The sequence below is a fragment of the Cronobacter sp. 153480017-3 genome (assembly GCF_053627815.1).
This window is the reverse complement of the sequence record NZ_JBSEYN010000006.1, coordinates 1-57,671: the sequence shown is the minus strand read 5'-3', so window position 1 is coordinate 57,671 and position 57,671 is coordinate 1. Positions and strand designations below refer to the sequence as shown.

Here is a 57,671-nt window from a genome sequence, read left to right as displayed (position 1 = left end):
TTTATTTTGATTCGCGCCGCATTACCGCGTCCTCGTTATGACCAGGTAATGTCCTTCGGCTGGAAAGTGTGCCTGCCGCTGACGCTTATCAATCTGCTGGTAACCGCGGCTGTCATTCTCTGGCAGACAGCGGCATAAGGGGTGAGAAAACCATGACATTGAAAGACATAGTGGTTGGTTTCGGCACCCAACTACGCAGTATCTGGATGATTGGCCTGCACGCGTTTTCTAAACGCGAAACGCGCATGTATCCGGAAGAGCCGGTTTATCTGCCGCCGCGCTACCGCGGCCGTATCGTGCTGACGCGCGATCCGGACGGTCAGGAGCGCTGTGTGGCCTGTAACCTCTGTGCGGTCGCCTGTCCGGTAGGCTGTATCTCTCTGCAAAAAGCGGAGACCGTAGACGGTCGCTGGTATCCGGAGTTTTTCCGCATCAACTTCTCACGCTGTATTTTCTGCGGCATGTGCGAAGAGGCCTGCCCGACCACCGCTATCCAGCTGACGCCGGATTTCGAGCTGGGCGAGTTCAAGCGCCAGGATCTGGTGTATGAAAAAGAGGACCTGCTGATCTCCGGTCCGGGCAAATACCCGGAATATAACTTCTACCGGATGGCGGGTATGGCAATCGACGGCAAAGATAAAGGCGACGCGGAAAACGAAGCCAAACCTATCGACGTCAAAGGCCTGTTACCTTAAGGAGTCAGGAATGGAATTCGCTTTTTATATCTGCGCCCTTGTGGCGGTCCTGACCACCGCCCGGGTGATCACCCACAGCAATCCGGTACACGCGCTGCTGTACCTGATTATCTCGCTGCTGGCGATCGCAGGCGTCTTTTTCTCACTCGGCGCTTACTTCGCCGGTGCGCTGGAGATCATCGTCTACGCAGGCGCCATCATGGTGCTCTTCGTGTTCGTGGTCATGATGCTCAACCTCGGCGATTCCGTGGTGCGTCAGGAGCGCGAATGGCTCAAACCGCAAATCTGGATTGGCCCTGGCATTCTCTCGGCGGTTCTGCTGGTGGTGATCGTTTACGCCATTCTGGGCGTTAACGATCAGGGCATTGAAGGCAACCCGATTAGCGCCAAAGCCGTTGGTAAAGACCTGTTCCAGACTTACGTACTGGCGGTCGAACTGGCTTCCATGCTGTTACTGGCAGGCCTGGTCGTGGCCTTCCATCTTGGCCGTGAAGAGAAAGCGGGCGATGTGGTAAGCGTGCGCGGCGGTGCTCCGTCGGACGCATCGAAAAGAAAAACGGAGGAGCGCGCATGATCCCGTTACAACATGGACTGATCCTGGCGGCTATTCTGTTCGTCCTGGGTCTGACCGGTCTGGTTATCCGTCGCAATCTGCTGTTTATGCTGATTGGGCTGGAAATCATGATTAACGCCGCCGCGCTGGCCTTTGTGGTCGCCGGCAGCTACTGGGGTCAGACCGACGGTCAGATAATGTATATCCTGGCGATTAGCTTAGCCGCGGCAGAAGCCAGTATCGGCCTTGCGCTGCTGCTGCAACTCCATCGTCGTCGCCAGAACCTGAATATCGATTCAGTAAGTGAGATGCGTGGATGAACCTGCTCGCATTAACCATTATTTTGCCATTGATTGGCTATATTCTGCTCGCCTTCTCCCGTGGTCGCTGGTCGGAAAACCTCTCCGCGACGGTTGGGGTCGGCTCTGTGGGACTGGCGGCGCTGGTCACCGCTTACGCTGGCATTGATTTCTTTAATAACGGCAAGCAGGCGTTTTCTCTGCCGCTGTGGACCTGGATGTCAGTTGGCGATTTCAACATCGGTGTTAACCTGGTGCTGGACGGTCTTTCGCTGACCATGCTCTCCGTGGTCACCGGCGTAGGCTTCCTGATCCACATGTTCGCGTCCTGGTATATGCGCGGCGAAGAGGGCTATTCCCGCTTTTTCGCGTACACCAACCTGTTTATCGCGAGCATGGTTGTGCTGGTGCTCTCCGATAACCTGCTGCTGATGTACCTCGGCTGGGAAGGCGTGGGCCTGTGCTCCTATCTGCTGATCGGTTTCTACTACACCGATCCGAAGAACGGGGCCGCCGCGATGAAAGCGTTTGTCGTGACCCGTGTGGGTGACGTCTTCCTCGCTTTCGCGCTGTTCATTCTCTACAACGAACTGGGCACGCTGAACTTCCGTGAAATGGTTGAACTGGCACCGCAGCATTTTGCCAATGGCAATGAAATGCTGCGCTGGGCGACGCTGATGCTGCTTGGCGGCGCGGTCGGTAAATCCGCACAGCTTCCGCTGCAGACCTGGCTTGCGGACGCGATGGCAGGCCCGACGCCGGTTTCCGCGCTGATCCACGCGGCGACCATGGTGACCGCGGGCGTTTACCTGATCGCCCGTACCCACGGCCTGTTCCTGCTGACGCCGGACGTGCTGCATCTGGTTGGTATCGTTGGTGCCATTACGCTGGTGCTGGCGGGCTTCGCCGCGCTGGTGCAGACCGACATCAAACGTGTTCTCGCGTATTCCACCATGAGCCAGATTGGCTACATGTTCCTGGCGCTTGGCGTTCAGGCATGGGATGCGGCGATTTTCCACCTGATGACGCACGCGTTCTTTAAAGCGCTGCTGTTCCTCTCGTCCGGCTCCGTCATTCTGGCGTGCCATCACGAGCAGAACATCTTCAAAATGGGTGGCCTGCGTAAATCCATTCCGCTGGTTTACGCCTGCTTCCTGGTGGGCGGCGCGGCCCTTGCTGCTCTGCCGGTCGTGACCGCAGGCTTCTACAGTAAAGATGAAATTCTGTGGGGTGCTGCTGCCAACGGCCATAACTACTTAATGCTGGCGGGTCTGGTGGGTGCGTTCCTGACGTCCATCTATACCTTCCGCATGATTTTCATCGTGTTCCACGGCGAAGAAAAAATTCACGCACACGCAGGGAAGGGCATCACTCATCATCTGCCGCTTATCGTGCTGCTGGTGCTTTCCACCTTTGTCGGCGCGCTGATTACGCCGCCGCTGGCGGGCGTATTGCCGGAAAACCACTTCGGTCACGAAGGCAAAATGGCGCTGGAAATCACCTCGGGTGTGGTGGCGATTGTCGGTATCCTGATCGCCGCCTGGCTGTGGCTTGGCAAGCGTACGCTGGTTACCGCCGTCGCCAAAAGCGCGCCGGGTCGTTTCTTCGGCACCTGGTGGTATCACGCCTGGGGCTTCGACTGGCTGTATGACAAAGTCTTCGTTAAGCCTTTCCTGGGTATCGCCTGGCTGCTGCAACGCGATCCGCTGAATGCGCTGATGAACATTCCGGCCATCCTTTCCCGCTACGCAGGCCGCGGTCTGCTGCTGAGCGAGAACGGTTACCTGCGCTGGTATGTCGCATCCATGAGCGTCGGTGCGGTGGTCGTACTGGTGTTGCTGATGGTGTTGCGTTGATTCATAAGTGAATTTTAAAAGAATTCGTTGAAAATCAAGTCCGAAAGGACAGGCGTTATTAGCGAAGCCACCGTGGAGACTCTCTGCGCGCAGCGGGATTCACGGTGGCAAGTAAGATAGCCTGAGCTGGACTTAAACAAGGAACAAAAATCGCCATGTTACTACCCTGGCTAATACTGATTCCCTTTATCGGCGGCTTCCTGTGCTGGCAGACCGAACGCTTCGGCGTCAAGGTGCCGCGCTGGATTGCGCTGATTACGATGGGACTGACGCTGGCGCTCGGCCTGCAACTCTGGTTGCAGGGCGGCTACTCCCTGACGCAATCCGGTGAGTTTCCGAAGTGGCAGGACCAGTTCATTCTCGACTGGATCCCGCGCTTTGGGATCACCATCCATTTAGCCATCGACGGGCTGTCGCTGCTGATGGTGGTACTGACGGGCCTGCTCGGCGTGCTGGCGGTGCTCTGCTCCTGGAATGAAATTGAGAAATATCAGGGCTTCTTCCATCTCAACCTGATGTGGATCCTGGGCGGCGTGATTGGCGTGTTCCTCGCCATCGACATGTTCCTGTTCTTCTTCTTCTGGGAAATGATGCTGGTGCCGATGTACTTCCTGATCGCCCTGTGGGGCCATAAGGCATCGGACGGTAAAACGCGTATCACTGCGGCGACCAAGTTCTTCATCTATACCCAGGCGAGCGGTCTGGTGATGTTGATTGCCATCCTGGCGCTGGTATTTGTGCACTACAACGCCACCGGCGAGTGGACGTTCAACTACGAACGCCTGCTGAAAACGCCGATGTCTCACGGTGTCGAATATCTGCTGATGCTCGGCTTCTTCATCGCGTTTGCGGTGAAAATGCCGGTGGTGCCGCTGCACGGCTGGCTGCCGGACGCGCACTCCCAGGCACCGACCGCAGGTTCCGTTGACCTCGCGGGGATCTTGCTGAAAACCGCGGCCTACGGTCTGCTGCGCTTCTCGCTGCCGCTGTTCCCGAACGCCTCTGCCGAATTCGCGCCAATCGCCATGTGGCTTGGCGTAATCGGTATTTTCTACGGCGCGTGGATGGCCTTCACCCAGTACGACATCAAACGTCTTATCGCATACACCTCCGTTTCCCACATGGGCTTTGTGCTGATCGCCATCTACACCGGCAGCCAGCTCGCTTATCAGGGTGCGGTGATTCAGATGATCGCTCACGGTCTTTCCGCGGCGGGTCTGTTTATTCTCTGCGGTCAGCTTTATGAGCGTCTGCATACCCGCGATATGCGCCAGATGGGTGGCCTGTGGAGCAAAATCAGATGGCTGCCGGCGCTGTCGATGTTCTTTGCCGTGGCGACGCTCGGTATGCCGGGCACCGGTAACTTCGTCGGCGAATTCATGATCCTGTTCGGCAGCTTCCAGGTGGTCCCGGTGATTACCGTCATCTCCACCTTTGGTCTGGTGTTCGCGTCCGTTTACTCACTGGCGATGCTGCATCGCGCGTACTTCGGTCAGCCGAAGAGCGAGGCGGCGCGCCAGGAGATTCGCGGTCTGTCACCGCGTGAGCTGTTTATGATCCTGCTGCTGGTGGTGCTTCTGGTACTGCTGGGCTTCTATCCCCAGCCAATTCTGGATACATCCCATTCGGCGATGAGCAATATTCAGCAGTGGTTTACCGATTCTGTTTCAACTACAAGGCCGTAATTCGCCATGACAATAACTACTCAACAATTGATCGCGCTGCTACCGCTGCTGATCGTCGGATTGACGGTGGTAGTTGTGATGCTCTCCATTGCGTGGCGACGTAATCACTTCCTCAATGCCACGCTGTCCGTTGTTGGCCTGAACGCCGCGCTGCTGTCGCTGTGGTTCGTGGGTCAGGCGGGCGCGATGGACGTCACGCCGCTGATGCGCGTGGACGGTTACGCCATGCTGTATACCGGCCTGGTGCTGCTGGCGAGCCTCGCCACCTGTACCTTCGCCTATCCGTGGCTGCAGGGCTACAACGATAACAAGGAAGAGTTTTATCTGCTGGTGCTGATCGCCGCACTGGGCGGTATTCTGCTGGCGAACGCCAATCATCTGGCGTCGCTGTTCCTGGGTATCGAGCTTATCTCTCTGCCTCTGTTTGGTCTGGTCGGTTATGCGTTTCGTCAGAAACGCTCGCTGGAAGCGGCGATCAAATACACCATTCTGTCTGCCGCAGCGTCGTCTTTCCTGCTGTTTGGTATGGCGCTGGTCTATGCGCAGTCCGGCAGCCTGTCGTTTGTGACGCTCGGTAAGAGCCTCGCGGACAACATGCTGAGCGAGCCGCTGCTGCTGGCGGGTCTGGGCCTGATGATCGTCGGTCTCGGCTTTAAGCTCTCTCTGGTGCCGTTCCATCTCTGGACGCCGGATGTATACCAGGGCGCGCCTGCGCCGGTTTCCACTTTCCTGGCGACCGCGAGCAAAATCGCTATCTTCGGTGTGGTGATGCGTCTGTTCCTCTATGCGCCGGTAGGTGACAGCGAGGCGGTGCGCGTGGTGTTAGGCGTGCTCGCCTTCGCCTCCATCATCTTCGGTAACCTGATGGCGCTGACCCAGACGAACATTAAACGTCTGCTAGGTTATTCATCCATCTCCCATCTGGGCTACCTGCTGGTCGCGCTGATTGCGCTGAAAAGCGGCGATATGTCGATGGAAACCGTGGGTGTTTACCTGGCGGGTTATCTCTTCAGCAGCCTCGGTGCGTTTGGCGTGGTGAGCCTGATGTCCAGCCCGTATCGCGGCCCGGACGCGGATTCGCTCTACTCCTACCGCGGCCTGTTCTGGCACCGTCCGATTCTCTCGGCCGTAATGACTGTGATGATGCTGTCGCTGGCGGGTATTCCGATGACGCTCGGCTTTATCGGTAAATTCTACGTGCTGGCCGTCGGTGTGCAGTCCAACCTGTGGTGGCTGACCGGTGCGGTAGTCGTGGGCTCTGCGATTGGTCTCTACTACTACCTGCGCGTGGCAGTGAGCCTGTACCTGAACGCGCCGCAGCAGCTCAACCGCGATGCGCCGTCCAACTGGGCATACAGCGCAGGCGGTGTCGTGGTGCTGATTTCCGCACTGCTGGTGCTGGTGCTGGGCGTCTGGCCGCAGCCGCTGATTACGCTGGTGCAGCTGGCGAAACCGCTGATGTAAGCTTTGTGCTTTAGATAAAAACCGCCGTTTACCGGCGGTTTTTTTATGGGCGCTATACCGTGATAGTCAGGAAATCTTCCGCCAGCTCGCTTGCCGGGAAAATGGCCTGGCACTCGGCGAGCAGCCGCTGACACTCTTCCGCGCTATAGCGTGAACTAAAGTGCGTCATCAACAGGCGCTTCGCGCCAGCGTCTCTGGCAACCGCGGCCGCCTGCTGCGTGGTCGAATGCCCGCGCCCGTTGGCTTTCTCCGCCATCGCCGCTTCAAGCGTGGTTTCATGGACCATCACATCCACATCACGGGCGAGATTAACCGCCTGCGGCGTCGGGCCGGTATCGCCGAAAATAGCTATTTTTTTGCCGGGACGGGGCGCGCTCAGGTAATCGGCGCCGCACACCGTGCGCCCGTCAGCGAGCGTCACCGTCTCGCCGCGTTTAAGCTGCTGAAACAGCGGCCCTGGCATAACGCCCGCCGCTTTAAGGCGCGCCGCGTCCAGCGCGCCGGGTTTATCCTGCTCCTCGATCCGGTAGCCGTAACATTCCACCGGATGCGTCAGCGGGTATGCGGTCACGGTAAGCTCGCCATCGTCCAATAGCTGCCCTTCGGTAATCTCATGCACGTTTAACGGGTAGCTGGTCCAGGAGCCGCTCAGACGTAGCGTGGTTTCGACAAATTCCGCGATGCCCTTCGGGCCGTAAATCTCAAGCGGCGTCTCGCAGCCTGCCATAGAGCGGCTGCACAGCAGGCCCGGCAGCCCGAAGATATGATCGCCGTGCAGGTGCGTGATAAAGATTTTCTCTATTTTGCCGGGGGTGGCCGTGGCCCGCAGCATCTGATGCTGGGTGCCTTCGCCGCAGTCAAAAAGCCACAGCCCGGAGCGATTATTTTGCGGGTTCAGGACAATGGCCGTCACGTTGCGGGTGGTGGACGGCAGCCCGGCGCTGGTGCCTAAAAATGTCAGTTCCATGAGGAATTTACTCTGTACGATTGCGCGAAAGCTTTTAGTATAACGAGGAAAGCCGCACACACCGGAGCCCAATATGATCGACTGGCAGGATAAACATCACGCCGAGCTGGATGTCCCGACGCTGTACGCGCTGCTGAAGCTGCGCTGTGAAGTATTTGTGGTTGAACAAACGTGTCCTTATCTGGATGTGGACGGCGAAGATCTGGTGGGCGAAAACCGTCATCTGTTGGCCTGGCGCGATAATCAGCTGATTGCTTATGCGAGGATTCTGAAAAGTGACGATCCATATGCGCCGGTCGCGATAGGGCGGGTTATTGTTTCAGGTGCCGCACGGGGTGAAAAGCTGGGTGTTGAACTCATGAAACGCGCAGTTGAGAGCTGCGAGCGCAACTGGCCGGAAAGCCCGCTATACCTGAGCGCACAGGCGCATCTGCAGGCGTTTTACGCGCAGTTTGGTTTTGTCCCGGCCACGGAGATCTACGACGAAGACGGCATCCCGCACATCGGGATGCGGCGCGAACCGCGTCCAGGCAAAAAAGCGTGAGTGTGTCTATAGTTAGCAAACCGGTAACTTGATAACACGGAGACCAGTTATGCCTTTATCTTCACAACCTTATGAAACGCGTGTCGACGATGACCTGACTCTGCTGAGCGATACTCTGGAAGAGATCCTGCGCTCGTCCGGCGATCCGGCGGATCAAAAGTATGTTGAACTGAAAGCGCGTGCCGAGCAGGCGCTGCATGACGTAAAAAACCGCATCAGCACCGCGTCCGACAACTACTACTTCCGCGCCAAACAGGCGGTCTATCGTGCCGATGACTATGTGCATGAAAAACCGTGGCAGGGCGTTGGTATCGGTGCCGCTGCGGGTCTGGTGCTGGGCCTGCTGTTAGCCCGCCGTTAATCCTCCGCACATCGCGCACCGGCGCATCCGTTTCGGGTGCGCCATTTTTTTTGCGCGCAAAGCCCTGTAGAATGCAGGGTTTTAAGCAGAGGAAAGGAAACCTGTGAATACCCTCGCCGCCGCGCAGGCGTTGGCTGAAAAGGCGCTTGCGGACGTGCCTGATGCGCCCGGTCTCTGCCGTTGCGCGTTTGAATTTTCCCCTGAATTTTACGATTTACTCGCCTGGCTTGGTGCGCAGCCAGGGTTTCCGCAGTTTTACTGGCGCTCTCGTGAAGGCAATGAAGAGGTTGCCACGCTTGGTGCGGCATGCACATTCTCAAGTCTCGACGAGGCGCAGGCGTTTTTACACAAGCATGCGGATACACCAGGCCTTCGTGTCTGGGGGCTGAACGCGTTCGATCCCCAAAAAGGGCTTTTTTTCCTGCCGCGCCTGGAGCTGCGCCGGGAGGACGATCGCGCCTGGCTGATAGTGAACATTTATAGTGCCTGCTCACAATACAAAGCGGCGCAGGCGTTAAAGCCGCTTATCCACAATCTGCAACCAGCGCGGCACACGCTGTTGCAACGCCCGCCGCGCCGCGTCAGCCGCTGTGATATTCCGCAGGCGCAGCAATGGGCGCAACTGGTTGGCGCGGCGACACACGCCATTGAGCGCGGCGATTTCGCCAAAGTGGTACTGGCGCGCGCCACCGATCTGCGTTTTCTCGCGCAACCGGACGCGACGGCGCTGATGGCCGCAAGCCGCGAGGCTAATCACCACTGCTACCACTTTTATCTGGCCTTCAGCGCGCGCGAGGCGTTTCTTGGCTCAACGCCGGAGCGCTTGTGGCGGCGCAATGGGCTGGCGCTGGATACCGAGGCGCTGGCGGGTACGGTGGAAAATCTTCCCGACGACAGTCAGGCGCAGGCGCGCGCCATCTGGCTGCTGAATGATGATAAAAATCGCCGCGAAAATGCGCTGGTGGTGGAAGACATTCGCGCGCGCCTGGCGCCGATTGCGCACAGCATCACAACGCGGCTGCCGGAGGTGATGCGGCTGCGGCGGGTGCAGCATCTTCGGTGTGCGATGACCGCGCGCCTTTTCGCGCCCGATGACGCCGCGTGCCTGCATCAGCTACAGCCTACCGCCGCAGTGGCCGGGCTGCCGCGCGAGGCGGCGCGCCGTTTTATCGCTGAGCACGAACCGTTTGAGCGGGAATGGTATGCGGGCTCTGCCGGGTATTTATCGATGGAGCAGTCAGAGTTTTGCGTAAGCCTGCGCTCGGCGCGCCTGAAGGACGAAACAATCCGTATTTACGCGGGTGCCGGGCTGGTGGCGGGCTCGCAGGCCGCGCTGGAGTGGCAGGAGATCGAGAACAAAGCGGCGGCGCTGCTCACGCTTCTGACTTCATGAGCCGAGCCACAACCCGACCCATATCAAAATTCGATTCCGACGACGCTTTATAATAAACCGGCTAAATTGATACCGGACAAGCTTATGTCGACAAGCACGTTTAACCGCCGCTGGGCGGGCGTCATTCTCGAAGCGCTGAGCCGCCACGGCGTGCGCCATCTTTGCATCGCGCCGGGCTCGCGCTCCACGCCGTTGACGCTCGCCGCCGCGCAACATTCGGCGTTCACGCCGCATACGCACTTCGATGAGCGCGGTCTTGGCCATCTGGCGCTCGGGCTTGCCAAAGCAAGCGGCGAGCCGGTGGCGGTGATTGTCACGTCCGGTACGGCGGTGGCGAACCTTTATCCCGCGGTGATAGAAGCCGGGCTGACGGGTGAAAAACTGGTGGCGATCACCGCCGACCGCCCACCGGAGCTGATTGACTGCGGCGCGAACCAGGCCATTCGTCAGCACGCCATTTTTGGCTCACACCCTGCCGCCACACTCGATCTCCCGCGCCCCACGCCATCCATTCCCGCCGCCTGGCTTATCAGCGCCATCGATGAAAAGATGGGAATGCTAAAAGCAGGCGCGCTGCATATCAACGTGCCGTTCGCCGAACCACTCTATGGCGAGCTGGACGAGACCGATCTTACGTGGCAGCAGGCACCGGGCGAGTGGTGGCAGACGACAACACCCTGGCTGCGCTATGAGAACACACAGGCGGTCAGCGCGCAGGCAGACTGGACTTTCTGGCGTGAACAGCGTGGCGTGGTGCTTGCAGGCAGGCTGACGGCGCAGGAGGGCGAAGCCGTTGCGCAGTGGGCGACGCGTCTTGGCTGGCCGCTCATTGGCGATGTGCTCTCGCAAACCGGCCAGCCACTGCCGTGCGCCGATCTCTGGCTCGCGCACCCGCGTGCCGCCGCGCTGCTCGCGCAGGCGCAGATTGTCGTTCAGTTTGGCGGCAGCCTGACCGGCAAGCGCGTGTTGCAGTGGCAAAGCGAATGTCGCCCGCAGGAGTACTGGATTGTCGATCCACTTTCAGGGCGGCTCGATCCGGCGCACCACCGCGGGCGTCGGATTGTGGCGGATATCTGCGCCTGGCTTGAACACCATCCGGCGCATCCGTCCATGCCGTGGGCCGAGCCGCTGGAAGGGCTGGCGGCGCAGACGCAGCGTATTGTGGCGCGCGAACTCACTGAGTGGGGCGAGGTGCAGGTGGCGTACCGCCTGCCAGAACTGCTGCCACCAGACGGCCAGCTCTTTCTCGGCAACAGCCTGACGGTGCGGCTGGTGGATGCGCTGGCGCAGTTGCCTGCCGGTTACCCGGTCTATGGTAACCGCGGCGCGAGCGGCATTGACGGGCTGGTTTCTACCGCGGCGGGCGTACAGCGCGCCACCGGAAAACCCACGCTTGCCGTGCTGGGCGATCTCTCCACGCTTTACGATCTCAACGCGCTGGCGCTCCTGCGCGACGCGCCCGCGCCTTTCGTGCTGATCGTCGTGAACAACAACGGCGGGCAGATTTTTTCCATGCTCCCGACGCCCGCCCGCGAGCGCGAAAAATTTTACTGTATGCCGCAAAACGTCAGCTTTGCGCCCGCGGCGGCGATGTTTTCGCTGAACTATGACGCGCCGGAGAGCCTGGCCGCGCTTAAAGAGGCGGTGACGCGCGCGTGGCGTTCATCGGTCGCCACAGTCATTGAACTGCGCGTCCCGGAAACCGCGGGCGCGCAGGTATTCTCGCGTTTACTTAAAGCGGTGTGCGCCTGATGCCGCTGGCCGCGTATTTTCAGCCCGCCCGTGCTGCCGCGCGTGGCACTATCGTCTGGCTGCACGGTTTTCTTGGCGATCATCGTGAATGGCAGACGGTCGCCGCGGCCTGCGTTGAGCATAACCATCTGTTTATCGATCTGCCGGGCCACGGCGGCTCGGCGCATCTTTGCGCCGTTGATTTTGCGCACGTGAACGAACAGCTTATCGCAACGCTAAATAGTTACAACATACTTGAATACTGGCTGGTGGGTTACTCGCTCGGCGGGCGGATAGCGATGTTTCACGCCGCGCAGGGGAATACGCCCGGCCTGCGAGGGCTTGTGGTTGAGGGTGGCCATCCGGGGCTTCTGAATGCCGATGAGCGCGATGCGCGTTTCGTTGCGGATAAACAGTGGGCGCAGCGGTTTCGCGATGAACCGATAGAAACGGTGCTGGACGCCTGGTATCGCCAGCCCGTTTTCGCCACGCTGACAGATGCACAGCGCCGGGAATTAATCACGCTGCGCGCCCGCAATGCCCCCACCGCCCTGGCCACGATGCTGGAAGCCACATCGCCTGGCCGCCAGCTGCCGCTGTATGAGCCTTTAGCGCGGCTCTCAGTACCATTTCATTACCTGTGCGGGGAGCGCGATGCAAAATTCCGCGCGCTCGCCGCCACGCTCAATGTGCCTTTGCATGTCATTACTGGCGCGGGTCACAACGCGCACCGGGAAAACCCGGCTGCGGTGGCCCGCTGTCTTAACGCGATTTTGCGCCCCTAACGGAGAACTCCCATGATCTATCCTGATGAAGCGATGCTTTATGCGCCTGCCGAATGGCTCGACTGTTCGGAAGGCTACACCGACATTCGCTACCACAAATCCACTGACGGCATCGCTAAAATCACCATCAACCGTCCGCAGGTGCGCAACGCGTTTCGCCCGCTCACCGTTAAAGAGATGATCCAGGCGCTGGCCGATGCCCGCTATGACGACAATATCGGCGTCATTATCCTCACTGGCGAAGGTGAAAAAGCCTTTTGCGCGGGCGGCGATCAGAAAGTGCGCGGCGATTACGGCGGTTATCAGGACGACGCCGGCGTGCATCATCTAAACGTGCTCGATTTCCAGCGTCAGATCCGCACCTGCCCGAAACCGGTGGTGGCGATGGTGGCGGGTTTTGCGATTGGCGGCGGTCACGTGCTGCATATGATGTGCGATCTGACCATTGCGGCGGAAAACGCCGTCTTCGGCCAGACCGGCCCGAAAGTCGGTTCGTTTGACGGCGGCTGGGGAGCGTCCTATATGGCGCGCATCGTCGGCCAGAAAAAGGCGCGTGAAATCTGGTTCCTGTGCCGTCAGTATGACGCAAAGCAGGCGCTGGATATGGGGCTGGTGAATACCGTCGTTCCGCTGGCGGAGCTTGAGAGAGAAACGGTGCGCTGGTGCCGCGAAATGCTGCAAAACAGCCCGATGGCGCTGCGCTGCCTTAAAGCGGCGCTCAACGCCGACTGCGACGGTCAGGCGGGGCTTCAGGAGCTGGCAGGCAACGCCACCATGCTTTTCTACATGACCGAAGAGGGGCAGGAAGGGCGCAACGCGTTCAACCAGAAGCGCCAGCCAGATTTCAGCAAATTCAAGCGTAACCCATAATGCGCGCGGCTCAGCTTTATCGTTATCAGGTGCCGATGGACGCAGGCGTGGTGCTGCGGGAGCGGCGCCTGAAAACCCGCGACGGCCTGCTGGTGCGCCTTTCTGACAACGGGCGCGATGGGTGGGGAGACATTGCGCCGCTGCCGGGGTTTAGCGACGAGACGCTGGACGCGGCGCTGGCCGCCGCGCGCGACTGGCTTCTGGCATGGCAGCGGGGTGATTCGCTGCCGTTGCCGGAGGTGGCAAGCGTCGCGTTTGGTTTAAGCCTGGCGCAGGCGGAGCTTCACGGCACGCTGCCCGAGGCCGGGAATTACCACGTCGCGCCGCTGTGTACGGGCGATCCGGATGAACTCTTCGCACGCCTCGCCGGGCTGCCCGGCAAGAAAGTCGCCAAAGTTAAAGTGGGGCTGTATGAGGCGGTGCGCGACGGCATGGTGGTCAACCTGCTGCTGGAGGCGATTCCCGATCTCACGCTGCGGCTCGACGCGAATCGCGCCTGGACGCCGCTGAAAGCGCAGCAGTTCGCGAAATACGTTAACCCGGCGTACCGTTCGCGCATCGAATTTATCGAAGAACCCTGCAAAACCCCTGACGATTCCTGCGCGTTCGCCGCCGAAACCGGTATCGCCATCGCCTGGGATGAAAGCCTGCGCGAGCGGGGTTTTTCCATTACAGCCGAGCCAGGCCTGCGGGCGGTGATTATCAAACCGACGCTCACCGGCAGTCTGCAAACGGTACAGCAGCAGGTGGCGCAGGCTCACGCGCAGTGCCTGACGGCGGTCATCAGTTCCTCCATTGAGTCAAGCCTCGGCCTGACCCAGCTCGCGCGGCTTGCCGCCTGGCTGACGCCGGGCGTCACGCCGGGGCTCGATACGCTCGCGCTGATGCAGGCTCAACTGGTGCGCCCGTGGCCGGGCAGCCCGCTGCCGTGCTGGCCTGTGGATGCGCTGGAGCCGCTGCTGTGAGTCTCTTCGACTGGCCGTGGCGTCATTGGGCAAGCATGAGGCCGCATGACATCGCGCTGCGCGCCGACAGTGGCGATATCACCTGGCGCGCGCTCTGCAAGCGGATTGATGCTCTTGCTGCAGGGTTTCATCAGCAGGGCGTGCGCGACGGCGACGGCGTGGCGGTGTGCGCGAAAAACAGCGAACGAACGCTGCTCGCCTGGCTTGCGCTGTTACAGTGCGGCGCGCGTATTCTGCCGCTAAACCCGCAACTGCCGGCACCATTAATCAACGCGCTGCTGCCGTCGCTCACGTTGCGGTATGCCGTTTGTATCGGTGATGCACCTACGCTGCCGGGCCTTACGTTGCTTGACTGGCGCGAGCCTGCGGCGGCGTATGCCGCGGCGTGGCAGGCCGATCGCCTGGTATCCATGACGCTAACGTCCGGCTCCAGCGGCCTGCCGAAAGCTGCCGTTCATACGGCGTTCGCACATCTGGAGAGCGCGAGGGGCGTGCTGAGCCTGATCCCGTTTCATGCCGCCGACTGCTGGCTGCTCTCGCTGCCGCTGTTTCACGTCTCCGGTCAGGGAATATTCTGGCGCTGGCTGCGGGCAGGCGCGCAGCTGGCGGTACGTGATTCCCTGCCGCTTTACGAGGCGCTGGAAGGCTGTACGCACGCCTCGCTGGTGCCGACCCAGCTCTGGCGGCTGTTAGCGATGCCGGAAAGTCGCCTGAGCCTCAAAGCCGTGTTGCTCGGTGGTGCTGCGATCCCGGTTGCGCTGACGCAAGCGGCGGCACAGCGGGATATCGCCTGCTGGTGCGGCTACGGGCTGACGGAGTTTGCCTCCACGGTGTGCGCGAAACGCGCCGATGGCGAGGCTGATGTAGGTGTGCCGCTGCCGGGGCGCGAGGTGATGCTTGCGGGCGATGAGATCTGGCTGCGTGGTACCAGCATGGCCGCTGGCTACTGGCGTGACGGCGCGCTGGTGCCGCTCACCAATGCGCAGGGCTGGTTCGCCACCCGCGATCGCGGCGCCTGGCGCGACGGCAAATTACTGGTGCCCGGACGGCTGGATAATCTTTTTTTCTGCGGTGGGGAAGGCGTTCAGCCGGAGGCGGTCGAGCGCGTGCTGAGTCAGCATCCGCAGGTACGACAGGCGTTTGTTGTCCCGCTGGAGGATGACGAGTTCGGCGCGCGGCCGGTGGCAGTCATCGAGTGTGAGGCGTCATTTGAGCCACAGGCGTTGCGCCTGTGGGCAAGCGATAAGCTGGCGCGATTTGAGCAGCCGGTTGCCTGGCTTCGGCTGCCGGAGACGCTTAAAAACGGCGGGATTAAAATTTCCCGCCGGGCGCTACGCGACTGGGTAAACCAGCAGGCGATTGCGGATTCAGGGACGCTGGATATTCACTAGCTGCTTCGTATGCCAACGGCTCAACGCGAACACGGTAGTGAGCGCGCCAAGCAGGGCGCAAAACATATCCGACTGGGTGTCCCAGGGATCGCCCTGGGTGCCGAGAAAGTCATCGGCACCTTGTCCCAGCGCCAGCGCCGACCACCATTCGATTAATTCGTAAACGGCGCTAATCGCCAGCGCGATACAGCAGACCACGAAGGCGAGCATTTTACGACCGTGAACGTAGCCGCCGCGCAGCAAAATCTCCCGTGCCGCCAGCGCCGGCACCAGACCCTGAAAAAAGTGTCCCAGTTTGTCGTAAGGATTGCGGCTTAATCCCAGCCACGCCTGAACGTCAAAACCGATGGGCACTTTCGCGTAGGTGTACATACCGCCGACCATCAAAATGATGGCATGGAAGAAAATCAGTACGTAAAGCAGCGGCGTTAACGGATAGCGCGAGTGTGTGGCCAGTAGCAGTGGAACGATAATAATGACCGGCGTCACTTCCATAAGCCAGGTGAGTTTGTCTTTGGCGCTGATGCCGGTGTAAATCAGGATCAGGGCCAGCACCAGCGCTGCGAAGGTTAACGCCGTACGAGATGATGTGACGGTCATAATGATCTGCCAGAAATGTAAAAGGCTAACTATCGGGCAGATATGGCGAAAATACAACGACTTCCCTCGCTGGCGGCATTTTAACTGCCACCAGCGAGGGTGGCTATCAGGAAGAGAGATCGCTCTGCGTTTTCAACGGGCGCTTACGCAGTCGCTTCACCAGCGGCGGTACGATAATCACCAGCGTGGCCATGATGAGCAGGGTTTTGGTGACGCCGCTCTGCCAGAGAATGCCGAGCTCGCCGTTGCTGATAGAGAGCGCGCGGCGCAGGTTCTGCTCCAGCATTTCGCCCAGCACAAAGCCCAGAATCAGCGGCGACATCGGAAAATGCATTTTGCGCAGGATATAGCCCAGCACGCCAAGGCCCACCATCAGCAGCAGATCGAATGTCGTGCTGTGCACCGCGTAAACGCCCACCGCCGAGACAGCCGCAATCGCTGGCACCAGGAACCACAGCGGAATGGTCAGCATGCGGGTGAAGAGGCCTATCAGCGGAATGTTCATAATAAGCAGCATTACGTTGGCGATAAGCAGCGCCGCGATAAGCCCCCAGACGATATCCGGCTGTTCGGTAAACATCGCAGGCCCCGGCGTGATGTTATAGAGCGTCAGCGCGCCCATCATCACCGCCGTGGTGCCGGAGCCGGGCACGCCTAAGGTCAGCATCGGGATAAACGAGCCGCAGGCCGAGGCGTTGTTTGCCGCCTCGGGTGCCGCCACGCCGCGAATATCGCCTTTGCCGAACGAGCCGTCTTTATCGCCGAGTTTTTTCTCGGTCATGTAGGTAATGGCGCTCGCGATGGTCGCCCCCGCGCCTGGCAGGATGCCGACAAAAAAGCCAATTACCGACGAGCGCAGCGTCGCGCCGGTACAGGCAGCCGCTTCTTTGGCGTTAAACAGCATCCGCCCGGTCTTGCGCACCAGCGTCTGGCCGCTGCTGGTGCTCTCCAGCATCAGCAGAATTTCAGAGACCGAGAACAGGCCAATCACCACCACGATAAACTGCACGCCATCCGAGAGATGTACGCTGTCAAACGTGAAGCGATACACGCCGGTGTTGGCATCGACACCGACCGTCGCGAGCCCGAGGCCAATCAGCGCGGCAAGGAATGATTTCAGCGGGTTTTGTGCCATCATGCTGCCAAGACAGGCGATGGCAAAGACCATCAGGGCGAAATATTCCGCCGGACCGAACGCCAGTGACCACTCCGCCAGCACGGGTGCAAAAAGGATAATGCCGAAAATCGCGATAAACGAGCCGACGAACGAGCTGACGGCGGAGATAGAAAGCGCCACGCCGCCGCGCCCCTGCTGCGCCATCGGGTAGCCGTCCAGCGCCGTCATGATCGCCGCGGCGTCGCCCGGCACGTTAAGCAGTATCGATGAAATGCGCCCGCCATATTCACAGCCGATATAGACCGTGGCGAGCAGGATCAGTGCCGATTCCGCCGGCAGATGAATCGCGAACGCCAGCGGCAGCAGAATAGCGACGCCGTTAATCGGCCCGAGGCCCGGCAGCAGCCCGACGATGGTGCCGACGAAACAGCCAATCAGCGCAATCAGCAGATTGGTGGGCGTCAGCGCGACGGCGAAGCCCTGCGAGAGATAAAGCCAGGTATCCATAAAAGCTCCCGTTAATTAAGCCAGGCCCCGAGAGGCAGCGTCACGTCAAGCAGGCGGTCAAAGGCGTACCAGAGCACGCCGCCCATCACCACGCCGGATACCAGCGCCGCCGGTAGCTGCGCGCCGAAAAGCATGCCGATGACCGCCGTCAGCAGCGCGGTGGCGAGCGGAAAGCCAAGCCATTCAAAACCCCCGGCGTAGAGCAACAGCACAATCACCATCACCACCAGCCGTTGCAGCACGGCGTGATGCGGCCAGTCCACGACATCCGGACGGCGCAGCAGTAACAGCACCGCGCACAGCAGCATCAGCGCGATAATGCCCATCGGGAAAGGGCGCGGCCCGACCGGTTCGTAGGCATACTCGCTGTGGATTTGCCAGCCTACAAATAGCCCGCCGATACAGAGCAGGATCCAGATCCCCGCAAAAATGCGATCGCTCATCACATCCTCCTGCGCTATTTCGCCAGCCCAAAGGCTTTGGCTTTTTCGCGGTAGTCGTTGACCTGATTTTTCACATATTCATCCAGCGCTTTGCCGGTCAGGTTGAACTCAAACAGGCCGCGCAGATCGCGCTGCTTTTTGAATTCATCGGTTTGCTGGAGTTTTTCGAAAGTCTGGACCCACCACTGGTAATCGGCGTCGCTGACTTTAGGGCCGACATAGAAGCCGCGAATAATAGGCCACACCAGGTCATAGCCCTGCTCTTTAGCGGTGGGTACCTGGGCGAGCTGGCCGGGCAGGCGTTCGTTCGCGAAGACCGCCAGCACCCGCAGTTTATTGCCGGTGAGGTACGGCACCATTTCGCTGAGATCGCCGGATACCGCCTGCACGTGGTTGCCCATCAGCGCGGTGACTGGCTCGCCGCCGCCTTCAAAGGCCACGTAGCGCATCTTGTGCGGATCGACGCCCGCTTTCTGCGCCAGCAACGCGGTTTTCATCCAGTCCTGGCTGCCAATCGACGCGCCCGCGCCAAACACCACGCTGTTCGGATCTTTCTCCAGCGCTTTCATCAGATCGCCGAGCGTTTTCCACGGCGAATCGGCGCGCACCGCGATCATGCCGTAATCGGTGCCGACACTCGCGAGCCAGCGCACGTCATCGACGTTATAGCGGCCAAATTTGCCCTGCGAGAGATTGAGCAGTGAGCCGCCGGAAAACGCCACCACGGTGCCCGGCTCGCCGGGACGCTGAGCCACAATCGCGTTATAGGCCACCGCGCCGACGCCGCCTGGCATGTACGTCACGCGCATCGGTTTTTCCAGCGCGCCGGTTTCCTGGAGGCTCACCTGAATCAGTTTGCAGGTTAAATCGAAGCCGCCGCCGGGCTTGGCGGGCGCGATGCACTCCGGGCGCGACGGCGCTTCTGCCGCCACGGCTTCGGTAAAAGAGAAAGCCAGAGACGTTGCTAACAGGGTAGAGAGAAGTGATGTTTTCATTTTCATCCTCATGCATGACTGCCGTGATGTTTCTGATTATGTGAACTGCTTTGTAGCGTATCGGTTGCATGATTGTTAAAACTAAAGCCTTTCAGTTTCCTTTCATCGCGACAGAAACTTTACTGGATGTGATATGCGTCTCTTACTGGCGGAAGATAACTGTGAGCTGGCTCACTGGCTGGAGAAAGCGTTGGCGAATACCGGCTTTGCGGTGGACTGCGTCGGCGACGGGCTGGCGGCGGATCACCTGCTGCAAAACGAGCGCTACGCCGTGGCGGTGCTGGATATTGAAATGCCGCGCATGAGCGGGCTTGAGGTATTAAGCCGTCTGCGTCGTCGCGGGCAGGCGGTGCCGGTGTTACTGCTCACCGCACACGGCGCGGTGGCCGACCGCGTAAAAGGGCTTAACGAGGGCGCTGATGATTATCTGCCAAAGCCGTTTGAGCTGAGCGAGCTGGAGGCGCGGCTGCGCGCGCTGGTGCGCCGCAGTGAAGGGCAGGTGCAGGAGGCCCAGCGGCTCGGCGAACTGACCTTTCACGACGAAGGCTATTTCGAGCTACAGGGCAGGCCGCTTGCGCTCACGCCGCGCGAACATGCGCTCTTAACGGTGCTGATGTACCGCCGTCGCCGTCCGGTCACGCGTCAGCAACTCTTCGAACAGGTGTTCAGCTTAAGCGACGACGTCAGCCCGGAAAGCATTGAGATCTATATTCACCGGCTGCGTAAAAAACTTCTGGCGAGCAACGTTCAAATCACCACGCTGCGCGGCCTGGGCTATGTACTGGAGTGCAGCGATGAGCTGGTTGCGCCCTGAATCCCTCCTCGGAAAACTGCTGCTGTTTCTCGGCCTGCCGCTCTCGCTGCTGTGGGCATTTTCCGCGTTAAACAGCTATGTCAGCGCGCTGAACGCCGCAACTCAGGCCTACGATCGTACGCTGCTGGCCTCGGCACGTATTGTGGCCGAGCGCCTGAACGTCCAGCACGGTGAATTACAGGCGGACGTGCCCTGGGTGGTGCTCGATAGCGTCGAGCGCAACATGAATGACCGCCTTTACTACAAAGTGAAAGATACGCGCGGGCGGGTTATCTCCGGCTATGACGATCTGCCCCCGATGCCGGGCGGCGTGGCGCGTACCGACCTTTACCCGGCGCTGGCGTGGTTTTATCACGCGACTTATCAGGGCCAGCGGTTGCGCGTGGCGCGGCTGTTGCAGCCGGTTAATGAAGGCGGCGTGGTCGGTATGGCGGAGATTTATGTCGCCGAGACGTTGCAGTCGCGTCATCTGCTGGCGCGACAGTTGCTCATCTCGTCTGCGCTCTCGCAGGGCGGGCTGGTGCTGTTAACGCTGGTGCTCGCCGGGCTGCTGCTGCGCCGCGTGCTGAAACCGATGCGCAAGCTGTCGCGCCTGATGGTCAGACGCGCGCCCGGCGAACTGACGCCGCTGCCCGATCTGCTGCCGTGGTCGGAAACGCGCCTGTTGATTATCGCCTTCAACCGTTATATGAGCCGCCTGCGCGCGCTCATCGCCCGCCAGGAGCGCTTCAGCGCCGACGCCTCGCATCAGTTAAAAACGCCGCTGGCCGTGCTGAAAACCCAGGCGGCTGTGGCGCTGGCGAGCCCCGATCCGGCGCAGTGGCGCGAAAGCCTTCAGGCGATGAGCACGACGCTCGATCAGACTATCGATCTGACCGAGCGGTTATTACAGCTCGCGACGCTTCGGCGCGCCGAGCCTGGCGAGACGCGCGCGCTCGATGTGGTGGATCTGGTGGCAGCGGCGCGGGAAAGCTGTTTTTCACGGCTGCCGCAGGCGCGCAGCAAGCCCGTCGATCTTGGTTATGAAGGCGAAGAGGGGCCGGTGTGGGTCGCCGCTGAACCGCTGCTGCTGGCGGAGCTGTGCGCCAATTTGCTCGATAACGCGCTGAAATATACGCCCGCGGGCGGCGTCGTGACGGTGCGCGTCTGCGTTGAGGCAGGGGAGGCGCGCCTTGAGGTCGAAGACAGCGGCCCCGGCATTGATGCCGCGCAGCGCGACCAGGCGCTGACGCCGTTTCGCCGTCTCGATAACGCCAGCACTCATCCCGGTGCCGGGCTGGGGCTGGCGCTGGTTAACGATATCGCCCGCTGGCACCGCACCCGCGCCGAACTCTTAAAAGGCGAGCAGCTCGGTGGCCTGTTGGTACGCGTGCGTCTGCTTCTTCATGCTTCTGCGCCAGGTCAAAGCGGCGTTTAATGCTTTTCTGCATAGGTGTTTTCTCCTTTTTCAGGTGCCGCAGGCCTGCCGCGCCCGCCCCACGTTGATTGCCGCCCCGATACGGGTACAATGCCGCGTTGCGTTTTGCAGGGCACTTTTTCTTTTTTGAGACACATGGAATGAAAAACACACTTCGTTTAGCAATGGCCGGCCTGCTGCTGGCTGCCACCCAGGCGAGCGCCATCAGCGTCAACGGCTCCGTGGGTGAGCATTACACCAATATGGGCGTGGGCCTCGGCACTGAAAGCAGCGGTCTGCAACTGACCGGCAACTGGGCGCACAATGACGATCACGGCGATATCGTGGGCGCGGGCCTGGGCTTCAATATGCCGCTCGGGCCGTTTATGGTGACGCCGGGCGTGAAGGCGGTTTACCTGAGCCCGAAAGAAGGCAGTGAAGGCTACGCGGCGGCGGTCGGCGGCGGCGTGCGCTGGGATCTCGGCCAGCATCTTTCACTGTTTGGTGACTACTACTACTCGCCGGATTCGCTTTCCAGCGGCGTGAACGATTACCAGGAAGCCAGCGCGGGCGCGCGTTTCTCGATCTTCCGCCCGATTAGCGTCGAAGCCGGTTATCGCTATATTAACCTGACCGGTAAAGACGGCGATCGCGACAGCAAAGTGGCCGATGGCCCGTACCTGGGCGTCAGCGCAGGCTTCTGATTTTCCGGGCGCGGTGTTCCGCTGCGCCTGTTTTTCTCCTTCTTCTTTTCTCTGCGCGCTATAGTAAAGCGTTCCCTTCTTGCGGAGAAAATAATGCTACAGACAGAAATGCTCTCGACCGGCGATGAGGTGCTGCACGGTCAGATTGTCGATACCAACGCCGCCTGGCTTGCCGATCTGTTTTTTAATCAGGGACTGCCGCTGACCCGCCGCAACACCGTTGGCGACAGCCTGGAATCGCTGGTATCCGCGCTGACCGAGCGCAGCCAGCACGCCGATATTTTAATCGTCAACGGCGGCCTGGGGCCGACCAGCGACGATCTCAGCGCTGAAGCGGCGGCCCGCGCGGCGGGTGTGGAGCTGGTGCTGCACGAAGGCTGGCTCGCGCAGATGGAGCGTTTTTTCGAAGCGCGCGGGCGCGTAATGGCCGCCAGCAACCGCAAACAGGCGCTGCTGCCGGCGGGCAGCGAAATGATCGACAACCCGGTCGGCACCGCCTGCGGGTTTGCGATGAAGCTCAATCGTTGTCTGATTTTCTTCACGCCGGGCGTGCCGTCTGAATTTAAGCGCATGGTGGAGCATGAGATCCTGCCGCGCCTGCGCGAGCGCTTTACGCTCCCCGAACCCCCGCGCTGTCTGCGTCTCACCACCTTTGGCCGCTCCGAAAGCGACCTCGCCGCCGCGCTCGATACGCTGCCGCTGCCGCCGGATGTCGTGATGGGCTACCGTTCCTCCACGCCGATTATCGAACTCAAACTGACCGGGCCTGCGTCGCGGCGTGCGGAGATGGAAGCCATCTGGCCAAAAGTGCGTGAAGTGGCGGGCGACAGCCTGATTTTTGAAGGCACCGAAACGCTGCCCGCCCAGATCGCCCGCTGCCTGCGCGAGCAGCAGCTCAGCATTACGTTAAGCGAACAGTTCACAGCGGGCCTGCTGGCGCTGCAACTCTCGGGTGCCGACGCGCCGCTACTGGCAAGCGAAGTGCTGCCCGCCCAGGTGGAGACGCTGGCGCAGACCGCCCACTGGAACGTGGATCGTCGCAGCCGTCATCTCGCCGACCTGGCGCTGAGCATCGCGAGCTTTGAAGACGACGAGATTAACATCGCGCTCACCACGCCGCAGGGCACGCACGCCGTGCGCCTGCGCTTTAACGCCAGCCGCTACGCGCTGCGTATCCGCCAGGAAATTTGCGCCATGATGGCGCTGACGCTGGTGCGCCGCTGGCTGAACGGCCAGGACGTGACGGCAAGCCAGGGCTGGGTGCAGGTAGTCGAAACACACACGGTCTGACACTGCAACGGGGCGCCTGTGCAGAGCCGGGCGTCCGTTATCTGCTGAACATCCAGACGCGCTGCTCTGCGCTCTATTCCCCTCTCTGTTTTCCATTTAGCGTACTGGCGCTCACACCGCGCATTTTTCTTCTCTTTTATGCGCTTAATCGAAAGTAAACGCGCACCATTCGAAAATACATGGCAAAAATTTGCGCTTTTGTTTTCGAATGTCATATTTCTGTAACATTTTGTGCGACGTTTCACAGCATAAATAATCCATTTTGCCTACTATCACGCTCGCAAAGGAAACATAAGTAAAACGAATAGATATAAACCTCATCAGCAGGAGACAGAGATGTTAAGTATTTTTAAACCCGCCCCGCATCGCGCAAGGCTGCCTGACGGCGAGATAGATCCGCTCTATCGTCGCCTGCGCTGGCAGATTTTTATGGGGATTTTCTTCGGCTATGCCGCTTACTATCTGGTGCGTAAAAACTTTGCCCTCGCGATGCCGTATCTGGTGGAGCAGGGCTTCTCGCGCGGCGATCTCGGTTTTGCGCTTTCGGGCATTTCCATCGCTTATGGATTCTCGAAATTCATTATGGGTTCGGTCTCTGACCGCTCGAATCCGCGCGTCTTTCTGCCCGCGGGCCTGATCCTCGCGGCGGCGGTGATGCTGTTTATGGGCTTCGTTCCCTGGGCGACGTCGAGCATTATGGTGATGTTTGTGCTGCTGTTCCTGTGCGGCTGGTTCCAGGGCATGGGGTGGCCGCCGTGCGGGCGCACGATGGTGCACTGGTGGTCGCAGAAGGAGCGCGGCAGGATTGTCTCCGTGTGGAACTGCGCCCATAACGTGGGCGGCGGTATTCCGCCGCTGCTGTTCCTGCTCGGCATGGCATGGTTCAACGACTGGCACGCCGCGCTCTATATGCCTGCGTTCGCGGCGATTCTGGTGGCGATTATCGCCTTCGCCCTGATGCGCGATACGCCGCAGTCCTGCGGTCTGCCGCCCATCGAAGCGTACAAAAATGATTACCCGGACGACTATAACGAGAAGCACGAAGAAGAGCTGACCGCGAAGCAGATCTTCATGCAGTACGTGCTGCCGAATAAGCTGCTGTGGTACATCGCCATCGCGAACGTCTTCGTTTATCTGCTGCGCTACGGCATCCTCGACTGGTCGCCGACTTACTTAAAAGAGGTGAAGCATTTCGCGCTGGATAAATCGTCCTGGGCATATTTCTTCTATGAATACGCAGGCATCCCCGGCACGCTGATTTGCGGCTGGATGTCGGACAAGGTTTTCCGCGGCAACCGCGGTGCGACGGGCGTGTTCTTTATGACGCTGGTGACTATTGCCACTATCGTTTACTGGCTCAACCCGCCGGGCAACCCGCATGTCGATATGGCGTGCATGATTGTCATCGGCTTCCTGATTTACGGCCCGGTGATGCTGATTGGTCTGCATGCGCTGGAACTGGCACCGAAAAAAGCGGCGGGCACCGCGGCGGGCTTTACCGGCCTGTTCGGCTACCTCGGCGGCTCGGTGGCGGCGAGCGCTATCGTCGGTTACACCGTCGATTTCTTCGGCTGGGATGGCGGCTTTATGGTGATGATTGGCGGCAGCATTCTGGCGGTATTACTGCTGATTATCGTGATGGTCGGTGAGCATAAACACCACCATGCAACTCTTGCGAAACGCGGATAAGGAGCACCGATGAAACTGAAAATGACGCTGGCGGCGCTGGCGATTGGCGTAATGTCGGCAAGCGCGCTGGCGGCGGATAAACTGGTGATCGCGCATCGTGGTGCCAGTGGCTACCTGCCGGAGCATACGCTGCCTGCCAAAGCGATGGCCTATGCACAGGGCGCGGATTACCTTGAGCAGGATCTGGTGATGACCAAAGATGACCAGCTGGTGGTGCTGCATGACCACTATCTGGATCGCGTCACCGACGTGGCGGAGCGTTTCCCGGACCGCGCGCGTAAAGATGGTCGTTACTACGCGATAGATTTCACGCTCGCGGAGATCAAATCGCTGAAATTCAGCGAAGGCTTCGAGCTGGAAAACGGCAAAAAGGTGCAGACGTTCCCCGGCCGCTTCCCGATGGGCAAATCCGATTTCCGGGTGCATACCTTTGAAGAAGAGATCGAGTTTGTGCAGGGGCTGAACCACTCCACCGGAAAAAACATCGGTATCTACCCGGAGATCAAAGCGCCGTGGTTCCACCATCAGGAGGGGAAAGACATCGCCCTTAAGGTGCTGGAAACCCTGAAAAAATATGGCTACACCACGAAGCAGGATAAGGTCTATCTGCAATGTTTCGATGCCAACGAGCTTAAGCGCATCAAGAATGAGCTGGAGCCGAAACTGGGAATGGATCTGAAGCTGGTGCAGCTTATCGCTTACACCGACTGGAACGAAACCCAGGAGAAACAGGCCAATGGCAAATGGGTAAACTATCGCTATGACTGGATGTTTAAACCGGGTGCCATGAAGCAGATTGCGCAGTACGCCGATGGCATCGGGCCGGATTACCATATGCTGGTGGCGGAAGGCTCGACCAAGGACCACGTGACGCTGACCGATATGGCGAAAGAGGCACACGCCAGCCATTTGCAGGTGCACCCGTATACGGTGCGCGCCGACCAGTTGCCCGTGTATGCCACGGACGTGAATCAGCTTTATGACGTGCTGTATAACAAGGCGGAAGTGGACGGGCTGTTTACCGATTTCCCGGATAAAGCGGTGAGTTTTTTGAAAGATAATCGCTGATATTGCCGGGTGGCGGTTTCGCCTGATCCGGCCCGGTAGTATGGTTTGCCAGGCCGGGTAAGCCTCGCGCCACCCGACAATACGGCGTTGTTACATCTCAATCTCAATATCGCCCTGCGGTTTACAGCAGCAGGGCAGAATCTCGCCTTCCTGAATAAACGCCAGCGGTTTGGTCAGCCACTGCACCTGGCCTGCGACCAGTTTGCAGCGGCACGAGCCGCAATAGCCTTCACGGCACTGGTACTCTACCGTCACCGCGTGTGACTCCAGCGCCGCCAGCAGGGAAGGGTGCTCGTCCGGGCACGACAGCTCGGTGCCCGTCACGCGAAGCGTAATACGACCCATATCAGAGCTGGAAGCTGCTCAGATCGTCATGGTCGATTTCAGAATCGATCTGGCCGACCAGATAAGAGCTCACTTCCACTTCCTGCGGCGCTACCTGCACGTTATCAGACACAAGCCAGGTGTTGATCCACGGAATCGGGTTGGAGCGGGTTTTGAACGGCAGATCCAGACCAACAGCCTGCATACGGATGTTGGTGATGTACTCAACGTACTGGCACAGAATATCTTTGTTCAGGCCGATCATGGAGCCGCCCTGGAACAGGTATTCCGCCCACTCTTTCTCCTGCTGCGCCGCCAGCACGAACAGGTCATAGCACTCCTGTTTGCACTCTTCAGCAATCGCGGCCATTTCCGGATCGTCTTCGCCGCTGCGCATCAGGTTCAGCATGTGCTGGGTGCCGGTCAGGTGCAGCGCTTCGTCGCGGGCAATCAGACGGATGATTTTCGCGTTGCCTTCCATCAGTTCGCGCTCGGCGAAGGCGAAAGAGCAGGCGAAGCTGACGTAGAAGCGAATCGCTTCCAGCGCGTTGACGCTCATCAGGCACAGGTAGAGCTTTTTCTTAAGCTCGTGCAGGTTCACGGTCACGGTTTTGCCGTTGACGCTGTGAGTGCCTTCGCCCAGCAGGTGCCAGTAGCTGGTCATCTCGATCAGATCGTCGTAGTAATGCGAGATGCCTTCGGCGCGCTTTAAGATCTGCTCGTTGGTGACGATGTCGTCAAACACCACTGCCGGATCGTTGACGATGTTGCGGATGATGTGGGTGTAAGAGCGCGAGTGGATGGTCTCGGAAAACGCCCAGGTTTCGACCCAGGTTTCCAGCTCCGGGATGGAGATCAGCGGCAGCAGCGCCACGTTCGGGCTGCGGCCCTGGATGGAATCAAGCAGCGTCTGGTATTTCAGGTTGCTGATGAAAATGTGTTTTTCATGCTCCGGCAGGGCCTGGAAATCGATGCGGTCGCGGGAAACGTCCACTTCTTCAGGGCGCCAGAAGAATGACAGCTGCTTTTCGATAAGCTTTTCGAAAATTTCATATTTTTGCTGATCGTAACGCGCCACGTTGACCGGTTGGCCAAAAAACATGGGTTCAAGAAGCTGGTCGTTTTTCGTCTGTGAAAATGTGGTGTAGGCCATGACGTAGATCCTGTCTGCAAACAATATCGGCTGTTGACGGTGGGTGCGCTTCGCTTACCCACCCTACGGCCAACGGTTCGGCTGTTAACGGTGGGGGCGCTTCGCTTATCCACCCTACGGCCAACGGTTCGGCTGTTAACGGTTCGGCTGTAAATGGTGGGTTGCGCTTCGCGTACCCGCCCTACGGCCTTAACAACAAGAGGGCGGGTTTCCCCGCCCTGCGTGTTAGATTTTACATGCGCCGCTTTCGCAGCCGTCATCCTGAATGGATGGCGCCAGGTCGTCCTGGGCATCTTCCGCGCCATCGCGGGTGTTCTGATAATACAGCGTCTTCACACCGAGCTTATAAGCGGTGAGCAGGTCTTTCAGCAACTGCTGCATCGGCACTTTACCTGACGGGAAGCGCGTCGGATCGTAGTTGGTGTTGGCAGAAATCGACTGGTCGATGAACTTCTGCATGATGCCCACCAGCTGCAGATAGCCGTCGTTGCCCGGCATTTCCCACAGCAGTTCGTACTGATCTTTCAGCTGTTCGTAGTCCGGCACCACCTGACGCAGGATACCGTCTTTCGACGCCTTGATGCTGATGTGGCCGCGCGGCGGCTCAATGCCGTTGGTGGCGTTGGAGATCTGCGAAGAGGTCTCGGACGGCATCAGCGCGGACAGCGTGGAGTTACGCAGGCCGTGCGTCTTGATCGATTCGCGCAGGCTTTCCCAGTCGTAGTGCAGCGGCTCACTGGCGATCGCGTCCAGATCTTTCTTGTAGGTGTCGATCGGCAGAATGCCTTTACTGTAGGTGGTTTCATTGAACCACGGGCACGCGCCTTGCTCTTTCGCCAGTTCGTTAGAGGCTTTCAGCAGGTAGTACTGAATCGCTTCGAACGTTTTGTGCGTCAGATTGTTGGCGCTGCCGTCAGAGTAACGCACGCCATGCTTCGCAAGATAGTAAGCGAAGTTAATCACGCCGATGCCGAGAGTACGACGGCCCATCGCGCCGCGTTTAGCAGCCGGAATCGGGTAATCCTGGTAATCCAGCAGGGCGTCCAGCGCGCGAACGGCGAGGGTGGAAAGCTCTTCCAGCTCGTCCAGGCTCTCAATAGCGCCCAAGTTGAAAGCAGACAGGGTGCAGAGCGCGATTTCGCCGTTTTCGTCGTTTACATCATCCAGCGGTTTGGTCGGCAGCGCGATTTCCAGGCACAGGTTAGACTGACGCACCGGCGCGACAACCGGATCGAACGGGCTATGGGTGTTGCAGTGGTCCACGTTCTGGATGTAGATACGGCCGGTAGAGGCGCGCTCCTGCATCATCAGCGAGAACAGCTCAGACGCTTTAATGCGCTGTTTGCGGATGCTCTCGTCCTGTTCATAACGGGTGTACAGGCGTTCGAACTCGTCCTGATCGGCGAAGAACGCGTCATACAGGCCCGGCACGTCGGACGGGCTGAACAGCGTGATGTCTTCGCCTTTCAGCAGGCGCTGGTACATCAGCTTGTTGATCTGTACGCCGTAGTCCATGTGACGCACGCGGTTCGCTTCGGTACCACGGTTGTTTTTCAGCACCAGCAGGCTTTCGACTTCCAGATGCCACATCGGGTAGAAGAGGGTGGCCGCGCCGCCGCGAACGCCGCCCTGCGAGCAGGATTTCACGGCCGTCTGGAAATGTTTGTAGAACGGAATGCAACCGGTGTGGAACGCTTCGCCGCCGCGGATTGGGCTGCCGAGCGCACGGATGCGGCCCGCGTTGATGCCGATACCGGCGCGCTGGGAAACGTATTTCACGATGGCGCTGGAAGTGGCGTTGATGGAATCCAGGCTGTCGCCGCACTCGATCAGTACACAGGAGCTGAACTGACGGGTCGGGGTGCGCACGCCGGACATGATCGGCGTCGGCAGTGAAATTTTAAAGGTGGAGACCGCATCGTAGAAACGCTTCACGTAATCCAGACGGGTTTCGCGCGGGTAGTTAGAGAACAGGCACGCTGCGACCAGAATGTAGAGGAACTGCGCGCTTTCGTAGATCTCGCCGGTAACGCGGTTCTGGACCAGGTATTTCCCTTCGAGCTGCTTCACGGCGGCGTAGGAGAAGTTCATATCGCGCCAGTGGTCGATAAAACCGTCCATCTGCGCAAACTCGTCTTCGCTGTAATCCTGCAGCAGGTGGTGGTCATATTTACCCAGCTCCACCATCTTCACGACATGGTCGTACAGTTTCGGCGGCTCGAACTGACCGTAGGCTTTTTTGCGCAGGTGGAAAATCGCCAGGCGCGCGGCCAGGTATTGATAGTCCGGCGCGTCGCGGGAGATAAGATCCGCCGCCGCCTTGATGATGGTTTCATGAATATCGGAGGTTTTGATGCCGTCGTAGAACTGAATGTGAGAACGCAGCTCTACCTGGGAGATGGAGACGTTATGCAGATCTTCCGCAGCCCAGTCCAGAACACGATGAATTTTATCCAGGTTAATGCGTTCCTGGCTGCCATCTCGTTTTGTTACCAGCAGACTCTGATTCATGGGTAATACCTGTCCGTGAAATCCGTGAAATAGAAATATCCCCCGCTTATCCACAAGTGACTAACTCTGTGGATAAATACTATATATAGGGGGTTTGAGATAAGTGAAACGCTATATGGTGAGTATTCTAGTCCGGATTCTTTTGAGAACAAGCCTTGATTTCGGTGTTAATTTGCGGTTGCAAAATCTCGAAATTAAGTAAGTCCTCATCACATAAGGCCTTGAGGGCTTGTCAAGGCGGCAGGAAAAAAAATGAAAATTTGATCGAACGCTGATTTCCTGGTCAGGAAAGAAATGGCGCAACAGAACGTTGCGCAATTTTTAATACGAAAAGCTTCTGACAGGACGGTTTTCAGACAGGTTTTTTAGCCTGTGTATGCAACATATAGTTAACATCAACGCCCGGCGCGAGCTTAAAGCGGTTGGTCAGCGGATTGTAGTGCAGACCGATGATATGACGCTCTTCCAGCGGGGTTTCATCCACCCAGGCCAGCAGTTCGGAAGGGCGAATGAATTTTTTGGCATCGTGCGTGCCTTTGGGCACCATGCGCAGCACATATTCTGCGCCTACCACCGCCATCAGCCAGGATTTGGCGTTGCGGTTAAGCGTGGAGAAAAAGACGTGGCCGCCGGGCTTTACGAGTTGTGCACAAGCCTGCACCACCGAGCGCGGGTCTGGCACGTGTTCGAGCATCTCCATGCAGGTCACCACGTCATAGGCGCCGGCATGCTGCGCGGCGTGTTCTTCCACGGTCTGCTGAACATAGTTAAGCTCAACGCCGCTTTCCAGCGCGTGCAGACGCGCCACCGCCAGCGGCTCCGCGCCCATATCGAGCCCCGTGACGTTCGCGCCTTCGCGCGCCATGCTCTCTGAGAGAATGCCGCCGCCGCAGCCGACATCCAGCACTTTTTTCCCGAACAGGCCACCGGCGCGTTCGGCGATATAGCCAAGACGCAGCGGGTTAATGCGATGCAGCGGTTTAAATTCCCCTTCAGTGTCCCACCAGCGCGAAGCGACAGCTTCAAATTTGGCGATTTCTTCTAAGTCTACGTTGTGCGCAACGGGCGGTTTTTCAGCATTCATGGACGCCTTTACTCCTTTCTTCGCAAGAGCGTCGAGTATAACAGGCGTTAGTAGGGAATAAAGCGGCCTGACGGGGCTATTCGGTTTACCGAACAGGCCGCGGCTGTGTTATAATTTGCGACCTTTGAATCCGGGACACAGTAGAGGGATAACGGTCAGATGAGCGACCTTGCCAGAGAAATTACACCGGTCAACATTGAGGAAGAGTTAAAGAACTCCTATCTGGATTACGCGATGTCGGTTATTGTCGGCCGCGCGCTTCCGGATGTCCGAGATGGCCTCAAACCGGTACACCGTCGCGTACTTTACGCCATGAACGTGTTGGGCAATGACTGGAATAAAGCCTACAAAAAATCCGCCCGTGTCGTTGGTGACGTAATCGGTAAATACCATCCCCACGGTGATTCCGCCGTCTACGATACCATTGTACGTATGGCTCAGCCGTTCTCGCTGCGCTATACGCTGGTGGATGGTCAGGGCAACTTCGGTTCTATCGACGGCGACTCCGCCGCGGCGATGCGTTATACGGAAATCCGTCTGGCGAAAATCGCCCATGAACTGATGGCCGACCTCGACAAAGAAACCGTTGATTTTGTCGATAACTATGACGGCACGGAAAAAATCCCGGACGTCATGCCGACCAAAATCCCGAATCTGCTGGTAAACGGGGCTTCCGGTATCGCGGTCGGGATGGCGACCAACATTCCGCCGCATAACCTGACGGAAGTGATCAACGGCTGCCTCGCCTATATCGATGATGAAGATATCAGCATCGAAGGGCTGATGGAGCACATCCCCGGCCCGGATTTCCCGACTGCCGCCATCATCAATGGCCGTCGCGGCATTGAAGAGGCGTACCGCACCGGGCGCGGCAAAATTTACATTCGCGCGCGCGCGGAAGTGGAAGTCGATCCGAAAAACGGCCGCGAAACCATTATCGTGCACGAAATTCCGTATCAGGTGAACAAAGCGCGCCTGATCGAGAAAATCGCCGAACTGGTGAAAGAGAAACGCGTCGAAGGCATCAGCGCGCTGCGCGACGAGTCTGACAAAGACGGTATGCGCATTGTTATTGAGATCAAACGCGACGCCGTGGGCGAAGTGGTGCTCAATAATCTCTATTCCCAGACGCAGCTGCAGGTGTCTTTCGGTATCAACATGGTCGCGCTGCACCACGGTCAGCCGAAGATCATGACGCTGAAAGAGATTCTGGCGGCGTTTGTTCGCCACCGTCGTGAAGTCGTGACCCGCCGCACCATCTTCGAACTGCGCAAAGCCCGCGAGCGCGCGCATATCTTAGAAGGTCTGGCGATTGCGCTGGCCAATATCGATCCGATTATCGAGCTGATTCGCCGCGCGCCGACCCCGTCGGAAGCGAAAGCGGGCCTCATCGCGCAGGCGTGGGAGCTTGGCACCGTTTCTGCGATGCTGGAGCGCGCCGGTGATGACGCCGCGCGTCCGGAGTGGCTGGAGCCGGAGTTCGGTATTCGCGATGGCAAATACTGGCTGACCGAGCAACAGGCGCAGGCGATCCTCGATCTGCGTCTGCAAAAGCTCACCGGCCTTGAGCATGAAAAACTGCTCGACGAGTACAAAGAGCTGCTGGAGCAAATCGCAGAGCTGCTGCATATCCTCGGCAGCGCTGACCGCCTGATGGAAGTGATCCGCGAAGAGCTGGAGCTTATCCGCGACCAGTTTGGCGACGAGCGCCGCACTGAAATCACCGCAAACAGCGCCGATATCAACATCGAAGATCTGATAAACCAGGAAGATGTGGTGGTCACCCTGTCTCACCAGGGCTATGTGAAATATCAGCCGCTGACAGATTACGAAGCGCAGCGCCGCGGTGGTAAAGGCAAATCCGCCGCACGTATTAAAGAAGAAGACTTTATCGACCGCCTGCTGGTGGCCAACACCCACGATACGATCCTCTGCTTCTCCAGCCGTGGCCGTCTCTACTGGATGAAAGTTTACCAGTTGCCGGAAGCGAGCCGTGGCGCGCGTGGACGTCCTATCGTCAACCTGTTGCCGCTGGAAGCGAACGAGCGTATCACCGCGATCCTGCCGGTACGCGAATATGAAGAGGGCGTTAACGTCTTTATGGCGACCGCGAGCGGCACCGTGAAGAAAACGGCGCTGACCGAGTTCAGCCGTCCGCGTACCGCCGGTATCATCGCGGTGAACCTGAACGAGGGCGATGAGCTTATCGGCGTCGACCTGACCGCAGGCAAAGACGAAGTGATGCTGTTCTCCGCGCAGGGCAAAGTGGTGCGCTTTAAAGAAGACGCGGTGCGTCCGATGGGCCGTACCGCCACCGGCGTGCGCGGTATTCGCCTCGGCGAAGGCGACAGCGTGGTGTCGCTTATCGTGCCGCGCGGTGAAGGCGCTATCCTGACTGCCACCCAGAACGGTTACGGCAAGCGTACCGCGGTGGAAGAGTACCCGACCAAGTCGCGCGCGACGAAAGGGGTTATCTCCATCAAGGTGACCGATCGCAACGGGCCGGTGGTCGGCGCGGTGCAGGTCGATGACGCTGACCAAATCATGATGATCACCGATGCCGGTACGCTTGTGCGTACGCGCGTGTCGGAAATCAGCGTGGTAGGCCGTAACACTCAGGGCGTTATCCTCATCCGTACCGCGGAAGATGAAAACGTGGTGGGTCTGCAGCGTGTCGCCGAGCCGGTGGATGACGAAGAGCTCGACTCCATCGACGGCAGCGTGGCGGAAGGCGATGACGACATCGCGCCGGAAACCGACGCCGACGACGATGCGGCGGACGACGCAGACGAGTAATCGTCGCGCGGCTTTCGCACACCGTGTTTTGCCTTATGAAAGGGCCGGTCTGACCGGCCCTTTCTTTTTTTGCACCCGGTACGCCAGGCTGCTCTGAATATCGCCGGATAAGCGCGTTGCCGTTGCGGCACCGGGGTTTTGCGGCTACCTTAACGGCATTCCTTTTTCTTACCTCACGGCTGGCTGGTGCCCCCTTGAAATACTTCGTCTCTTTCCGCTCGACGCTTAAAGTGTCTCGCTATCTTTTCCGGGCGCTGGCGCTGCTGCTCTGGCTGCTTATCGCCCTGTTTTCGGTGTTTTACATCGTAAGCGCGCTGCATGTGAAAGAGTCAGAAATTCGTCAGGAATTTAACCTGAGTTACGATCAGGCGCAGCGCTATATTCAGCGCACGTCTGATGTGATGAAAGAGCTGAAGTATGTAGCTGAAAACCGGCTGGAAAATATCGATGCGCTGATGAAAAGCGGGCGTGGGCAAAATGATGCGCTGAACGCGCCGTCGTTTGTGCCGCTGTTTTCCGATTCCGACTGTAACTCGCTCGGGACGAGCTGGCGCGGTTCGTTGCAATCACTCTCCTGGTTTTTGCGCTACTGGCACGATAACTTCTCCGCCGCTTATGATTTAAACCGCGTGTTTCTGATAGGCTCCGATAACCTCTGCATGGCGGATTTTGGTCTGCGTGAGATCCCGCTTGAGCGCGACAAAACCCTGCAGGCGCTGCATGAGCGCATCATTAAATATCGCAACGCGCCGCAGGATGAGCGCAGCAACAGCCTGTTCTGGGTATCGGCTGGCCAGCGACCTGGCATCGGTAACTTCTATTCGCTGACGCCAGTCTACCTGGCGAACCGCCTGCAGGGGTTGCTGGGTATTGAGCAGACCATCCGCATTGAAAATTTCTTTACGCCCGGCAGTATGCCGATGGGTGTGACGATTCTCGATGAAAACGATCGGCCGCTCTTTTCGCTTACCGGTTCGGAAACCAACCTTGAGCCGAATGGCGAGTGGGAGCAGGAGCGCGCGTGGTTTGGCTATACGTCTGGCTTTAAGCAGCTGATTCTGAAAAAGAGCCTGCCGCCGTCGTCGCTCAGCATTGTCTATTCCGTGCCGGTCGATCTGGTGCTGGAGCGCATCCGGATGCTTATCCTCAACGCCGTACTATTGAATGTGCTGGTGGGGATTGTGCTGTTTACGCTGGCGCGCATGTATGAGCGACGCATCTTTATTCCGGCGGAAAACGACGCCCAGCGCCTGGAAGAACATGAGCAGTTCAACCGTAAAATCGTTGCCTCCGCGCCGGTCGGGATCTGTATTCTGCGCACCCAGGACGGGACCAATATTATCTCCAACGAGCTGGCGCATAACTATCTGAACATGCTGACGCATGAAGACCGCCAGCGGCTCACGCAGATTATCTGCGGGCAGCAGGTGAATTTCGTCGACGTGCTCACCAGCAACAACACCAACCTGCAAATCAGCTTCGTGCATTCGCGCTATCGCAATGAAAACGTGGCGATCTGCGTGCTGGTGGATGTCTCGGCGCGCGTCAAAATGGAAGAGTCGCTGCAGGAGATGGCCCAGGCGGCCGAGCAGGCGAGCCAGTCGAAATCGATGTTCCTGGCGACCGTCAGCCACGAGCTGCGCACGCCGCTGTACGGGATTATCGGTAACCTCGATCTCCTGCAAACGCAGGAGCTGCCGAAAGGCGTCGATCGTCTGGTGACGGCGATGCATAACTCTTCAAGCCTGCTGCTGAAAATCATCAGCGATATTCTCGATTTCTCTAAAATCGAATCGGAACAGCTCAAAATCGAGCCGCGCGAGTTTTCACCGCGCGAAGTGATGAGCCATATCACCGCTAACTATCAGCCGCTGGTGGTGCGTAAACAGCTCGGCCTCTACTGCTTTATCGAGCCAGACGTGCCGATGTCGCTGCTGGGCGACCCGATGCGACTGCAACAGGTGATCTCCAACCTGCTGAGCAACGCCATTAAATTCACCGACATCGGCTGCATTATTCTGCATGTTGGTACTCAGGGCGATTATCTCTGCTTCCGCGTGCGCGACACGGGCGTTGGCATTCCGGCGAAAGAGGTCGTGCGGCTCTTCGATCCGTTCTTCCAGGTGGGAACCGGCGTGCAGCGCAACTTCCAGGGAACGGGGCTTGGGCTCGCTATCTGCGAAAAACTCATCAACATGATGGATGGAGATATTTCGGTCGATACCGAGCCGGGTATGGGCAGTCAGTTTACCATCCGCATTCCGCTCTGGCAGGCACAGCTGCCGCCGAAGCCCAACGTCGACGGGCTTTCCAATAAGCGCTGCTGGCTGGCGGTACGCAACGCGTCGCTGTGCGAATATTTGCAGGGCCTGCTCTCGCGCAACAATATCCGCGTACAAAATCATCACGGCGAAACGCCGGATAAAGACGATATCCTGATTACCGACGATGAACACTGCGTCGAGTGGCAGGGCAGAGGGGTTATCTTCTTCTGCCGCCGTCATATCGGAATGCCGGTGGAGCGCAGTCCGGGCGTCTGGATGCACAGCGTCGCCGCACCGCATGAGCTTCTGACGCTGCTGGGGCGTATCTACAGCATTAATGTCGACGTGCCGGGCAGCGAGCCTGTACTGCCTGCGTCCTCCACCAGCGCCGAACAGAACGAAGATATGATGATTCTGGTGGTGGATGACCACCCGATCAACCGCCGACTGCTGGCCGATCAGCTCGGTACGCTGGGCTATCAGTGCCGTACCGCGAATGACGGCGTGGACGCGCTCAATGTGCTCAGCAAAAACCATATTGATATTGTATTAAGCGACGTCAACATGCCGAACATGGACGGTTACCGCCTGACGCAGCGTATTCGCGAGCTTGGCATGACGCTGCCGGTTGTGGGCGTGACCGCTAACGCGCTGGCGGAAGAGAAGCAGCGCTGCCTGGAATCCGGGATGGACAGCTGTCTGTCTAAACCAGTGACGCTGGATGTGCTGAAGCAGACGCTGGCGGTGTATGCCGACCGGGTTCGCAAGACGCGCGGTTAATCGTAACGCGCGTCGTCATGCATGAGCGGCGCGCGATGGTTTACCCGTGTGAGAATAAAAACCCATGGCGCGTCATCATTAGCGGCATTGATTGATTGTGTAAAAAATGGCAGGAAAAGCAGGGCGGGGGAAACGGCGGTGTGTCCCTGCCCGGCGGGCAGGGACAGCAGGAATTACTCTTTATCCGCAGGCGTCAGGCTTACGGAAGAGAGGTAGTTCAGCAGCGCGATATCGTTATCCACGCCGAGCTTCATCATCGCCGATTTCTTCTGGCTACTGATGGTTTTAATACTGCGGTTCAGCTTCTTGGCAATTTCGGTGACCAGGAAGCCCTCTGCGAACAGACGCAGTACTTCGCTCTCTTTCGGCGACAGGCGTTTATCGCCATAGCCGCCTGCGCTGATCTTCTCAAGCAGACGAGAGACGCTTTCCGGGGTAAATTTCTTGCCTTTTTGCAGCGCGGCCAGCGCTTTCGGCAGGTCTGTCGGCGCGCCTTGCTTAAGAACAATCCCTTCGATATCGAGATCTAACACGGCGCTCAGAATGGCCGGGTTATTGTTCATCGTCAGCACGATAATAGATAAGGTCGGGAAATGGCGCTTAATGTATTTAATAAGCGTAATGCCGTCGCCGTATTTATCGCCCGGCATGGAGAGGTCGGTGATAAGGACATGCGCGTCCAGCTTCGGCAAATTGTTAATTAATGCTGTGGAATCTTCGAACTCACCGACAACATTCACCCACTCGATTTGTTCAAGAGATTTGCGAATGCCGAACAGAACAATCGGATGGTCATCGGCAATAATTACGTTCATATTGTTCATGTATTAGGCTACCTTGCTACAGCAGGCTCTTGACGTAAACGTCAATGTCGCTGATATATTTTTCTATGGCTGTGGCATCCTTCTCGCGAATAAGATGCTCCAGTGTTTCACATAACTGTTTGCCGGGAACCAGATTCAGCATGGCGAACACCCCCTTCAGGCGGTGCGCCGTCTGCGCCAGCGCAGCAAAATCGCCGGCGGACGATTCAGTATACAATCTCTGAACATCATCCGGTACCGTATCGACGAACAGCGCATAATAGCCGCTGGCATGAAGCTGCGCATTTTCATCGCCGCCCATTGGAGATTCAGGAATATCTTCCTGCGCCAGTTGCTCTTCAATTAGTTGTAGCACTGCTTCCTGCATTGCGTGACTAATATTAAAGTTGACGCGCAGCTGTCCTGGTCCGATGCGTCGTACGCCGGCCTCATCATCGCTTAAAAGCAGGCCGTTGGCAGTAAGATTAGACGGATTATCAGTCAAAAATATATCGTACTCTTGACTTGATAATCTTTCGTCGGGCGTGATGCAGGACGCGCCCCACTGTTCGAGCTGGCGCACCACCACATTACGGACTTCGTTCGACGTAATATCGATCATCGCGATAACGTCATCCAGCAGCCGCTCGTCGCTCTCTTCGGTTTCCAGCGGCTCCACCGGCATCGTCACGTGCAGCGAATAGCGCGTACCCAGCTCTTTGCGGGCTTTGATATTCAGATGACCGCCGAGGCGGCGCGCCAGCTGGTTGCACAGATAAAAGGTGAGGCCGTTAGCTTTGCCGAACTGATCGTTAGAGGTGTCGTTCAGGAACGGGAAGTGCAGGTTATCGATTTCGCTGTTGCTGATGCCTTCGCCGGTATCCAGCACGCGGAACAGCAGACGCTCGCGCGCGCCTTCTTCCGCCATAATCTCAAGCGTAATTTTGCCAATCTGCGTGGTGGTGACAGAGTAGTGCAGCAGCATCAGCAGCACTTTGCGCAGCGCCTCGCGATCGCCGTGGCGCTCTTCATTAGCGGCAAGCTGATTATTAATCAGCAGTTGTAACCCCTTACGCTTGATGACCGGCAGCACTTCCGGGACCACTTCGTCAATCAGCTCCTGAATGGTGAAGTCGGTGGGTGTCGGGCGCCAGAAATCCGCCTCCAGCTGATTCACCAGCTGAATTTCATCCACCAGGCGCGCGATGCGCTCGGCCTGCTCGGCAAGCACCTGGCTTTCCGGTGCTTCAATCAGCGCCGCCTGGTGCGCCAGCTGTTGCGTTGGCTCTTTCAGCGCCGCGCCGATGTTCTGCATAAACGCCGAGCGGCCCTGCTGGTTTTTCTCATACAGACGCTGCGCCTGCTTGAGCTTTTTGTTCACCAGAATTTCACGATCCTGATCGCGTATAATGAAAATCTGGGTGCGCGGCACGACCTGGCTTCGGAACAACCGGATCTCATAGAGCTCGTTATTGACTGTCGCCTGAATAATGCCCTGATGCTGATCCGCCATTGACGTGATGTTTTGCAGATTCAGGTGCGGCAGCAGGTGGTCGGCGATTTTGTTGCTCATGATAGTGCGGCTGGATTCCTGGTCATGCACCAGTAACCCCAGCGGCAGCACGCTCAAAATCTCTTCGTTCAGCGCACGCAGCATTTGCAGCTCAGCATTATTCGCGCTGTTGGTAACTGCCTCCACCGGGCGACTCGGCTGGTGGCGGAAGGTGGTATAACCAAACAGCGCCAGCGCCAGCAGGCCGATGTTGAGCAGCAGCGGCAGCAGGATATTTTGCAGCGTTTCCATCAGCAGAGAGCCGAACGGCACTTCCCAGATGATGCGCAGCTGTGTGCTGGTCAGCGCGGACGAGATCTCAATGCGGTTGCTGTTGAAATTAATAGTGACGCTGTCCGGATCGTCTTTATTCTGCCCTGTAAGCGCGTTCTGGCTGCTGTCTGGCTCAAGGCGGAAGCTCTCAAGCGGCATGCCAGGCGGGATCAGATCGTTAATCGGCACGTCGAACGCAACCACCGTCGCCAGATGGCCCGGCTGGTTAAATGTGGTGCGCAGGGTGAAATAGTAACCGTTCTGCCAGGCGAGTTTGCGCAACGGAGAGAAGCTCTCGCGCTCATCCAGCGCGTTCGCCTGCTGAAGCATCTCGGCGCGGCGCGAATCGGCGATCGCGTTAATGGAATTCTCTTTAAAACCAGCGGAGAGATCTTTTAACGGCAGCGTGGAGACCAGGATCATGCTGTTGTCCTGGCCATTGAGATAATACATCGACCACGGCGCGCCTTCCGCGCCCCACAGCGTGTCGAGATAACTTGAAATCCGCTGCGTCATATCGAGCGTCGAACTGTCGTGCGAGCCGAAAATCAGCGCTTCGGTTTTGCGGTGCGGCTTTTCCAGATAATAGACGTCCTGACGCAGACGCGTTTCCTGTAAGCCTTCGCCGTTCTGGCCTGCGGCGCTGGCACCGATGTTGTCATAAATCTGCCAGGTGGCGTAGCGGTAGGTATCCACCCGTTTATGCAGCGCGTGGGAGATATCGACTATCTGGTAGCTCTTGTCTTTCAGCCAGGCGTTGACGGCGCTCTGGACCATCACGCCCATCGTCACCAGCAACACCACAATCAGTAAAAGGAAGAAACGGGTAATACTGCCCGGCATAAGGGAAAATTTATTGGGGATCATTGCGTCTGGCTGACTCATTATTGTGCGTAATCCACCGGCCTGCGCCGTGTAAAGAAAAGAGAACCGTGCTGCGCCGGCGGCAGCTATCCATTTTTTTGCCTTTTGTCCTGCAACGTCGCGGTGAAACCAGCGCGCGACGCCCGTAGCACAGGGCTTATCGGGGCGAGAACCGTCTTCTTTAACAGTATCGCAAACAATGAAGTATAAAGCGAAACGTATGATTTACCAGATGGTGAGAACGGTCTGAAACTGCGGCATACGTGGCTTTCGACCGCGTCAGGACGGTGCCCTATTAAGTAAAGATAACGGGGAGGATAATTTGCTGGCGAACAAAATAACGGCAATATGATTAATTAATAGTCGTTAACTTTACGCTAATTTACCCTGAAATAGTTGAAACTGAAATTTCAGGCAAAAAAATGCCGGATGCGAGCATCCGGCGGTAATAGGGGTAAAACAAACATTCAGATCTGAATGACGGTAATAAATAAAGTTAATGATGATAGCGAGAGTTATTTTAGTGGACTCTTCTTATTTGGTTTTGGCATTCAGTGCGGTAAATAATCTGAATGGTAATGTCATTGATTTTACAGCATTAATTGTGTTTTCTTGATAATTAGTGCGAATTTACTTAGCGATTAGTGCGGAAAAAAGTTCCCTTTCATTAATACTTTTTTACATTTTGTAGGCATTATGAAACACCTAAAAAGTTTTCGTATCATATTCCTGTTGGATTATTCGGCTCCGGTTTCGGACAATGGATTTGCCCGCTAGTTCCCTGAATTAGTGAGCAGTGGCAATAATAATATAAAGGCATATAACAGAGGGTTAATATAATGAAAGTTAAAGTTCTCTCCCTGCTGGTCCCGGCTCTGCTGGTTGCAGGCAGCGTAAATGCGGCAGAAATCTATAATAAAGACGGCAACAAATTAGATCTGTTCGGTAAAGTTGACGCTGAGCATTACTTCTCTGACGACAAAGGCGCTGACGGCGACCAGACCTACATGCGTATCGGCTTCAAAGGCGAAACCCAGGTTAACGATCAGATCACCGGTTACGGCCAGTGGGAATATCAGATTCAGGGCAACACCGCTGAAAACGACAACCAGTCCTGGACCCGTGTGGCGTTCGCTGGCCTGAAATTCGGTGACGCAGGTTCTTTCGATTACGGTCGTAACTACGGCGTTATCTATGACGTGACCTCCTGGACCGACGTTCTGCCGGAATTCGGCGGCGACACTTACGGTGCGGATAACTTCCTGCAGTCTCGCGGCAACGGCATCGCGACCTATCGTAACACCGACTTCTTCGGTCTGGTTGACGGCCTGAACTTTGCCCTGCAGTACCAGGGTAAAAACGGCAGCGTTTCCGGTGAAAACGACGCCACTGGCGGTCGCAGCCTGCTGAAACAGAACGGCGACGGCTACGGCATGTCTCTGACCTACGATCTGGGCGAAGGCTTCAGCGTAGGCGGCGCGATGGCCACTTCCAAACGTACTGCTGACCAGAACGCCAGCAATGCTGCCCTGTTCGGTGAAGGCGACCACGCCGAAGTTTATTCCGGCGGCCTGAAATACGACGCTAACAACATTTACCTGGCAGCGCAGTACTCCCAGACCTACAACGCAACCCGTTTCGGTACCTCTAACGGCGACCGCAGCGACATCTACGGTTTTGCTGACAAAGCGCAGAACTTCGAAGTGGTAGCACAGTACCAGTTCGACTTCGGCCTGCGTCCGTCCGTGGCTTACCTGCAGTCCCGCGGTAAAGACATCGCCAACAAAACCACCGGCGAATCTTTCGGCGACCAGGATCTGCTGAAATACGTTGATGTTGGCGCGACCTACTACTTCAACAAAAACATGTCCACCTTCGTGGATTACAAAATCAACCTGCTGGATGACAACAAATTCACCCGTCAGGCTGGTATCGGCACGGATGACGTCGTAGCGGTAGGCCTGGTTTACCAGTTCTAATCCCCGACCTGATGTGCAAAAGGAGCCTGCGGGCTCCTTTTTTTATGTCTGAAGAAAATAGGGTAACCTGTCGCCGCCGTTACAGAGGAGAAATGTGTGAAATTATTGGCTTTACGAACCCTGCTGCTGACTGCTGCCTTGATGGTTGCCGGTTGTGACAACGCCCCGCAGGCGCTGGTGCTGGAAGGCAAAACGATGGGGACGTCGTGGCGCGTCAGCCTGGCGGACGTTGATGCAGCGCGCGCAAGCGAACTGCGTGAGAAAATCCAGGCGCGCCTCGACGCCGACGACCGGCTCCTCTCCACCTGGAAGGATGACTCCGCGCTGATGCGCTTTAACCACGCCCGCACCACGGCACCCTGGCCGGTCGATGAGGCGATGGCAGATATCGTTACCGAATCGCTGCGCGTTGGCGCAAAAACCGACAACGCGATGGATATTACCGTCGGGCCGCTCGTTAATCTCTGGGGCTTCGGGCCGGATAAACAGCCGGTGAAAACGCCGGATCAGGCGCAGATCGACGCTGCCCGCGCGCGCACCGGCCTGTCGCACCTGAAAGTTATCAACGGTGCCGGGCAGCAGTGGCTGCAAAAAGATCTGCCCGACCTGTATGTCGACCTTTCCACCGTCGGCGAAGGTTACGCCGCGGATCATCTGACGCGCCTGATGGAAGAGGAGGGTATCAGCCGCTATCTGGTGTCGGTGGGCGGCGCGCTCGCAAGCCGCGGCATGAACCCTGGCGGGCATCCGTGGCGCGTGGCTATCCAGAAGCCAACCGACCAGGAAAACGCCGTCCAGGCGGTGGTGGATATTAACGGCCACGGCATCAGTACCTCCGGCAGCTACCGCAACTATTATGAGCTTGACGGCAAACGCCTGTCGCATGTGATTGACCCGGCGACCGGACGGCCCATCACGCATAAGCTGGTCTCGGTGACGGTCATTTCACCGACGGCGCTGGAAGCGGACGCCTGGGACACCGGCCTGATGGTGCTCGGCCCGGAAAAAGCGAAAGCCGTGGCGCTGCGTGAGAAGCTCGCGGTCTATTTGATCACCCGCGAGGGCAACGGCTTCGCGACCTGGATGTCGCCGCAGTTCGCAAGCTTTATTGAGAAAACCGAAAATTAAAAAGCAAGAAGAGGCGTTTTCGAAGGCGGCTGGTCGGGCAAACTCACGCTAACCTGTAAGAAGGAGAGCGCCATGAACGTAGCAGATTTTACCAGCGAACACGCCCGCTGGCAGGCGGTGGAAAACCGCGACGCGCGTGCCGATAACGCCTTTGTGTTTGCGGTGGTGACCACCGGGATTTTCTGTCGCCCGTCGTGCCGGGCGCGCAGGCCGCTTCGCGAAAACGTGCGTTTTTACGAAGATGCCAGCGCCGCCAGCGCGGCAGGTTTTCGCCCCTGCAAACGCTGCCAGCCGGCAGGGCTCACGCCGCAGGCGCAAAAAGCGCAGCGTATCGCGGCGGCCTGTCGGCTGATGGAACAAAGCGACACGCCGCTGACGCTTGCAATGCTTGCCGAAAGCGCCGCCATGAGCCCGTATCATTTTCATCGTGAATTCAAAGCGATTACCGGCATGACGCCGAAAGCCTGGCAAAATGCGCTGCGCGCGCAAAAACTCCAGGCGGCGCTGCGTGGCGGCATGAGCGTTACGGATTCGCTCTGGGAGGCCGGGTTTTCCTCTGGCAGCGCGCTCTACCGCGACGCCGACCGCGCGCTCGGCATGCGACCGCGCCAGTACCGGCGCGGCGGCGAACAGACTGCAATTCGCTACGCCATCGCGCCCTGCGAGGCGGGGCTGTGTCTGGTCGCGACCAGCGATCGCGGTCTGTGCGCCGTGCTGCTGGCGGATGACGCCGCGGCGCTTGAAGCGGAGCTGGCGACCATTTTCCCGCATGCAGAGCGTCTTGCGCCGGATGATACTTTCCGTGCGCAGGTGGCGCAGGTTATTGCGTGGCTTGATGCGCCACAGGGCGAACTGGCGCTGCCGCTCGATTTACGCGGCACCGCGTTTCAGCTGCGCGTCTGGCAGGCGCTACAGTCAGTGCCGCCCGGCAGCACGATAAGCTATCAGGCGCTCGCGGAGCGTACCGGCAATCCGCAGGCGGTGCGCGCTGTCGCCAGCGCCTGCGCGGCCAACAAGCTCGCTATCGTGGTGCCGTGTCACCGGGTGGTGCGCCGCGACGGGGCGCTCTCCGGCTACCGCTGGGGCGCTGACCGTAAGGCGCGGCTGCTCGCCCGAGAACGTGAACAGGAGAAATAATGCTCGATCTTTTTGCCGATGCCGACCCCTGGCAGGAGCCGCTCGCCGACGGCGCGGTGGTGCTGCGCCGTTTCGCGCTCGCTTCTGCACCGGCGCTGATGGCGGGCATCAAGGCCGTCGCGGCCCGCTCGCCGTTTCGCCATATGGTGACGCCCGGCGGTTATACCATGTCGGTCGCGATGACCAACTGCGGCGAGGTGGGCTGGAGCACCAACCAGAAAGGCTATCTTTACGCCCAGGTCGACCCGCAAACCGGCGCGCCGTGGCCCGCGATACCGGATGCCTTTCGCACGCTGTGCGACGCGGCGGCAAGGGCGGCGGGCTACCCCGATTTCACGCCAGATGCCTGTCTTATCAACCGCTACGCGCCAGGCGCGAAACTGTCGCTGCATCAGGATAAAGACGAGCCGGATCTGCGCGCGCCGATTGTGTCCGTTTCGCTTGGGCTGCCCGCCGTGTTTCAGTTCGGCGGCCTGAAACGTAACGATCCGCTAAAGCGTCTGTTGCTTGAGCATGGCGATGTGGTGGTGTGGGGCGGGACGTCGCGGCTTTTTTATCATGGTATACAGCCGCTTAAGCCCGGCCAGCACCCGGCGACCGGGGAATATCGTTACAATCTCACCTTCCGCCAGGCGCGTGGATAAAAATAAGAATTATTCTTGATGTGACCGCAGAGCCGTTTAAACTGCTCGCTGTTTTCACAGCCTGAGTCATGTTTATTTATGGAACTTCTGCGTCTCGTCTGGCGCCAGTATCGCTGGCCGTTTTCTCTGGTGCTTGCGCTGAGCCTCGCCAGCGCGGCGCTCGGCATCGGGCTTATCGCCTTTATCAATCAGCGCCTGATTGCCACCGTCGATCTTAGCGCGTCGGTGCTGCCGGAGTTTCTCGGCCTGCTGGTGCTTTTGATGGCGGTGACGCTCGGCTCCCAGCTGGCGCTGACCATGCTCGGTCACCACTTTGTTTACCGGCTGCGCGGTGAATTTATCAAACGCATTATGGATACGCCGGTCGGGCAGATAGAAAAGCTCGGCAGCGCCACGCTGCTGGCGGGGCTGGCGAGCGATGTGCGCAATATCACCGTCGCGTTTGTGCGCCTGCCGGAGCTGGTGCAGGGCATTATTCTGACGCTCGGCAGCGCCGCCTACCTCGGCTGGCTGTCCGGCAAAATGCTTGTGGTAACCGCGCTGTGGATCGCGGTGACAATGTGGACAGGTTATCTGCTGGTGCAGCGGGTTTATAAACACCTCTCCACGCTTCGTGAGGTGGAGGACAGCCTGTATGACGATTTCCAGATAGTGCTGGAAGGGCGCAAAGAGCTGGCGCTTAACCGCGAGCGCGCAGAGTACATCTTCGATAAGATCTACACGCCGGACGCGCAGCGTTACCGCGAACAGATTATCCGCGCCGACACTTTCCATCTGAGCGCCGTTAACTGGTCGAATATTATGATGCTCGGCGTGATTGGCCTGGTGTTCTGGATGGCGAACGGGCTTGGCTGGGCCGATACCACCGTCGCGGCTACCTATTCGCTGGCGCTGCTATTCCTGCGCACGCCGCTGCTCGCGGCGATGGGCGCGCTGCCGCCGCTGCTCTCCGCCCAGGTGGCATTTAATAAGCTCAGGCAGTTTCAGCTCGTGCCTTATGAGCCGGCCTTTGAACGCCCGGCGCGCAATGACCACTGGCAGCAGCTGGAATTACGTGACGTCACGTTTACCTATCACGACGGCAGTTTCAGCGTGGGGCCGATTAATCTCACTATCCATCGCGGCGAGTTGCTGTTCCTGATTGGCGGCAACGGCAGCGGCAAATCGACGCTCGCCATGCTCTTAACCGGGCTGTATGAACCCGCATCCGGCGAAATCCTGATAGACGGTAAACCGCTCGCCGCAGGTGACATGGCCGCGTACCGCCAGCATTTTTCGGCGGTGTTCACCGATGTCTGGCTGTTTGATAAACTGCTCGGCCCTGGCGGCAGAGAGGCGGACCCGGCGCTGGTGGAAACCTGGCTTCATCGCCTGAAAATGGTCAATAAGCTGACGCTTGAGAACGGCAAAATCCTCAACCTCAAGCTCTCGAAAGGGCAGAAAAAGCGCGTGGCGCTGCTGCTGGCGCTGGCGGAAGGGCGCGATATCATCCTGCTTGATGAATGGGCCGCCGATCAGGACCCGCATTTCCGCCGCGAGTTTTATCAGGTGCTGCTGCCGCTGATGAAAGAGATGGGTAAAACCGTGTTCGCCATCAGCCATGACGATCACTATTTCATTCATGCTGACCGGTTGCTGGAGATGCGTCAGGGCGTGCTGTCCGAACTTACCGGCGACGAGCGCCAGCTCGCGAGCCGCGACGTGCTGGCGCGCACCGGCAGTTAAGCCGCGCGCATCAAAAAGGCGGAAACGTTCTTCCGCCTTGCAGAGCCTTAAACTACCGCGCTGGCGGTGGTTTTTTCAGAGTTTACCGCTCAGCCGCTGGTGGAATTCGTGGCTGCGCATATCCAGCCCTTCAATTTCCACTTTCGCGTTATAGCGCTGATAGTGCGTTTCGATGGCGTCCAGCGCCGCGACGGTCGAGGCGTCCCAGATCTGCGCGTGGGTTAAATCGATGATCACCCGCGCCGGATCGTCGGCGTAGCGGAAATGCTCGTAGAGATCGTTGCTGCTTGCGAAAAAGAGCGGGCCGCGCACCCGGTAGCGCACCGCATTGCCGTTATCAATAACCTCGCGCTCAGCGCGCACCACGTGGGCAACGCGACGCGCGAAGAGCATCATCGCAAACAGTACGCCGCCCGCGACGCCAATAGCGAGGTTGCCGGTCCAGACGGTGGCGATAACGGTAACGACCATCACCAGCGTTTCAGAGACCGGCATGCGTTTGAGCGTGGCAGGCGCGATGCTGTGCCAGTTCAGCGTTTTCGCCGCGACCACCATCATAATGCCCGCCAGCACGACCATCGGGATCTGCGCCATCACGGCGCTCAGCCCGGTCACCATCAGCAGCAGCACCAGCGCCGCGGCGATAGTGGAAAAGCGCGAGCGGGCGCGGCCCAGTTCTACGTTCACCACCGTCTGGCCGATCATCGCGCAGCCGCCGATGCCGCCATAAAATCCGCTCAGGATATTAGCCACGCCGAGGCCCCAGCATTCGCGGCGCTTGCTGGACGGCGTGTCGGTGATGTCATCCACCAGACGCGCCGTTAAGAGCGATTCCATCAGCCCGACAAACGCGATGCTCAGCGCGCAGGGCCAGACGATACGCAGGGTGTCCAGGTTAAGCGGCACCAGCAATTGCGTGAAGCCCGGCAGGCCCGGCGTCATCGGGCCTTCGTCGCCGACCGTCGGCGGCGTCAGCCCGCACGCCCAGGCGATGACCGTTACCGCGACAATCGCCACCAGCGGCGACGGCACGCTTTTGGTCATGCGCGGCAGGAGAAGCACGATGGCGAGCGTGGCGGCAAACAGCAGCCAGACCATCTGGCTCTGCCCCCAGACGTGCGGCACCTGCGCCATAAAAATCAGGATGCCGAGCGCGTTCACAAAGCCGGTCATCACCGAGCGCGGGATGTAACGCATCATGCGCGCCAGCCCCAGCAGCCCGAAGAGGATCTGGATAATGCCGCCCAGCACCAGCGCGGGAAGAATGTAGCCGACGCCGTGCTGATGCACCATCGGGCCAATAACCAGCGCCACCGAGCCTGCCGCCGCTGTGACCATCGCCGGGCGTCCGCCGAGCAGAGACATGCTGAAGCACAGCACAATGGACGCCACCAGGCTCACTTTCGGGTCGACGCCCGCAATGACCGAGAACGAAATCACTTCCGGGATCAGCGCCAGCGCGGTCAGAATGCCCGCCAGCGTTTCGCGCATCAGCAGGCGCGGTGTGCGCAGCACATGCGCGACAGAAAGCTCAGGCACCGCCCGAGCCGCAGTTTGAGTATCAGACATGAGTATTTGCAGGTGTTTTATAATGAGCGCCGCCCTTTGCGGGCAGCAGGGACGGGCGATGGTACAGAGCAAGGCGACAAAACGCCAGTCTTGCGACCGCGCCGATTACTCAACGCGCTGGTAAGGAAAGCGATCCTGAATGGCTTTACGGAAGTAGCGGCCCTTTGATGGGGCGCGCGCCAGCGCGAGCCACACCTGCTCCGGCACGTTCTGGTAGTGATAGACCGCGCCGCTGTGAAAGGCGATTTCCAGCACCCGGCGGTCCTGGTCATAGCCGACCGACGCCAGGCTTCTGGAGACGACATCTTCTCGTTGCATACGTCCTCGCGGCGGATGAGACAATGGTATGAAGTATAGCGCTGAAACCAGTGAGAGCGGCCGAGGACATCGCAGATAAAAAAACCAGCCTTAACGGCTGGTTTTGATGGATATTTTAACGCCAGAACCAGAGCACAGCTATTGAGATACGAGGCGTGATTCCAGCCTGGGGCTGTTTCCGCCGCGATCGTCAGTCACCTGCCAGACGATATTATCCCCGCCAGGCTCTGGCGGCAGAGAATAGGTTGCTGATCCTTTTGGTGGCAACATTCTTCCTTGCGTATCAATTGTTTTTTCGCCCACCATCAGGGAATAAAAGGTAATCCAGTAAGGTGTCGGATTCTCCGCATGCAGGGTATTTCCCGCCCGGCTAAATATCACTTTTTGATAATCGCTGCGGGTCGGTGCTTTTAAACCGGCAGGACGGTAAAATAATTTCATCCGCTGATTTATGGCCACAGCCAGCGCATGTTTTTTTTGTTCCAGCCCTTGCGGGCTGGCTTTAATCGTGATCCAGTAAACCGATTCCCGGTCAGTGGGAAGAGGTGCTTTTTTGTGAATAATATCAAGTGTTCTGACGGTATTCGGGTCGAGTCGGAATAACGCTGGGGATACTTCAAATGGTGGTGTTGACGCACTGTCTGTTGTGCCCGTGACTGCATTGCTATCCACCCATGATTCAATCAGCCAGCGTTCTTTGCTCTGGTTTCGTACGGTCAAAGAATGTTCTTTTTGTCCTGGCTGATAAATAACCCGTGTTCCTTCAATCACGACGCCGGTTTGCGCTCCGGATGCCGACGCTGCAGGCGCCTGGATAATTCCCGTCATGGTCATCTGGAAAGTATCTGCGGCCTGTGCCCAGCTAATTCCACCTGAAATGAGCAACGTCATCAACGTAGTTTTTGAAAATAATTTACTGGCAGACATAATATTTCTCCTGTTATTGGTAATTGATAGTCACGGTGGCTGAAGCATTCGCATCACCGGCGGCGACTATCTCTGCCGTTTGTAAATAACGGGCCTTCCAGCCAAAATTGAGTATGGTTGGAGTAAGTGGTTTAAATTGACTAATGCTGCCGATCGGAACGCCATTATTATTGGCGTCCACAATTTGAATGGCCACGCCGCTGGCGGTCAGTACGCTGCTGGGCGTTAATTTAATGGCGCCCGGTTGAGGGGTGGCGGTGTCTGCCGTGGCATCCAGTTTTGCATACACCATAATTCCGGCAGGGCAGCTGAGTTTAATCGGAAGCTCCACACTGGCAGTGGTGCTGTTGATACCGGTAAACTCTGTGGTGAGATGATTGTTTAAATTTGCCGCAACCGTAGGCGTCAGAACGGTACATGACAGGGAAGGAACGACAATTGTTGTATTTCCCATGTTGTACGCTCTGTCCTGATGTTCCGCTGAGGAATAATAGAAATTTTTGACGGCCAATTGCTTTATATCTAACACCCCGGCTTCTGGCGTATCAGATGTTTTTATGAGATCAACGATGGTCGGATTCGCATCATAAGCTGCAGTCGGGCCTGTCCAGACAGGGCTTGAAGTATAGGGGGACGTAAAATAAAACCCATTTTGCAAAACGCGAACCCCAATGCCCTGAAGGTTTGTTTCATAGACATGGCTGATGGAGGTTTCATTCGCAGAATAAGATAAGTGAAAATGAAAATAACCGTAAGATCCAGCGTCACACTCCATTTCTTTATTATTTGTGGCGGGTATTGCTTGCGAAGCGATAACCCCGCCGACGGGAATATCTGATGTCACCGTCACTGTTCCGAAATTCACAGTCGCATCAGGTTGCGGATAGACAACACAATTCGCTAATGCTTGTGTTATACCCGCAATGAGCAACACTACCACACATAAAGTGTGATATAATATTTTCTGGTTTTTCATGTTTTCTACCTTAAATAAATGACTGACTTGCATTCATCCGGACGTAATAACGCCAGATGTCATCGCCTGTTTTTATACTGTTTATTTCCTGGCTCTTGTTCAGGGGTGCAGATAAAAAGAGGGTTGCCGCGGTTTTCAGGGCTGATAAGCCAGAAAAGAAATATTCTCCGCTGATGGCACATAATAAGGGCTATCTGGTGCCAGCGTGGCGGCTGCGATTTCAGCCGTCGCATCAAAAATATCGATTGCTACCGCGCCGCCAGGGGCATTAAGCGGAAATAATCCCTCCTGCGTATTGTCTGAAAAATGCATATTTCCGCTTAACGATACCTGTACTCTGCTGACGCCAGCACCCTGGTAATCCCACCAGTAGAGCGTATTCGGTGTTTTATTATCCGCAGGCGTCTGGCTGTTGACATAAATAGCGCCTTTATCGGAGGCCGCCATAAAGGCCATGGTGCCAGTGAGCGTTTCGCCAGAGGTGGTCGCGCTTACGGTCACGCTTTCCGCCTGCGTGTCAACGACGTCAGCCAGGGAGTAGCCTGAGGCATCGAGCGTGACGCTCAGCGATTGCGCATTACCCGATATGAACCTTGCGCTTCCGGTAACGTTAAGCTGTACCGCTTTGCCAGGCGTGCCATAAAGGGCGATTTTATTGGTCGGCTGTACCGCAGCGAGCATACCGGTATTTAACGGCGCGCCGGTGGAGCAATAAAGATTGAGCGGCACGGCTTCCGTCAGGGCGATGGTATAGGCAAACTGATTGCCGTTATCCAGCGAAGCCGTGACTACGGCTTTCCCTGTATCTCCACTGTCGGTCAGTTTGGCATTTGATTGCCCGGCGCTGTCGGTATCCTGTTCGGGATGGTTCAGATTACCCAGCGAGGTCGCCCAGTATACCGCCACACCCGTGGCCACGTTTCCGGATTGATCTTTCACCGTAGCGGTTAGCCTGGCGGCGTCCACCCCGTCACTGGCGATACTGTCTTTGTCGCTGGTCAGACTGGAGATCACATACCCCGCCGTGCTTTCGCTAACGATCACATCCGCAAATTTACTGTCACCGGTGATGGTGGCGGTGACAGTGGCGGTGCCAGGTACGCCGTTGTCGGTCAGTTGGGTACTCGCAGTGCCATCGCTGCCAGTGACTGATGAGGGGACGCTCAGGGTGCCCAGCGTGGTTGTCCAGTTGACGGTGACGCCGCTGATGGGTTGACCGCTACCGTTAACGACGGTCGCGGTGACAGTCGAACTGCTCACGCCGTCGTCAACAATGCTGGTTGGGTTTGCCGTCACGCTACTGATAGTGTCAGACGCGGGTGTGCCGTCCTCCAGCGTCACGACCCAACTGCCATCTGGTTGCAGTTGAGGAGCGCTGAAGATCCAGCCGTCAGGAAATCCGCCAAGATCTGTCACCGTGACGGCCCCACCGGTTCCCTGCAATAACAGGGAGCCGCTTCCGGTCCAGTTGACCGTGCCATTGCTGGGGTTGTACTCACCATACTGACAGGTCGCCACGACAGAGCTGCCGGCGCTTTTACCCACAAACCCGAGCGCGCCTGGGTTGCCCGGCAGGGTCAGTGTGGTGATGGTCGTGGTGCTCATCCCTACCTGGCTGAAGGCGGCGACGGCGTTTGGGGCGGCCTGCGCGGCGTCCACATCCAGCCAGACCACGGCGACCTGCATGGGATCGATCCCCAGATAGTTCAGCGGGAATTGATCGGAAGAGGGATAAAGCAGGGTCAGATCGTTCTGTGTCACCGGAATAATATCTTCCCGATGACCCAGATAAACGTATGAGGCGTCACCGGGATTAACGGCACTGTTGATAAAGGCCTGCATTGCAGACATGGCGACGGACTGATAGGTCCAGCTGGCAGAACTGGCGGCCAGCTCACCAGCTTCGCCGTGCAGGACTTTTTGCAGATTGCCTGCTTCATTTTTGCCGGTATAAAAAATCAGGCTGCTGCCGGCGTTAGTGTTGATTGGCATCATATTTTCTCCAGAGTGAAGGTTCAGGCCGGGCAGGCCGCCGCAGGCCAGGACGAAAACGCCAGTTGTCCGGTGACATACGTTCCTGTGTCAGGCAGGGATAAGGTAAAACGCACCGTTTCCGCCACAATATCCGTGACATCAAAACCAGCGGCATGGGAGGTACTGACGTTCGCATAAGCGATAGTCGAACCGGATACCGGAAGGATGGCGCTGGTGGGAGACGTGAGCGCCAGCCTGACCTGAGTTGCGCCAGAGGCTTCGGTGGTTTGCATATAGACGCCACAGGTGCTGCGGCCATCGGCGGCTGCGAAAGTAGAAATACCGTAGCTGAGTAAATCGCCGTTGCCGGGCGTCCAGGCGCTGAAAGCCATGCTGGCTGAAGCACTGAGTTGCGGATTGGTGACTCCTGTCGCGCTCACCAGCACATTGCCGGTTGAAAAACTGTATACCTGCGCGCTTGCCTGGCCGCTTTCATCGAGCGTAAGCGTCAGTAATTGTTCTCCCGACGGGTTAAACCAGGCGTTGGAGCTGCTGGATAATGATAGCTGTATGCCCGCGCCTGCTGGTCCTGAAAGCGTGACGGTATTGAGCGGCCTGACCGGAACGGTTGGGTCAAAGAACGGGGCGCCTGTTCCGCACGCCATGATTAAACTGGATGTGTTATCGCCCGTCAGAATGACTTCTGTTGCCGCTGATGAAGCGATACCGCCGCTTAGATACATCACCTGATATCTCCCTTCTCCGTAGCCCTCGCCTACGGGCGTCATCGTGTCGGCAGGAATATGGAAAACGGCCTGCCGGGCCTGTGCTTCTGTGCCTGTCAGCACACGGGTTTGCGTCCAGGTGGCCCCAGGTACGGGCGCGTCCGGCGTCGTCTGGTAACCCGTCCAGAATGCGGTCAACGTATCGCCAATGACCATGCCGGGATATGTGATAACCATATCGGTGCCGCTGTCAGCCGAGACTTCGCTGGCGGTAATGGTATTGTCGCCAGCCGCAGCAGGGAAAACGGGCGCGGGAAGCAAGAGGCAGTGCTGGCTGTCAACCTGAACGCGGGTTATATCGGAAACCCCGGCAAGGGCAGGTGCCGTTACGGAGTACCATGCCTGCGCGGAGCCGATCCCAATGGGCGTGATAAAAGTGACAGGCACTGTCACGCTGAAACCTGCCGAGATATCGCTCTGCGTCAGGATATGAAGCGGGGATTGCCAGGCGGCGGCCGGAAGCGGCACGCTGCTCGTGCTGTAGCCTTGCCAGTAAACGACCACACCGCCTCCGACGACAAACTGAGAGCAGGGCGGAATATCCACCTCCAGCCCGTCAGTCGTAATGTCGTCACAGGACACCCAGCCATCATTACCGGCCGGGATAACCGGAGCCGGATAAATGCCGCTGCCGGTCATATCCAGGTTCACGGTGGCATCTTGTGAACTCTGCGCCGTTCCGGTTAACGGTATTACGGTGTACCAGGCTTCCGCGCTGCCGGTGGTTGTGACCGCCGTAACAAAGGGGGACGAAACCAGCACGCTGAACCCGTTACCGACATCCGGCGTCGCGACAGTGTGCGTGACGCTGTTGTCACTTGCAGGTACCGCGTTTCCGTTCGCATCAAACGCCCGCCAGTACACATAGACCGTGTCGCCGGTGTTATAGGCTGCCGTGCTCCATGGCACTTTCACGTGCGTACCGCCATTTTGCATTACGGATGCATAGGTGATGGTGTTTGTCGCATCTGCATCAGGAAAGGCTGGCGGCGGCAGGCCATCGACGTGCTGGCGATCAACAATGGCGGTGGCGACCGGCGAAGCCGACGTGTTTTGCGCGGCATCGGTGGCGACGTACCAGACCTGATGTGGCCCATCCGCAGGCCATGCCGTCCCGGATACCGGGATCAGGCTTGACCAGGGCCAGGCATAGGTATCCGGATCGGGGAGAGAAAGCGTGCTAAATAGCTCGCCGTCGAAATAGAGACAAAGGTAATCATTTTTCGCCGCGTTCGTGTAACGTGCAACGTTAACCACGATACCGCCATCACTCTCCAGCTCTGTCTCGGTGATGTAGCCATCATTGACCATTTGTGGTAGTTCAGGCGGCGGCAGCGTTGAAGTAATCGTCATGTCAGGGTGTCCTGTCAGGGGATAAAAGGCCCGGTGGCATAAGAGCGTACCGCCGGGCATGCTTACGGTTAATGAAACCTTTTATGACGCGCCGCTACGCGTTAAAGCCCGGCGGCACGGTATCCACGTTGACACTCTGGTCAAAAGAGAGCTCGACCGTGGAGGCACCCGCAGGCAGTACGGTGTAGTAGGCGTCAACCGATCCCTGATAGCCCTGACCGGCATTGGGGAAAAAGAGCGCTGAAGAAACGATAAAGGTGTAAGAGGTATCACTGGCGCTGACGGTATAAGAGAATGAGCCGCTGGCACCCATGATCGGGTTATTGTTGGAATCTACAGCAGGCCAGTACAACGTAATGACATCACCCGCCGCCATGGACGGATAAGAGACCTCCACGCTTACGCCATTGGCTGCATCGGCGATGTTAATGTAACCATCCGTTCCTGCCGGAATAACCGGTTTGGTCAGCGTTGGCGCAGTCTGCCCGCCATTGGCAATCACAACTGGAAGGGCTGAGGAATAACTGTTGTTGCCGGCGGCGTCAGCGGCGGTGTAATAAACCGGATAATTGCCGTCCTCAAGGTAGATCGGGGGAATTTCAAGGCTGATATCAATGACCATCGGCAACTGCGTCGATGGATCGGTTAGCGTAGTAAAATGAGAGTAATCGCCCCACCAGAAGGTGATCCGATCGCCAGCCGTCGCGTTGGGATAATGCGGGATAACCATCTGCACGCCAAGCTGCAGATCATAATAATCCAGGGTGTACTGGTCAGCCTCAGTGGCACCAGAAACCGTGGGCGCAGGCAGTGCGGTGCTGGCATAGATGCTGGTCTGCTTGCCTGTGTCATCATCAGCGGTGGTGGCGGTGACCGTCAGAATACCGCTTGCGATAGCGGTAACTTCAACGATAGCCGCGCCAGAAGCATCGGTGGTGGACGTGGCTGCGGAGAGTTTGCCGCCCGCCGTAACCGTCCAGTTTACCGTGGTTCCGTCAGGCGCTGGCGCGCCGGTGTCATCATGGATAATCGCTGTGATGGTGGCGGCAAGCGAGCCGTCAGACGGCAGCGCGGATTTATCGGCGGTAACGGTAAATACAGAATAAGTTGCCATGTGTTATTCCTTAACAGACAAAGTAATTAAAAACAGAAACAAGAGAATGACTATTTTCCTGACGGAAACAGACGTCCGTTGTTTTCTGCGTCCGGGTCAGAATAAAGAACGGCTAAAAAAAATACTGAATCAAAACAGGACAGGAAATGTGCTTTTTCCAGGGACTTTCGGGGCTTCATTCGGGGAAAAACGGCATGGTATAAAATTGTAAATATTATCAATTGATTAGGTTTTTTCTCCACGTTTAATCACTGCTGCGAAAAACTAAGGAAATATTTGAAATAATAGTGTGCATCGTTAAACGGAGATACACCGTATATGCAAAGGATTTCGGCTCCATACGGAGCCGAAATCAGGGGAGTTAATAAGATGCCATGATTAAAGCAAATAATCTCTGGTATTGGTGGCAGTTACTGGGGTTGAAGGATCAACGGTATCCTGTGGATCGACCGTTACAGTGGTAGAGAAACCAAACACGTTACCACTCACCGCGTAGCAAGTTTGTGTTGCCTGTCCCTGCGCATCGGTGACGGATTGACCGCTATTACAGTGGATAAAGCCGTTAGCGGGGTTAGACCAAATGACGGTCGCTCCGGCCACCGGATTGCCATTAATGTCTTTTACCAGCGCGGTCGTAATGCCCGGATCTGCCGCATTTCCTCTTCCGACCGAACTCAGCGAAACACTCACCGCTTTGAGCGAAACAGACGTAAAGGTTGCGGATGCGTTGCCGGATTTACCGCCCGCGCTGGCGATGACCGCGACCGTTTCTGCCGTGGTGTCGGTGAGGCTGACGGTGGCGAGACCACTGGCATCGGTGGTGACGGTGAGCGGCGTGGTGGCGGTAGCCGTTCCCACGTTCCAGGTGACGCTGACGCCCGCCATCGGCTGGCCGGACGCGCTGGTAACCAGCGCCTGCGCGACGTTGGCCGTGCTGCCATCCGCTGGCGAATTGTTAGTGGTGATGGTCACTGCGACACTACTTACCGGCACAACGCTAAAGACAGCGATCGCGCTGCCGGTTTTGCCGCCCGCAGTGGCGCTGACGGTGATAGCTTCCGCCGTGGTGTCGGTGAGGCTGACCGTGGCAACCCCGATGGCGTTGGTGGTGACGGTGAGCGGCGTGGTGGCGGTGGCCGTTCCCACGTTCCAGGTGACGCTGACCCCCGGCATCGGCTGGCCGGATGCGCTGGTAACCAGCGCCTGCGCGGCGTTGACCGTGCTGCCGTCCGCAGGGGAATTGTTGGTGGTCATGGTCACTGCGACATCATTCACCGGCACCGCGGTAAAGACCGCAGAGGCGCTGCCGGATTTTCCGCCCGCGCTGGCGCTGACGGTGACGGTTTCCGCCGTGGTGTCGGTGAGGCTGACGGTGGCGATCCCGCTGGCGTTGGTGGTGACGGTGAGCGGCGTGGTGGCGGTGGCCGTTCCCACGTTCCAGGTGACGCTGACCCCC

47 protein-coding genes (1 of these 47 running past the window's edge) are annotated in these 57,671 nt (G+C 58.1%); 28 read left to right on the top strand and 19 right to left on the bottom strand.

Translation table 11 applies throughout. The annotated features are described in order from the left end of the window. The 7 genes from nuoH to nuoN all read left to right on the top strand — a co-directional run. Positions 1-138, top strand: the end of a protein-coding gene (nuoH, locus tag ACUW6V_RS14205) for an NADH-quinone oxidoreductase subunit NuoH (protein ID WP_004388258.1). The gene continues 843 nt to the left of window position 1, outside the view; only the last 138 of its 981 coding nucleotides appear in the window; its start codon lies off the left edge, out of view; it ends in the stop codon at positions 136-138. 14 nt (positions 139-152) lie between these two features. Continuing rightward, positions 153-695, top strand: a complete 543-nt coding sequence (gene nuoI / locus ACUW6V_RS14200; RefSeq protein WP_004388259.1) for an NADH-quinone oxidoreductase subunit NuoI — start codon at positions 153-155, stop codon at positions 693-695. A gap of 10 nt (positions 696-705) precedes the next feature. Further along, positions 706-1,269, top strand: a complete 564-nt coding sequence (nuoJ, locus tag ACUW6V_RS14195) for an NADH-quinone oxidoreductase subunit J (RefSeq protein WP_007762766.1) — start codon at positions 706-708, stop codon at positions 1,267-1,269. After that, positions 1,266-1,568, top strand: a complete 303-nt coding sequence (gene nuoK / locus ACUW6V_RS14190; RefSeq protein ID WP_004388260.1) for an NADH-quinone oxidoreductase subunit NuoK — start codon at positions 1,266-1,268, stop codon at positions 1,566-1,568. The genes nuoJ and nuoK overlap by 4 nt, the downstream gene beginning before the upstream one ends. Beyond that, entirely contained in the window at positions 1,565-3,403 is a 1,839-nt protein-coding gene (gene nuoL / locus ACUW6V_RS14185) for an NADH-quinone oxidoreductase subunit L (protein WP_012124161.1), read from the top strand. Before nuoK ends, nuoL begins: the two co-directional genes overlap by 4 nt. Before the next feature lie 155 nt (positions 3,404-3,558). Further along, positions 3,559-5,088, top strand: a complete 1,530-nt coding sequence (nuoM, locus tag ACUW6V_RS14180) for an NADH-quinone oxidoreductase subunit M (protein ID WP_004388262.1) — start codon at positions 3,559-3,561, stop codon at positions 5,086-5,088. Between the two features lie 6 nt (positions 5,089-5,094). Next, positions 5,095-6,552, top strand: coding sequence for an NADH-quinone oxidoreductase subunit NuoN (gene nuoN, locus ACUW6V_RS14175; protein ID WP_007776765.1), 1,458 nt, complete (start codon positions 5,095-5,097; stop codon positions 6,550-6,552). A 52-nt stretch (positions 6,553-6,604) separates the two neighbouring features. Here the strand turns inward: nuoN and rnz are convergent, their stop codons facing one another. Further along, the gene (rnz, locus tag ACUW6V_RS14170; RefSeq protein WP_454038517.1) at positions 6,605-7,519 is read right to left on the bottom strand and encodes a ribonuclease Z; all 915 of its coding nucleotides are present in this window, start codon (positions 7,517-7,519) and stop codon (positions 6,605-6,607) included. Between the two features lie 73 nt (positions 7,520-7,592). Here rnz and ACUW6V_RS14165 point away from each other — a divergent pair, with 73 nt between their 5' ends. The 8 genes from ACUW6V_RS14165 (at position 7,593) to menE (ending at position 15,559) form a co-directional block, all read left to right on the top strand. Then, complete coding sequence (locus ACUW6V_RS14165) at positions 7,593-8,063, top strand: GNAT family N-acetyltransferase (RefSeq protein WP_105604132.1); 471 nt, start codon at positions 7,593-7,595, stop codon at positions 8,061-8,063. A gap of 49 nt (positions 8,064-8,112) precedes the next feature. Next, positions 8,113-8,424: a stress response protein ElaB gene (gene elaB, locus ACUW6V_RS14160; RefSeq protein ID WP_454038516.1), complete on the top strand. Its 312-nt coding sequence runs from the start codon at positions 8,113-8,115 to the stop codon at positions 8,422-8,424. A 103-nt stretch (positions 8,425-8,527) separates the two neighbouring features. Then, complete coding sequence (gene menF, locus ACUW6V_RS14155; RefSeq protein ID WP_454038515.1) at positions 8,528-9,817, top strand: isochorismate synthase MenF; 1,290 nt, start codon at positions 8,528-8,530, stop codon at positions 9,815-9,817. A gap of 84 nt (positions 9,818-9,901) precedes the next feature. After that, positions 9,902-11,569: a 2-succinyl-5-enolpyruvyl-6-hydroxy-3-cyclohexene-1-carboxylic-acid synthase gene (gene menD, locus ACUW6V_RS14150; RefSeq protein ID WP_454038514.1), complete on the top strand. Its 1,668-nt coding sequence runs from the start codon at positions 9,902-9,904 to the stop codon at positions 11,567-11,569. Next, the gene (gene menH / locus ACUW6V_RS14145; protein ID WP_454038513.1) at positions 11,569-12,333 is read left to right on the top strand and encodes a 2-succinyl-6-hydroxy-2,4-cyclohexadiene-1-carboxylate synthase; all 765 of its coding nucleotides are present in this window, start codon (positions 11,569-11,571) and stop codon (positions 12,331-12,333) included. Before menD ends, menH begins: the two co-directional genes overlap by 1 nt. Positions 12,334-12,345: 12 nt before the next feature. After that, on the top strand, positions 12,346-13,203 hold the full coding sequence (gene menB, locus ACUW6V_RS14140; RefSeq protein WP_004388269.1) for a 1,4-dihydroxy-2-naphthoyl-CoA synthase: 858 nt from the start codon (positions 12,346-12,348) through the stop codon (positions 13,201-13,203). Beyond that, complete coding sequence (menC, locus tag ACUW6V_RS14135; protein ID WP_454038512.1) at positions 13,203-14,168, top strand: o-succinylbenzoate synthase; 966 nt, start codon at positions 13,203-13,205, stop codon at positions 14,166-14,168. The genes menB and menC overlap by 1 nt, the downstream gene beginning before the upstream one ends. Continuing rightward, positions 14,165-15,559 carry an o-succinylbenzoate--CoA ligase gene (menE, locus tag ACUW6V_RS14130; protein ID WP_454038511.1) on the top strand — a complete coding sequence of 465 codons (1,395 nt, stop codon included), beginning with the start codon at positions 14,165-14,167 and terminating at the stop codon, positions 15,557-15,559. The genes menC and menE overlap by 4 nt, the downstream gene beginning before the upstream one ends. Here menE and ACUW6V_RS14125 read toward each other — a convergent pair. The 4 genes from ACUW6V_RS14125 to ACUW6V_RS14110 all read right to left on the bottom strand — a co-directional run bounded on the left by ACUW6V_RS14125 (position 15,536) and on the right by ACUW6V_RS14110 (position 19,221). Continuing rightward, entirely contained in the window at positions 15,536-16,159 is a 624-nt protein-coding gene (locus ACUW6V_RS14125; protein ID WP_012124171.1) for a DUF2238 domain-containing protein, read from the bottom strand. The genes menE and ACUW6V_RS14125 overlap by 24 nt on opposite strands. A 106-nt stretch (positions 16,160-16,265) precedes the next feature. Further along, positions 16,266-17,783: a tripartite tricarboxylate transporter permease gene (locus ACUW6V_RS14120; RefSeq protein ID WP_004388273.1), complete on the bottom strand. Its 1,518-nt coding sequence runs from the start codon at positions 17,781-17,783 to the stop codon at positions 16,266-16,268. A gap of 11 nt (positions 17,784-17,794) precedes the next feature. Further along, positions 17,795-18,226 (bottom strand): tripartite tricarboxylate transporter TctB family protein, encoded by a 432-nt coding sequence (locus tag ACUW6V_RS14115; RefSeq protein WP_007776742.1) that lies wholly within the window; start codon positions 18,224-18,226, stop codon positions 17,795-17,797. 14 nt (positions 18,227-18,240) lie between these two features. Continuing rightward, complete coding sequence (locus tag ACUW6V_RS14110) at positions 18,241-19,221, bottom strand: Bug family tripartite tricarboxylate transporter substrate binding protein (protein ID WP_014728406.1); 981 nt, start codon at positions 19,219-19,221, stop codon at positions 18,241-18,243. A 133-nt stretch (positions 19,222-19,354) separates the two neighbouring features. On the opposite strand from ACUW6V_RS14110, the gene tctD reads away from it, so the two are divergent. The 6 genes from tctD (at position 19,355) to glpQ (ending at position 26,182) form a co-directional block, all read left to right on the top strand. Then, positions 19,355-20,035, top strand: a complete 681-nt coding sequence (gene tctD, locus ACUW6V_RS14105) for a transcriptional regulator TctD (RefSeq protein WP_454038510.1) — start codon at positions 19,355-19,357, stop codon at positions 20,033-20,035. Beyond that, positions 20,016-21,452 (top strand): sensor histidine kinase, encoded by a 1,437-nt coding sequence (locus tag ACUW6V_RS14100; RefSeq protein WP_088274539.1) that lies wholly within the window; start codon positions 20,016-20,018, stop codon positions 21,450-21,452. The genes tctD and ACUW6V_RS14100 overlap by 20 nt, the downstream gene beginning before the upstream one ends. Positions 21,453-21,592: 140 nt before the next feature. Continuing rightward, positions 21,593-22,135 carry a YfaZ family outer membrane protein gene (locus ACUW6V_RS14095; protein ID WP_004388515.1) on the top strand — a complete coding sequence of 181 codons (543 nt, stop codon included), beginning with the start codon at positions 21,593-21,595 and terminating at the stop codon, positions 22,133-22,135. Between the two features lie 93 nt (positions 22,136-22,228). Then, the gene (locus tag ACUW6V_RS14090) at positions 22,229-23,425 is read left to right on the top strand and encodes a nicotinamide mononucleotide deamidase-related protein YfaY (RefSeq protein ID WP_454038509.1); all 1,197 of its coding nucleotides are present in this window, start codon (positions 22,229-22,231) and stop codon (positions 23,423-23,425) included. A gap of 336 nt (positions 23,426-23,761) precedes the next feature. Next, complete coding sequence (glpT, locus tag ACUW6V_RS14085) at positions 23,762-25,114, top strand: glycerol-3-phosphate transporter (RefSeq protein ID WP_171963760.1); 1,353 nt, start codon at positions 23,762-23,764, stop codon at positions 25,112-25,114. Between the two features lie 9 nt (positions 25,115-25,123). Continuing rightward, positions 25,124-26,182: a glycerophosphodiester phosphodiesterase gene (gene glpQ / locus ACUW6V_RS14080; RefSeq protein WP_142969762.1), complete on the top strand. Its 1,059-nt coding sequence runs from the start codon at positions 25,124-25,126 to the stop codon at positions 26,180-26,182. Between the two features lie 90 nt (positions 26,183-26,272). Here the strand turns inward: glpQ and yfaE are convergent, their stop codons facing one another. The 4 genes from yfaE to ubiG all read right to left on the bottom strand — a co-directional run bounded on the left by yfaE (position 26,273) and on the right by ubiG (position 31,254). After that, complete coding sequence (gene yfaE / locus ACUW6V_RS14075; protein ID WP_004387471.1) at positions 26,273-26,527, bottom strand: class I ribonucleotide reductase maintenance protein YfaE; 255 nt, start codon at positions 26,525-26,527, stop codon at positions 26,273-26,275. Between the two features lies 1 nt (position 26,528). After that, positions 26,529-27,659: a class Ia ribonucleoside-diphosphate reductase subunit beta gene (gene nrdB, locus ACUW6V_RS14070; RefSeq protein ID WP_004387472.1), complete on the bottom strand. Its 1,131-nt coding sequence runs from the start codon at positions 27,657-27,659 to the stop codon at positions 26,529-26,531. Positions 27,660-27,884: 225 nt separating this feature from the next. Then, a complete protein-coding gene (nrdA, locus tag ACUW6V_RS14065) occupies positions 27,885-30,170 on the bottom strand; it encodes a class 1a ribonucleoside-diphosphate reductase subunit alpha (protein ID WP_454038508.1) in 2,286 nt (761 codons plus the stop codon). 352 nt (positions 30,171-30,522) lie between these two features. Next, positions 30,523-31,254, bottom strand: a complete 732-nt coding sequence (ubiG, locus tag ACUW6V_RS14060; protein ID WP_007897478.1) for a bifunctional 2-polyprenyl-6-hydroxyphenol methylase/3-demethylubiquinol 3-O-methyltransferase UbiG — start codon at positions 31,252-31,254, stop codon at positions 30,523-30,525. Between the two features lie 159 nt (positions 31,255-31,413). On the opposite strand from ubiG, the gene gyrA reads away from it, so the two are divergent. Together gyrA and rcsC are read left to right on the top strand one after the other, a co-directional pair. Continuing rightward, positions 31,414-34,050: a DNA topoisomerase (ATP-hydrolyzing) subunit A gene (gene gyrA, locus ACUW6V_RS14055; protein WP_007897480.1), complete on the top strand. Its 2,637-nt coding sequence runs from the start codon at positions 31,414-31,416 to the stop codon at positions 34,048-34,050. A 194-nt stretch (positions 34,051-34,244) separates the two neighbouring features. Continuing rightward, the gene (gene rcsC, locus ACUW6V_RS14050; RefSeq protein WP_105576511.1) at positions 34,245-37,094 is read left to right on the top strand and encodes a two-component system sensor histidine kinase RcsC; all 2,850 of its coding nucleotides are present in this window, start codon (positions 34,245-34,247) and stop codon (positions 37,092-37,094) included. A gap of 173 nt (positions 37,095-37,267) precedes the next feature. On the opposite strand, the gene rcsB is transcribed toward rcsC, so the two are convergent. Further along, entirely contained in the window at positions 37,268-37,918 is a 651-nt protein-coding gene (gene rcsB, locus ACUW6V_RS14045) for a response regulator transcription factor RcsB (RefSeq protein WP_007676706.1), read from the bottom strand. 16 nt (positions 37,919-37,934) lie between these two features. Further along, positions 37,935-40,589, bottom strand: coding sequence for a phosphotransferase RcsD (gene rcsD / locus ACUW6V_RS14040; protein ID WP_004387478.1), 2,655 nt, complete (start codon positions 40,587-40,589; stop codon positions 37,935-37,937). Between the two features lie 836 nt (positions 40,590-41,425). Between rcsD and ACUW6V_RS14035 the strand changes: the two genes are divergently transcribed. The 5 genes from ACUW6V_RS14035 (at position 41,426) to ACUW6V_RS14015 (ending at position 47,199) form a co-directional block, all read left to right on the top strand. Continuing rightward, positions 41,426-42,565, top strand: coding sequence for a porin OmpC (locus ACUW6V_RS14035; RefSeq protein WP_004387479.1), 1,140 nt, complete (start codon positions 41,426-41,428; stop codon positions 42,563-42,565). Between the two features lie 96 nt (positions 42,566-42,661). Next, on the top strand, positions 42,662-43,693 hold the full coding sequence (apbE, locus tag ACUW6V_RS14030; protein ID WP_454038507.1) for an FAD:protein FMN transferase ApbE: 1,032 nt from the start codon (positions 42,662-42,664) through the stop codon (positions 43,691-43,693). 72 nt (positions 43,694-43,765) lie between these two features. Then, positions 43,766-44,830 carry a bifunctional DNA-binding transcriptional regulator/O6-methylguanine-DNA methyltransferase Ada gene (gene ada / locus ACUW6V_RS14025; RefSeq protein WP_209640064.1) on the top strand — a complete coding sequence of 355 codons (1,065 nt, stop codon included), beginning with the start codon at positions 43,766-43,768 and terminating at the stop codon, positions 44,828-44,830. Further along, positions 44,830-45,474, top strand: a complete 645-nt coding sequence (gene alkB, locus ACUW6V_RS14020) for a DNA oxidative demethylase AlkB (RefSeq protein ID WP_454038506.1) — start codon at positions 44,830-44,832, stop codon at positions 45,472-45,474. Before ada ends, alkB begins: the two co-directional genes overlap by 1 nt. A 78-nt stretch (positions 45,475-45,552) precedes the next feature. Continuing rightward, positions 45,553-47,199, top strand: a complete 1,647-nt coding sequence (locus tag ACUW6V_RS14015) for a multidrug ABC transporter permease/ATP-binding protein (RefSeq protein WP_454038505.1) — start codon at positions 45,553-45,555, stop codon at positions 47,197-47,199. A gap of 75 nt (positions 47,200-47,274) precedes the next feature. Here the strand turns inward: ACUW6V_RS14015 and ACUW6V_RS14010 are convergent, their stop codons facing one another. The 8 genes from ACUW6V_RS14010 to ACUW6V_RS13975 form a co-directional block, all read right to left on the bottom strand. Beyond that, positions 47,275-48,768 carry a SulP family inorganic anion transporter gene (locus tag ACUW6V_RS14010; RefSeq protein ID WP_085661883.1) on the bottom strand — a complete coding sequence of 498 codons (1,494 nt, stop codon included), beginning with the start codon at positions 48,766-48,768 and terminating at the stop codon, positions 47,275-47,277. 105 nt (positions 48,769-48,873) lie between these two features. After that, positions 48,874-49,086, bottom strand: a complete 213-nt coding sequence (locus ACUW6V_RS14005) for a KTSC domain-containing protein (RefSeq protein WP_004387484.1) — start codon at positions 49,084-49,086, stop codon at positions 48,874-48,876. Positions 49,087-49,224: 138 nt separating this feature from the next. After that, positions 49,225-50,013: a fimbrial biogenesis chaperone gene (locus ACUW6V_RS14000; protein ID WP_454038504.1), complete on the bottom strand. Its 789-nt coding sequence runs from the start codon at positions 50,011-50,013 to the stop codon at positions 49,225-49,227. Positions 50,014-50,026: 13 nt separating this feature from the next. Further along, positions 50,027-50,989, bottom strand: a complete 963-nt coding sequence (locus ACUW6V_RS13995; RefSeq protein WP_007851317.1) for a fimbrial protein — start codon at positions 50,987-50,989, stop codon at positions 50,027-50,029. A gap of 135 nt (positions 50,990-51,124) precedes the next feature. Continuing rightward, positions 51,125-52,984: an Ig-like domain-containing protein gene (locus tag ACUW6V_RS13990; protein ID WP_454038503.1), complete on the bottom strand. Its 1,860-nt coding sequence runs from the start codon at positions 52,982-52,984 to the stop codon at positions 51,125-51,127. A 20-nt stretch (positions 52,985-53,004) separates the two neighbouring features. Beyond that, the gene (locus tag ACUW6V_RS13985) at positions 53,005-55,101 is read right to left on the bottom strand and encodes a hypothetical protein (protein ID WP_454038502.1); all 2,097 of its coding nucleotides are present in this window, start codon (positions 55,099-55,101) and stop codon (positions 53,005-53,007) included. A gap of 94 nt (positions 55,102-55,195) precedes the next feature. Next, a complete protein-coding gene (locus ACUW6V_RS13980; protein WP_454038501.1) occupies positions 55,196-56,215 on the bottom strand; it encodes an Ig-like domain-containing protein in 1,020 nt (339 codons plus the stop codon). Positions 56,216-56,593: 378 nt separating this feature from the next. Further along, positions 56,594-57,671: Ig-like domain-containing protein (locus tag ACUW6V_RS13975; RefSeq protein WP_454038500.1), on the bottom strand; the 1,078-nt coding region annotated here is incomplete at its 5' end.

Bases quoted from the DNA above. Each gene is read 5' to 3' on its own strand.
- glpT (WP_171963760.1), top strand. From the start codon at position 23,762: ATGTTAAGTATTTTTAAACCCGCCCCGCATCGCGCAAGGCTGCCTGAC.
- yfaE (WP_004387471.1), bottom strand. From the start codon at position 26,527: ATGGGTCGTATTACGCTTCGCGTGACGGGCACCGAGCTGTCGTGCCCG.
- ada (WP_209640064.1), top strand. From the start codon at position 43,766: ATGAACGTAGCAGATTTTACCAGCGAACACGCCCGCTGGCAGGCGGTG.
- ACUW6V_RS14125 (WP_012124171.1), bottom strand. From the start codon at position 16,159: ATGACCGTCACATCATCTCGTACGGCGTTAACCTTCGCAGCGCTGGTG.
- nrdA (WP_454038508.1), bottom strand. From the start codon at position 30,170: ATGAATCAGAGTCTGCTGGTAACAAAACGAGATGGCAGCCAGGAACGC.
- nrdB (WP_004387472.1), bottom strand. From the start codon at position 27,659: ATGGCCTACACCACATTTTCACAGACGAAAAACGACCAGCTTCTTGAA.
- ACUW6V_RS14090 (WP_454038509.1), top strand. From the start codon at position 22,229: ATGCTACAGACAGAAATGCTCTCGACCGGCGATGAGGTGCTGCACGGT.
- rnz (WP_454038517.1), bottom strand. From the start codon at position 7,519: ATGGAACTGACATTTTTAGGCACCAGCGCCGGGCTGCCGTCCACCACC.
- ACUW6V_RS14120 (WP_004388273.1), bottom strand. From the start codon at position 17,783: ATGGATACCTGGCTTTATCTCTCGCAGGGCTTCGCCGTCGCGCTGACG.
- ACUW6V_RS13995 (WP_007851317.1), bottom strand. From the start codon at position 50,989: ATGAAAAACCAGAAAATATTATATCACACTTTATGTGTGGTAGTGTTG.
- ACUW6V_RS14000 (WP_454038504.1), bottom strand. From the start codon at position 50,013: ATGTCTGCCAGTAAATTATTTTCAAAAACTACGTTGATGACGTTGCTC.
- nuoN (WP_007776765.1), top strand. From the start codon at position 5,095: ATGACAATAACTACTCAACAATTGATCGCGCTGCTACCGCTGCTGATC.
- ACUW6V_RS14110 (WP_014728406.1), bottom strand. From the start codon at position 19,221: ATGAAAACATCACTTCTCTCTACCCTGTTAGCAACGTCTCTGGCTTTC.
- ACUW6V_RS14095 (WP_004388515.1), top strand. From the start codon at position 21,593: ATGAAAAACACACTTCGTTTAGCAATGGCCGGCCTGCTGCTGGCTGCC.
- ACUW6V_RS14010 (WP_085661883.1), bottom strand. From the start codon at position 48,768: ATGTCTGATACTCAAACTGCGGCTCGGGCGGTGCCTGAGCTTTCTGTC.
- ACUW6V_RS13990 (WP_454038503.1), bottom strand. From the start codon at position 52,984: ATGATGCCAATCAACACTAACGCCGGCAGCAGCCTGATTTTTTATACC.
- glpQ (WP_142969762.1), top strand. From the start codon at position 25,124: ATGAAACTGAAAATGACGCTGGCGGCGCTGGCGATTGGCGTAATGTCG.
- menC (WP_454038512.1), top strand. From the start codon at position 13,203: ATGCGCGCGGCTCAGCTTTATCGTTATCAGGTGCCGATGGACGCAGGC.
- rcsD (WP_004387478.1), bottom strand. From the start codon at position 40,589: ATGATCCCCAATAAATTTTCCCTTATGCCGGGCAGTATTACCCGTTTC.
- nuoJ (WP_007762766.1), top strand. From the start codon at position 706: ATGGAATTCGCTTTTTATATCTGCGCCCTTGTGGCGGTCCTGACCACC.
- ACUW6V_RS14015 (WP_454038505.1), top strand. From the start codon at position 45,553: ATGGAACTTCTGCGTCTCGTCTGGCGCCAGTATCGCTGGCCGTTTTCT.
- menB (WP_004388269.1), top strand. From the start codon at position 12,346: ATGATCTATCCTGATGAAGCGATGCTTTATGCGCCTGCCGAATGGCTC.
- nuoK (WP_004388260.1), top strand. From the start codon at position 1,266: ATGATCCCGTTACAACATGGACTGATCCTGGCGGCTATTCTGTTCGTC.
- menH (WP_454038513.1), top strand. From the start codon at position 11,569: ATGCCGCTGGCCGCGTATTTTCAGCCCGCCCGTGCTGCCGCGCGTGGC.
- menD (WP_454038514.1), top strand. From the start codon at position 9,902: ATGTCGACAAGCACGTTTAACCGCCGCTGGGCGGGCGTCATTCTCGAA.
- ACUW6V_RS14165 (WP_105604132.1), top strand. From the start codon at position 7,593: ATGATCGACTGGCAGGATAAACATCACGCCGAGCTGGATGTCCCGACG.
- alkB (WP_454038506.1), top strand. From the start codon at position 44,830: ATGCTCGATCTTTTTGCCGATGCCGACCCCTGGCAGGAGCCGCTCGCC.
- elaB (WP_454038516.1), top strand. From the start codon at position 8,113: ATGCCTTTATCTTCACAACCTTATGAAACGCGTGTCGACGATGACCTG.
- tctD (WP_454038510.1), top strand. From the start codon at position 19,355: ATGCGTCTCTTACTGGCGGAAGATAACTGTGAGCTGGCTCACTGGCTG.
- gyrA (WP_007897480.1), top strand. From the start codon at position 31,414: ATGAGCGACCTTGCCAGAGAAATTACACCGGTCAACATTGAGGAAGAG.
- ACUW6V_RS14115 (WP_007776742.1), bottom strand. From the start codon at position 18,226: ATGAGCGATCGCATTTTTGCGGGGATCTGGATCCTGCTCTGTATCGGC.
- nuoM (WP_004388262.1), top strand. From the start codon at position 3,559: ATGTTACTACCCTGGCTAATACTGATTCCCTTTATCGGCGGCTTCCTG.
- nuoL (WP_012124161.1), top strand. From the start codon at position 1,565: ATGAACCTGCTCGCATTAACCATTATTTTGCCATTGATTGGCTATATT.
- ubiG (WP_007897478.1), bottom strand. From the start codon at position 31,254: ATGAATGCTGAAAAACCGCCCGTTGCGCACAACGTAGACTTAGAAGAA.
- rcsB (WP_007676706.1), bottom strand. From the start codon at position 37,918: ATGAACAATATGAACGTAATTATTGCCGATGACCATCCGATTGTTCTG.
- ACUW6V_RS14005 (WP_004387484.1), bottom strand. From the start codon at position 49,086: ATGCAACGAGAAGATGTCGTCTCCAGAAGCCTGGCGTCGGTCGGCTAT.
- ACUW6V_RS13980 (WP_454038501.1), bottom strand. From the start codon at position 56,215: ATGGCAACTTATTCTGTATTTACCGTTACCGCCGATAAATCCGCGCTG.
- ACUW6V_RS13985 (WP_454038502.1), bottom strand. From the start codon at position 55,101: ATGACGATTACTTCAACGCTGCCGCCGCCTGAACTACCACAAATGGTC.
- nuoI (WP_004388259.1), top strand. From the start codon at position 153: ATGACATTGAAAGACATAGTGGTTGGTTTCGGCACCCAACTACGCAGT.
- ACUW6V_RS14035 (WP_004387479.1), top strand. From the start codon at position 41,426: ATGAAAGTTAAAGTTCTCTCCCTGCTGGTCCCGGCTCTGCTGGTTGCA.
- ACUW6V_RS14100 (WP_088274539.1), top strand. From the start codon at position 20,016: ATGAGCTGGTTGCGCCCTGAATCCCTCCTCGGAAAACTGCTGCTGTTT.